Genomic DNA, 57,671 nt, shown 5'->3' on the forward strand with positions numbered 1-57,671 from the left:
AGCCCCAGGTGACCATCAGCAGGGTCAGCAACGGTGGCGCCAGGCACGGCCCGATGCAGGTCGATGACAGCACGATGCCCGTCGGTGTGCCGCGCTTTTCGGCCTCGAACCACTCCGCCAGGGCTTTCGCCGCCGACGGGAACATCGGTGCTTCGCCAATCCCCAGCACCACCCTAAGGCCGATGAATGCGGAAAAACTGTTGATCAGGCCGGAGGCCGTCTGCGCCACTGACCAGCCCAGCAGTGCCGCCCCCAGCGAGATCTTGCTGCCCAGGCGGTCGATGATCATGCCCAGAGGCAGCTGCGAGAAGGCATACGCCAGGGAAAACGCTGACAGCAAAATGCCCATCTGCGACGGCGTGATGCCCATGTCGCGCTGGATAGACGTATTGGCGATCGACAGCGCACTGCGGTCGACGTAGTTGATGATGCCGATCACCAGCAACAGGCTGACGGTGATGACCTGGTACTTTTTGAACGGGTTCGGGCTGGCGACCGCTTCCCCTGTGGGGGCAAGCTCGGCTTGCGCATACTTGGTATTCATGGGCGTTCACTTTTGTTGTTATTGATTGAACAGCGGACTGGCGCCTTACATCGACGCTTCAAGCAACCACTGGTAGTCCTCGGCAGACGCCTCACGCGGGTTGGTCCGATGGCTGTGATCGGCCAACGCGCCCTGGATTATGCGTGGGTACTGCTCTTCGCTGACACCCAGTTCGCGCAGGCCGGTCGGCAGGCCCAACGCGCGGGTCATGTCGCGGATGGCCTGTTCGATCTGGCTTTCGTCTGCCAGCCCCATCGCCTGGGCGATACGCGCCATCTTGTGCTCGTTCAGCACAGTAGTGGCTTTGCGGTTGAACGTGATGACAGCAGGCAGGAAAATCGCGTTGAGGGTGCCATGGTGCAGGCGCGGGTTAATCCCGCCCAGTGCATGGCTAAGGCTGTGCACGCAGCCGAGCCCCTTCTGGAAAGCCAGTGCACCTTGCAGTGAAGCGCTCATCATGTTGATACGCCCATCGAGGTTCTGCGGGTCTAGGGTAGCGCTTTCGATAAAGCGCCATGCGCGCCACAGGCCGTCCAGGGCGATGCCGTCGGCAGGTGGGTTGAACGCAGGCGCCATGAAGGTTTCCAGGCAGTGGGCAATCGCATCCATACCGGTGGCCGCGGTAAGTTGCGTGGGCAGGCCAAGGGTGAGCGCCGGGTCGCAAATGGCCGCCTTGGGCACCACATGGGGCGAAATCACGCCCACCTTGCGCCCGTCATCGAGAATCAGAATGGCGCCCCGCCCTACCTCGCTGCCGGTCCCGGCCGTGGTGGGTACGGCAATCACCGGCGCGGTTGCCGGCGTGATTCGCGCCAGGCCGCCTTCGATCACCGCAAAGCTTTTCAATGGCCCTTCGTGCCGGGCACACACCGCCACACCCTTGGCCAGGTCGATCGCCGAGCCGCCGCCAATGGCAATGATGCCGTCACAGCCGCATTCCTTGAACATGGCCACGGCTTCACGTACCGCGTTCTCGTTGGGGTTGGGTGGTGTACCGTCATAGATCGGCAGTTGGGCCGCGCTGCCGGCAAAGGTGTTCAACGCCGTATCGACGATACCGGCAGCGCGCACGCCGCGGTCGGTCACGATCAAAGGCCTGGTTATACCAATGCGCTCGCACTCGGCAGGCAAGAGGGCAATGGCGCCGATATCGAACTGGATCTGGGTGATGTAGTTGATCAGGGACATAAGGCTCAGCAGGCTCCTGGCATTGTTGTTATAGGCGGTTCAGTCGCACTGGATGCGACACCGTGCAGCGCCAGTATAGGAATGCGCGCCTGGCCATGGTATTGAGAACAATCCATAGCGGTATAACCAGGACGCATACCCGATGACCCCATCACTTAACTCGATCATGTCCAGGCTGCATGCCCGCCACCTGCGCCTGCTCATCGAGCTGGACGAGCACCGCTCGCTGCTGGGTGCAGCAGGCAGCGTCGGGCTTACCCAGCCCGGCGCCAGCAAAGCGCTGCAGGAAATCGAAACCACCTTCGGCACGGTGCTGTTCAACCGCACCAACCGCGGACTGGAGCCCACGGCCGCCGGGCACTGCGCCATCCGCTACGCGCGCGTGGTGCAAACCGATATTTCCAACCTGCGCCATGACCTGGATGCAATCCTGCGCGGTGTGGGCGGCCGGCTGGCGGTGGGCGCCATCATGGGCGCCGTGCCCTTGCTGATGCGGGCCGTATCACAGCTGGCCAGTATCCAGCCGCAGATGTCGTTCGAGATCATCGAAGACACCAGCCAGTCGCTGCTGGCACAGATCGAAAGCGGCCGGCTGGACATCGCCCTGTGCCGCACCAGCGTCAGCAATGCGCCGCAGCTGTTTGCCAGCACCTTTGTCCAGGATGAGACGCTGGCGGTCATCGCCAATGTCGACCACCCGCTCAAACACGCCCAAACCGTCAGCCTTGCCGAGTTGGCCGAAAGCCGCTGGATCGTATACCGGGCCAACATGCCGATGCGCGTGCAACTGGAGCGTGAATTCCACGACGCCGGGCTGCGCTTCCCGCTGCACCTGGTTGAGACCACCTCGATCCTGGCGACCTTGTCGCTGCTGCAGGACCGCCCCGACTTTGTGGCGTTGGTGTCGATTGACGTGGCCCGGCAATGCGCGATGAACCAGCAAGTGCGCATGCTGCCCCTGGCCATGGGCTCGGTCAGCGACCCTTACGAGTTGATCACTCGCAAAGGCAGCCAAGCGACACCGGCCATGGAAAAACTTAGCGAGCTGCTATTGCAGGGTGGGCAACCTGGCCGCAGTTAGGCGTGTTGCAGCACCTGCACTCCATTGACCCAAATCAAGCCCTCGCGCCAGGTTCGCGCGACGATGGCTGCCAGCAAGGAATGACTCAAGCACCGCCAGGCGCACAGTGCACAACCCTCGAACACTGTGCGCGGCCTTGGACAAGGAGCCCCACATGAACCCGCTGAAACACATACTGGTAGCTACCGACCTATCCCCCCATGCCCGCAACGCGGCAGAGCGCGCTGCCTACCTGAGCAACGCGCAGCAGGCCGCACTGGACCTGCTCTACGTTGCCAACCCGGCCCCCTTCGAGCGCCTGAAGCAGTTGGTGGCGCCTGATGACGACCTGTTGAAGCGGGTACTGGACAGCGCCGGCGAAAAAACCCGCGCACTCGCAGCCCTGCTGTTCCAGCGCTACAACATTTCCGCAGGCGTGCAGGTCGCCAGCGGGTCGGTGATCACGGAAATCACCCGGGTGGTGCAGGACAAACACAGCGACCTGCTGGTATGCGGCGCCAAGGGTCAGAGCGTGGCGCGGCGCCTGCTGCTGGGTTCAACCGTGCAGAAAATGCTCAACCACATGCCCTGCCCTTTACTGGTGGTCAAGCCGGCCCCTCGTGCTACCTATCGCACGGTGCTGGTGCCGGTCGATTTCTCTCCCGCTTCGCTGCGCGCCATCAAACTGGCCAGGGCCATTGCCCCACAGGCCGAAATCATTCTGCTGCATGTGTACGAAGCCCCGTTCGAAGGCAGCGTGCGTTTCGCCCATATCGACCACGACACCCTCACCCACTACCGCAATGTCATCCGCAAGGACGCACAGGCACAACTCGCTGCATTGAGTGAGGCCGCGGGCATTGCCGATGCACGGCAGATTCTGGAGCACGGTGACCCTGGCTGGCGCATTGCCGAGCAGGAACAGGAGCTGGAGTGCGACCTGATCGTAGTCGGCAAGCAGGGTGCGAGCGCGCTGGAGGAGCTGTTGGTTGGCAGCGTTACCAAGCATGTACTGAACGAATCGCAGTGTGATGTGCTGGTCACGCCCTAGCACGCAAGACCAGGCGGGCCGCCCTCCCCAGGGGCTGCCCAGCCTGCGTGTAGCATCACCAGGTCCCGATGTACATCCGCCCCGCACTGGAACGTGGTTTCACCCACCACTGCAAAGCCGTTGCGCAAGTAGAAGGCAATAGCCCGGCTATTGCTGTCATTGACCGTCAACCGCAGAGCCCCCGCAACGCCCTGAAGCACATCAGCCATCAGGCGCTGGGCCACACCCGCCCCGTGGTATTCGGGCAGCACGTAGCATTTGCTGAGTTCGGCGATGCCATCGACAGCCGGAATGCCCAGGGGCTCTGGGGCAAGGTTGACCAGGCTGTAGCCGACGACCGTACGGCGCATCAGGCCTACCGACAGGCGCATTCCCGGTTCATGGCTCAAGCGTTCAAAGTCAGCTGGCATCAACGCCCCTTGGATGTAGGCGCTAATTTCCGTCGCTGGCGTATTCGCCGGGCAAGCCAGCGCAAAAGTGCGTGCCGCGACCTGGCTGATCGCATCACAATCCGCGGCCGTCGCCTTCCTGATCAAAAAATCCATGAGTTTGTCCGTGGTGTGTAAATGGCAGCCTTGCAACGGCTGAAGAAAAGCATAACACTCGCTATATACATTTCTATACACCGCCTCTGAAATCCCAGATGAAACCGTGATGTACGCCCAACCCGACCTCCCACACACGACCAGCGATGGTGCTGACGCCCCTATCGGCTCGGTCAACCACGCGCTGGGCAACCCCGGTATCCGGCGCAAGAATCACAAGCTTATTCTGCAGGCGGCCAGCGAAGCGTTTGCCGTCACCGGCTTCACCGCCACCCATTCGCACGAAATTGCCGAGCGCGCCGGGTTGCCCAAGGCCAATATCTATTACTACTTCCAGACAAAAGAGAATTTGTACGTCCAGGTGCTGATGAGCTTCATCGAGCCGCTGGTGAGGGCTTCGGCAGCATTGCGAAAAAGCGACGACCCGATAGTGGGCCTGCGGGCCTATATCAAGGCCCGTATCCGCATCATCCGGGAGCACCCTTTCAGCGCCGCCGTGTTCAGCCAGGAGTTGCTCTCAGGCGGCAAACGCCTACCTGAGGTGTGCAAGAACATGCTGCAGGAGGAAGCCAGGCGCAACGTTGCCTGCCTGCGCAACTGGATCGAGGATGGCCGGTTGGCGCCCTGTGACCCCGAACACCTGATGATTTTCATCTGGTCGGCAACGCGCACCTATACCAATCTTGCCTGGCAAATGTCGCAGCTCAGAGGTGTGGCTGTACCCGACAAGCTGGACTTTGATCGCGCCACCCGTACGGTCACCCAGATGGTGCTGGGCGGTGTCGTACCGGTAAGGCAAACGGCTGTGACACCGCGCTGAAACTTGGCTTCGTGGCCCCGCAACGCAATACTTTCCGCTCTAAACCAGGCGTTTCATCGATTGCGCTGATGATGACTATCAAGCGGCCTGCCTGTCGGCCTGGCGACGCCATCCCTATAATCGCCTGCAAATCCCTCCGCTCCTGCGCCTGCTACAGGCGACATCCCTCATGGAACCGACCCCCATGCCAAGCAACCGCCAGGCCCGTCGCGGCCTTCCCGAACATAATCAACAGAGTGTCACACAGCAATGGCTGGCAATCCTCTCGGTCGCCGTGGGTGCCTTCGCCCTGGTCACCAGCGAGTTCCTCCCGGTGGGGGTGCTCAACGATGTGGCCAGTGACCTTGGCATCAGTGCAGGCCTTGCCGGCCTGATGGTGACCCTGCCCGGCATCATGGCCGCGCTGGCAGCGCCGTTGATTTCCGTGGGGGTCGGCGCGCTGGACCGGCGCTACCTGCTGATTGGGCTGACGCTGATCATGATCATCGCCAACACCATCGTGGCCTACGCCGTCGACTTCAACTTGCTGTTGGTCGGCCGCGTGCTGCTGGGTGTCAGTATCGGTGGTTTCTGGGCGACCGCCATCGCCCTCAGCGGCCGCCTGGCCCCAGACGGCATGGGCGTGGCCAAGGCCAACTCGATCATCATGGCCGGCGTAACCCTGGCGACCGTAGTGGGCGTGCCCGTGGGCACCTGGCTGAGCGGCCTGATGGGCTGGCGCATGACTTTCCTGGTCACCGCCCTGGTGGGCATACCGGTGCTGCTGGCGCAGGTATTCCTGCTGCCGCGGCTGCTGCCGGAAAAGGCTATTCGCATCAGCGACCTGCCAGCCTTGTTCATCAACCCGCAAGCGCGGGTCGGTTTGATCGCCGTGCTGCTGATCGGCCTGGCGCACTTTGCCGCGTACACCTATGTTGCCCCGTTCTTCAAACAGAATGCCGGCTTTGACGGGCCTACGATTGGCTCACTGTTGCTGCTGTACGGCGTCGCCGGGTTCATGGGCAACATTTTCGCGGGCTACGCTGCCAACCGCAGCGTGCGGCATACCCTGATGCTGGTTGCGCTGATGATTGCAGTGAGCACCGCCTTGTTCCCGCACTTCGCCACCGGCATGACGGGCGCCGCCATGCTGATCGCACTGTGGGGCTTCGCCTTTGGTGCGTTCCCGGCCTGCGCCAATATCTGGATGTTTGTGGTGGCGCCCAAGGATGTTGAACGTGGCATGCCGCTGTTCGTGGCCATGTTCCAGGTGATCATTGCGCTGGGCTCGTTCTTCGGCGGCCAGGTGGTCGACCATATGGGCACCGCAGTGCTGTTGAGCCTGGCTACCGCTTTGGTGGGCTGTGGGTTTGTCACCGTGCTGGTGCTGGGGCGCAACGTCAGCAATAGCCTGGCGGCGCAGCCAGGCTGATCAGCTCGGTTTCGAAGCACCACAAGTACAGCGTCCGCTTCGGGCCCACGCTGTACTTGTAGCAGCGACTGTCTCGCAAAAAACTTGAAAGCGAGCGCGATCACTGTGGGAGCGGGCGTGCCCGCGAACACGGGCGGAGCCCGTGCCATGCACCGCCCAGCCTCCTTCGCGGGCACGCCCGCTCCCACAAGTACCGCGCAGATTTAGGGCCACGCTATACCCGTAATAGCTACTGTCTTGTGCTGCTTGCTCTGGGCCCATGGCCGGCTAGCCGGCTCCCACAGGTACGCCGCATGACTTGAAGGCGACGCCGGGTGTGGGCATAGTTGCGTCCCGCACAGATCAGTACTCGCATGGCCTGCTCTCCTCGCCTGGCTCAGAACCACTGCCCGAAGCGGCGGATGTAGAGGGTCTTCATGCCTTGCGCGACCACGCAATAGCCCAGCAGGGTAGCAACCAGCCAAGGGAAGTATTCCCACGGCAGCGGCACCAGGCCGACCATCGCGCCCACCGGCGAGAACGGGATGTAGATCCCCAATGCCATCACCAGCCCCGTTGCCAGCACCACCGGCAACGCAGCGGTGCTTTGGAAGAACGGCACTTTGCGGGTGCGCAGCATGTGTACCACCAAGGTCTGTGACAGCAACCCCTCGATGAACCAGCCTGACTGGAACAGCGCCTGCATCTCGACGCTGTTGGCGGCGAACACGTACCACATCAAGGCAAAGGTGGTGATATCGAAGATCGACGAGGTCGGGCCGATCCACAGCATGAAGCGGCCGATGTTGCGGGCATCCCATTTGCGTGGCTTGCTGAGAAACTCCTTGTCCATGCGGTCCCACGGCAGCGACAGCTGGGAGAAGTCGTACATCAGGTTCTGCAGCAGCAGGTGGATTGCCAGCATCGGCAGGAAGGGAATGAACGCACTGGCCACCAGAACCGAGAACACGTTGCCAAAGTTGGAGCTGGCAGTCATGCACAGGTACTTCATGATATTGCCGAAAGTTTCACGGCCTTTGAGCACCCCCTCCTCCAGCACCATCAGGCTCTTTTCCAGCAGGATGATATCGGCCGACTCCTTGGCGATGTCGGTGCCGCTATCTACCGAGATACCCACGTCGGCATCGCGCAGGGCTGCGGCGTCGTTGATGCCGTCGCCGAGGAAGCCCACCGTGTGACCATTGGCTTGCAGGGCCTTGAGCACACGTGATTTCTGCAGCGGGGTGAGCTTGGCAAAGACCGTGCGTTCCTCTACCTGAAGCTTCAGGGCGGGGTCGTCCATGCGCTCGATGTCCTGGCCGAGCAGTGGCAGGCCTGGCTCCAGGCCCACCTCACGGCAGACCTTGCAGGTAACCACCAGGTTGTCGCCGGTCAGTACCTTCACCCGCACGCCCATGTCGCGCAGGGCGGCGATGGCCGGGCCGGCAGTTTCCTTGGGTGGGTCGAGGAAGGTCAGGAAGCCCTGGATCACCAGGTCGCGCTCATCGTCGGTGTGGTACTGCGCCTTGCCTTCGGCAGCCAGGATCTCGCGGGTGGCGACCACCAGCACACGGAAGCCATCCTGGTTGTAGGCCTCGGCGCTGGTCAGAAGCTGCTGGCGGCGGAGCGGGTCCAGGGCAACGACACGGTCGCTTTCCTGCACATGCGTGGCGATAGCGAGCATTTCCTCGACCGCACCCTTGCTGACCAGCAGGTGATCACCCAAGGCGTTTTTCACCACCACCGACAAGCGACGGCGGATGAAATCGAACGGCAGTTCGTCGACCTTTGCGTAGGCGTAAGGCACCTTGAACTCACGGTCCTGGCCAGCGAAATGCAGCACGGCCTGGTCCATCAGGTTGCGGATGCCGCTCTGGTGATGGCTGTTGAGCCAGGCCAGTTCAAGAATATGCCGGTCGCGCTGGCCGTCGAAGCGCACGTGGTGTTCGAGGATGATCCGGTCCTGGGTGAGCGTGCCGGTCTTGTCGGTGCACAGTACATCCATGGAGCCCAGGTTCTGGATGGCGTTCAGGCGCTTGACCACCACCTTGCGCCGGGCCATGGCCACGGCGCCCTTGGCCAGGTTGGCGCTGACGATCATCGGCAGCATTTCCGGGGTCAGCCCCACTGCCACGGCAAGCGCGAAGAGGAAGGCATCACCCCAGTCGCCCTTGACCACGCCGTTGATCATGAACACCACCGGCACCATCACCAGCATGAAGCGGATCAGCAGGCTGCTGACGCTGTTCACGCCCCGGTCGAAGGCGGTCTGGCTACGGGAACCGGCAATGGCTTTGGCCAGCGAGCCGAAGTAGGTACGTCGGCCAGTAGCGACCACCACGGCGCGGGCGCGGCCGCTGACCACGTTGGTGCCCATGAAGCAGATGTTCGGCAGCTCGAGCAGGTTGCCCTGGTCAGCACCATGCCCGGTGGCGGACTTCTGCGCGACATTGCCCAAGGTGTCGTACTTCTCGACCGGCAGCGCTTCGCCGGTGAGCACCGCCTGGCTGATGAACAGGTCGCGCGATTCGAGCAGACGAATGTCGGCGGGGATCATGTCGCCTGCAGAAAGCTGCACGATGTCGCCGGCCACCAGTTCGTCCATGGGCACTTCGCGCAGGCGCGGAGCCTGCCCGACCTGCTCGCGACGCAGCACGGTGGCGGTGGTACGCACCATGGCCTTGAGCGCGTCGGCGGCCTTGTTCGAGCGGTATTCCTGCCAGAAGCGCAGCAGGCTGCTGAGGCTGACCATGGTCATGATGATGATGACCTTGGTCAGGTCGGCGTCGTCCGTTTCGCCGGCGCTGACCGGCAGCCAGTAGTCGGTGACAAAGCTGATCCCGGCCAGGGTCAGCAGTACATAGATGAACGGGTTGTGCAGGGCCTTGAGCAATTGCATCAGGGCGTGAGGTTGCGGGTCGTGGGCGACCTGGTTGGCCCCATCGTGCTCCAGGCGCTTGGCAGCCTCGTGCTCGGTCAGGCCGTGTTCGCTGGCATCAAGGTTGGCGAGGGTGACGGCCAGCCCATTGCGCGCTTCACGGGCAGCGCGGGTAGACAGGCGAGTTTCGCGTTCGGCCTTGGCCGATGAGGTGTTGCGGTGTTTGACAGTCATGTTGCTGTGCTCCTGCCGCTGCAGCGGCACGACACACAGACGTTTCACTCAGGCGGTGAACGAAGGCATGTCGGGTCGCAGAAAAATACTGGGCTTTTCCGACAGTTGTCTGTCCGCTGCCGAGGGTCGGAAGTTGTTTCGGCAGCGAACTTTCTACTCGCGCAGTCCATGGTGTGATTCCTTTTGATAAATACCGTGCAATAACTGCCCGCGAACTTTTAATTTAAAAAAGTTCGAGAGCAAAGATACCGTTTAATATCTTTTATTCAGCGAGAAGTCTGGGGGCTCAAGCGGGCATGCAGACACGCCAGCCGCCCGCATCTACTGGGGGGCTCCTGGCTGTGGTCAGGGTACCCGTGCAGGCGGGACGGCCGGGCACGGGCCTGCTGCGGCGCAAGGCCGGCGAACAGGCAATGTGAAACGAATGAAGTGAGGTTCATGAGCTTGCCTCCAACCGGCAGACACCGGTGGCGGCAAGTCACGACGGAGCATCAGGCTCTGGCGCGGCTTGCCCGACCAGGGTGTCGGGACCGGTGTTCCGGTTCAAGTGCCTGACCAGGCCATACGGCAGGGGTCAGGCAGCGACTAGATACTGTGTCCATTGAATTCTTCAGTGAATGGAAAAAAGGCCCTTTCTCGGGGCGATCGAACTTTATTCAAGCGTAGTATCGAAGTCAACCCGCAAGGGGAACTTTAAATAAGTTTCACCCACTTTTAATGTAACAACGGTCAGGTTCGAGTTTGACGCCCGTCGCCCGGCGAACCTTACACTCTGAACCGCCCCACCAATGCCGTCATCTCCCCCACCAGCCCCGACAGCGCCTTGCTCGCCTCGCTGGTCTGCTGCGCTCCCGTCGCCGAGTTGATCGACAGTTCGCGAATGTTCAGCAGGTTACGGTCCACTTCCCGTGCGACCTGAGCCTGCTCTTCGGCCGCACTGGCAATGACCAGGTTGCGCTCGTTGATTTCGCCAATCGCACTGTAGATACCTTCCAGCACCTGCCCCGAGGCCAGGGTCACGTCCAGTGTGGACTGGGCGCGGTTGGTGCTGGCCTGCATCGACGCCACTGCCGCTTCGGTGCCCGCCTGCACGCGGCCGATCATCTGTTCGATTTCCTGGGTCGATTGTTGCGTGCGGTAGGCCAGCGTGCGCACCTCATCCGCCACCACCGCAAAGCCGCGCCCGGCCTCACCGGCGCGGGCCGCCTCGATGGCGGCATTGAGCGCCAGCAGGTTGGTTTGCTCGGACACCGAGCGAATCACTTCCAGTACCTTGCCGATATCCCGCACCTGCCCGACCAGTTGCTCCAGGTGTGCACTGCTAGCCTGGATCTCGCGGGTCATGGCCTCGGTGCCGTCGATGTTTTCGCTGACTTGCTGGCGGCTTTGCGCGGCCAGCTGGTTGGACTCGCTGGTGGTTTGCGAGGTGGTGATGGCGTTGCGCGCAACCTCCTCCACGGCCGTGGTCATTTCGGTCACCGCGGTGGCTGCCTGCTCCAGCTCTTGCCCCTGCTGGCGCAGGTTGTTGGCGCTTTCCTCGGTAACCGCGTTCAACGCCGTGGCAGCGGCGTCCAGCTGCCGGGCACAGTGGTTGATCTGCCCCAGGGTGTCGCGCTGGCTCTGCTGCATGCGCTGCAGTTCGTGGAACAGCTGGCCGATCTCGTTATTGCCCTGCCCCTGCACCGGCACGCTCAGGTCGCCACCGGCAATACGCTGGAAATGCCTACCGGCTTCGCGCAGCGGGTGCAAAACACGCTGGGCAATGAAGGCCCAGCACAGCGCCGCCAGCACCAAGGTCACCGCCAACAGCCCCAGGCTTAGCAGTTGGGCGCGGGCCAGGCGCCGGTCAGACTCAAGCATGATCTGCTGGCCACGTTCGCTCAGTGCGCCCACCAGTTGCTGGCGCAGCGCTTGCAGCCGGCCCATGGCACTTCCGGCATCGCCGTTGACCTTGAAGTAATGCTCCAGCGAGCGCTGGCGAGTTGCCTCACGCTGCCCGGCCACCGCCTTGGCGTAATCGGCAAAGGTAGCCTGCAGCTGGGTTGCCAACGTGCGCAGGGCTGGATCGCGGGTGTTCTCGACAAATTCGTCGACCAGCGTCTGGCTCTTGTCGTTCAGCTCGACCGACAGCGCCATGCGCTTGGCCGCACTCTCGTCATGGCCACCCAGCTGCTCGATGAAGCCCGAGGACACATTGGCGCTGGCGCGGATCGCCATCAACAATGCGTTGTTCAACCGGTCCGACTGGTGTGCGGTCTGGTCCAGTTCGGTGATCTGCTGGTCGCTGCCCACTGCTGCCCGCCAGGCACTGACGGTGGAAAACAGCAGGGTCAGGCTGAACAGCGACAGCACCCAGAACATTCCGGTACGTATTTTCAGGTTGGCAAGCATGCGGGCAGTACTCCTTGTTGGCACCACTTCTGGTCGAGATTCGACGGTGGGTGTGCTGCTATCGGAGGTGCCCGCGCAGGCTTGAGGCGTGGGGAGTCGGTTATGGGCGGTAACCGAACAGATGTTGCCGGGCGCAGGTTGGGCCGCAGCCAATCTCAGCGTTCGAGGAAGTCGACTACCGCCTCCGCGAAGGCCTGCGGTTGGTCCAGCATGACAAAGTGGAAGCTGCCATCAATACGTTTGAAGCTGATGTTTCGCGTCCCTGCGTAGGCGTTTGCGAAGGTTGCATCGACGCTGGCAGCGGGTATGCCATACAAGGGGTCATAGGCATAGACGACCTGCACCGGCGACTGGATGCTGCCAAGCTCCGGGCGCAGGTCGGTGGTCATCAATTCATAGGTGGCATCGGCCACCACCTTGCGGTCCGAGCGCAGCGCGGCTTCGACCAGTGCCGGCCGGGCCGCAGCGGTCTTGGCCAGCCGGTCGATGGCTGTGCGCTGCATGGCTTCGGCCTGAACTGCCGGGGCCGCCAGCATCCCATCACGCAATGCCGCCGCCTGCGCTGCAGCCGCTTCGGCGGTAGCCATGGGGTTGAGCAATAACGTGTAGAACGGCAGCGCATCGACAACCATCAGCCGCCCTACCCGCTCGGGGTGGCGTGCACCAATCATCAGCGCGACCTCACCGCCCAGCGAATGGCCAATGATGGCCGGTGCCTCAAGGTGCTGGCTGCCGATATAGTCTGCAACCGCCTGGGCCACCGGAGCGGCCACGCGCCCGTCCACAGTGGGCACGGCAGGCGAGCCGGCAAAGCCTGCAACCTGCACCAGGTGCAGGCGATGCTGCTGGCGCAGTGTGCTGGCGAGCCCCGCCCAAACCTCACGGGAAGAGGCCAGCCCGGGGATCAGGATGACGTCCGGCCCGGTGCCCTCGACCGTTACCGAAATACGTTCGCCCGCTACAGGCACTGGCTGGCTTGGCGCAGCCAATGCCGAGCCCAGCGACAAGCTGGTCCCGATTGCTGCAAGCAGGGTGCGTATGCGCATGGTCGCCATTCCTTTGACTTCAACGGAGAAAAGCCCGCCACTATAAGGCGCACGGCAACCCATGGGAAAACTATCGTTTGCAACCCGCTGCGCTGCACCGTTAAAGTCGGGACCTGGGCGCCGGCTGCGCCTGCGGTCCGCGCAAAGGGGTTGCCCGAGCCATGCTTCACTCCATTTCCATACCAGCTCCCGGCTTGTCGGCGGACCGAGCCCCAAAGGAGTTGGCATGCCCGCCATCAATGCTTCCCGCCACCACGGCTTGCTCGACCTGCCCGCCTTGCGCAAACGCGCCAAGCGCTTGCTGGCTGAACTGAAAAACCACCAAGCCGACGACGCCCGCGAGCAATTGCGCACGCTTGGCCTGCCCGGCCCCGACTACCGGCTTGCCGACACCCAATGGCTGGTGGCCCGCGAGGCCGGCTTTGCCAGCTGGCCAAGGCTCAAGGCCCATGCCGACGCCGTGGCTTTCGCAGCACGCCACCCCGGTTTTTCCGCCGATGACGAGGCCAGCGTGCAGCATTGGCGCTGCGGCAACGACATCGCCCACAGCTTGCATACCGCCGGGTTTGCCGGCGCCTTCCAGATGTTCGACGACCCGATGGTCATGGGGCCTGTACCGGCGCTGCCCGACGAGCAGTACTGGCAGGTGCGCAGCGCCTACGTGCAACAGGCATTCAAGCTGAGCCCCCTGGACCTGGAACAGCGGCAGGCGGCGCAGCGTAGCGCACTGGCCGGGCTGAACCGCGACAGCGAAATTGTGCTGTGGTGCGAGGCCGACGCTTACGACCAGCTGTTCCTGATTCGCGTGCTCGCCAGCCTGCCCGGCCTGCCGCGTCGGCTTGAGCTGATCGAAATTGACCAGGTACCCGGTATCGAGCGTTTCATCGGCATCGGGCAACTGGCCCCCGACCTGTTGGCCTGGCTGTGGCCGCAACGTCGCGCACTGGGTGAGGATGCACTGGCCCTGGCCCGCGAAGCATGGGCGGCCTACACCGCACCCAATCCAAAGACCTGGGCAGGCCTCGCTGACCACACGCACCCGGCCTTGCCGTTGCTCGGCGGGGCATTGGCGCGCCAGCTACAGGAGCTGCCGGGGGCACAGGATGGATTGAGCCTTACCGAACGCCTGCTGCTGCGCGTGTTGGCTTCACGCGGCGAGCTACCGGCCGGGCGCGTTTTTGGCCAGTTGATGATGCAGGATGACCCGCTGCCTTACCTCGGTGACCAGATGTTCCATGTGCTGTTGCAGCCGTTGATCCACGCGCCACAACCGCTGCTGCTGGAAGGCTCAGGGGAAGCTTGGGCGCAGCGACCGCTGCGGCTGACGCCGCTTGCCGAGCAGGTGCTTGCAGGCAAGGCGCACTGGCTTGATCACAACCCTTCGCAGCGCTGGGTTGGCGGGGTGCTGGTGGATGCGGCTGACAGGCCTTGGGTAGTGACCGAACAAGGCGAGGTGTGGCGACGTTGATAACGTGCTCAACCCCAGGGCCGCTGTGCGGCCCATCGCCGGCAAGCCAGCTCCCACCTGGAACGCATTGACCTCAGGTCTTGCATCACTCCTGTGGGAGCTGGCTTGCCGGCGATGAGGCCAGTCCAGGCGGCGCCAGACAATTGAATCACCGCAGTCGTGAAATCACCTTTCTGCTGCCTGCGCCAGGCGCTGGGTGGCCTGCCGGATCTCATCCACATCCAGCGAAGCAAACCCCAGGCGCAAGGCATTCTCGGCATGGCCAAACGGCGAGAACTGCCGACCACTGCGCACCACCAGGTCCAGCGCCAGCGCCTTGGCTACCAACTGGTCCACATTGATCGCGTCGGAAAACCGCACCCACAGCGCCAGCCCGCCTTCCGGCTCATGCACGGTAATCTGCTCGCCAAACGCATCGTGCAGGCAAGCCAACAGGGTCTGCCGACGCCGACGGTACTCGCGGTTGACCCGGCGCAAGTGCTTCTTCAGCTCGCCATCGTTGATCAAGTCCGCCAGCATCCGCTGCATCACCGCATCGCCCTGCCCCAGGGTCAGCGTCGCCCTGCGCTCCAGCACTGCGGTTACCTCTACCGGCGCGACGATATAGCTGCAACGGAACGTGCTGCCCAAGGGCTTGGACAGTGTGCCGATGTAAATCACGTGCCGCTGCTGACGGTCGCTGGCCAAAGGCAGATAAGGCCGCCCGGAAAAGTGGTATTCGTAGTCGTAGTCTTCCTCGACCACGCAGAAGTCGTGCTGCCGCGCCAGTTCCAGCAACTGCTGCCGGCGCCCGGCTGGCAAGCTGACCGTGGTCGGAAACTGGTGATGGGGCGTTATGTACATCATCCGCACCTTGTGCTGCCGGCACAGGGCATCGATCTGATCGACCCGGCACCCCTCATGGTCCAGGTCCACGGTCACCAGCCGGGCACCCAACTGACGGAAAATCTCCCACGCCGGCGGATAGCTCAGGCGCTCGACCAGCACGGCATCCCCCGGCTTGAGCAGCACGCTGGCCAACAGCGACAGCGACATCTGCACGCCTTGGGTCAGGCAGATATGCTCGGCGCCAACGTTCAGGCTGCGATTGTGCCTCAGCATGTCGGCCAGGGCGGCGCGCAGGTAGAGGCTGCTGCAATCGCTGCCATGGCGCACGCTGTTGCTGGTAAAGCTGCTGCGCAAGGCATTGCGGTAATAGCGATGCAGGACTGCCTGGGGCAACAGCCGATGGTCACAGGCGCCGTTGTCAAAGAACAAGGCCCCTGGCCGCCCCTGCTGCGCTGCAGCCCGTTCGTTCGCCTCGAAGTAGGCAACGGCAGGCTCCTCTGGCAACGCCAGCGCGAAAGGCCCCGTGGTAGCGGGCTCGGTGGGTATTCCGGTCGCCAGCTGTTGGCTGACGAAAGTGCCCCGGCGCTGCACGCTCTGCAGCCAGCCTTTGGTCTCGGCTTCCTCGTAGGCAAGGATCACTGTCTTGCGGTTGACGTTCAACAGTTGCGCCATTTCCCGCGTGCCCGGCAGCGGCGTGCCAGGGCGCAGGCGGCCCTCGCTGATCGCGGCCACCAACCCCTCGACGATCTGCCGGTACGAAGACTGCGCCCCATCAAGCTTGAGCAGCGGCTGCCATTTGCGAAGCTGGACCATGTGAATTATCCAAAACTGGAGGTTCTGCTGGTCCTGGACTATAGCAACAATCGAGCCTCCATTTGCCTCCGAGGTGCTCATGCAAAGCCGTCACGTCATCGAATTGTCGCCCTCGGGCAAAACCTTCGAAGCCAGCCAGGAGCTGCTGCTCGATGCCATGCTCGCCAGTGGCCTGCCGGTACCTTTCTCCTGCCGCCGCGGCGCGTGCGGGTCCTGCAAGGTGAAGGTGGTATCGGGGCAGTATCAGGACAAGCAGCGGGATGCAGACACCCCCGCGCCCTCCTACCCCCTGGCCGCCGACGAGATGCTGCTGTGCCAGAGCCACGCCTGCAGCGACATGCGCCTGGCGATCCCAGGTTGGTCCCTGGACGCCCCGACACTGGCGTTCCAGGCGCAGGTTCACAACCAGCGCGAGTTGAGTGCAGATATCGTCGAACTGGTGCTGCAACCTGCTCAACCGCTGGAAGTGCGGGCAGGCCAATACGTAAGATTCCAGCTCGACAACGGTGACAGCCGCTGCTTCTCCATTGCCAACCTGCCCGTTCAGGACCAGGGGCAACTGGTGTTTCACATCCGTAAGGTCAGCGGCGGCGTGTTCACCGAAGGCCTGCTGCCCACCCTGCAAGCAGGTGCCGTACTGAACCTTGAGGGGCCGGTGGGCGCCTGCACCTGGCAGCATGAAGACCAACGCCCACTGGTGCTGTTTGCCACCGGCACAGGATACGCCGGCATCAAGCCCTTGTTGCTGACAGCACTGGCCCGCGGGGCCAAGGTGACGCTGTACTGGGGCGGGTCATCGACGGCGGACTTCTATGACCGTGCGTTTCTCGAGCAGGCCAGCCATGAACACCCCAACTTTCGCTGGCACCCGGTTCTTTCGGCTGAGGCACGCGTGCAGCAGGTGGCGTTGGGCCAGGCGCATCAGTGGGCCGACACCCAGGTCTATGCCTGCGGCAATGCCGCCATGATCAACCAGGCCCGCGAACTGTGCCTTGCCGCCGGCGTACAACCCCACCGATTTGTCGCGGAGGCTTTTGTCGCCAGCGGCGCACTGGCACCCCAGGCTGCAGCCGCCAACACCCTGCACCCAGAGCTGGAAAAAGTCGGCCCACGCTACTCGCTGGACGGCATGCTCGCTGCCCGCGAGCAGTCAGTGCGCTCCGTGGCCGCGATCGCCAGCCAACTGCGCGTCGGCATGACCACCGCCCAGGCACTGGAGATGGCTGCGCAAACCTTGCAGGCAATGGGCGCGTCCCACACCTGGCACCCCACCTACATCCGCTTCGGCGACGACACCGTACGTACACCGCGACAAGGCATCGACCTGCAACGTGTATTACGTACTACGGATATCGTCGTAGTCGACGTCGGCCCGGTATGGGATGGCTACGAAGGCGACTATGGCGACACCTTCGTGTTTGGCCAGCACGACCTGCACCACGCCTGCGTGAAGGCACTGCACGAGGTGTTCGCCGAAACCCGCCAGGCCTGGGGCCGTGGGCTGACCGGACGCGAGCTGTATGACTTCGCCGAGCACAGTGCCAAGTCCAAAGGCTGGCAGCTGGAGCGCAACCTGGCCGGCCATCGCATCGCCGACTTCCCGCACATGCTCTATGGGCAGGACAAACTGGCCGAGGTGGAGATCGTTCCGAGCGAGGTGGTATGGGTGCTGGAAATACAGCTGTGCCATCCCACCGAGCCGGTCGGGGCGTTTTTCGAAGACATCCTGATCGGTGAAGGCAAGCCGACCGTGGCGAGGGCCGCTTGATCCCCAAGCCCTGGCGGTTGTCGATCAAGCCGGATTTACAGGATAAGGTTGCCAGCAGGACGCTGACAGCCACGGACGAACAATATGCAAATACGCAACCTGACCCCTGACGACCTCCCCCAAGCCAGCACCTTGTGCCTGGATGCCTTCATGCAGGCAGTTGCGCCCTCGCTGTCTGCGCAAGGTATCGAGACCTTCACCAAGGTGGTAGCACCCCAGGCGTTTGCCGAGCGCATGAGGGGCGACAACCTGATGCTGGCCTGTGTTGCGCAGGGCGCCCTCACGGGGCTGATCGAGCTCAAGGAAGGCCGCCACGTTGCGATGCTGTTCATTGCACCGGGTTGGCAACGCCAGGGCATCGGCACGCGCCTGATGAATGCCGCGCTGGAACATGCCCGGGTAGACGTCGTGACGGTCAAGGCGTCGCTGTCTTCAGTGCCTGCCTACCAACACTACGGCTTCACCCTGGCAGGCGAAGTGGGCGAGTTTGCCGGGCTGCTCTACCAGCCAATGGAAAAGCGCCTGCCGACTGTGTAGGCGCGGCCCTGTCGCAAAAGTACCGCAAAGCGGTGCCTGGTTATCAGCTTCGCAGCTGTTGTTGCCGGGGCCGCTGTTCTTGCACAACGGTCTGTTCCACCTGCTGTTCGGGGGCAGGTATCACCCGCCCGTTGTCCGGGGCGCAGAGCCGTGACGGGTCTGTTCGCTAACGTACAGACGCTGCCCGGGCAATCGCCGCAGAGTGAATGCTGAAAGGCCAGATCGGCAACCCGGCATACCGTGGACAATCCATCCACGGCATCAATATTGGTAACGTAGGGTGACTGCGACATTGCGCGGATCACCATAGTAGAGGCCACCGAAGTTGTTTGAAGTTGGCAAGGACTGGTAATAGACCTTGTCCAAGGCGTTGTTGAGGTTGTACTGCACGCTGAACTGTTGATTGATTTGATAATGGGCGTGCAAGTTGAGCAAGGCGTAGCCACCTTGTTTGATGGCATACCCGCTGACATCGGCGGCGGTGCGGCTCTGGGCATACACGTCGCCACCCACGCGCCACTGGTCGAGGGCACCGGGCAAGCGGTAGTCCGTCGACACCTTTAGCAGGCGGCGCGGGATCTTGCGATAGTAGTCCGAGCCCTTGGTACTGCCAGCCACATATTCTGGATCGCTGTAGGTGTATCCAGCGCTAAGGTTCCAGTTCTCCAGTGGTTCGCCTGAAATCTCCAGTTCAAAGCCGCGGTTACGCACTTTCGCGCCGGCTTCATAACATTTGCTGGTACCCGTCACGCCACAGGTTGGCGACACCGACAGGGCTTCGGGCATGTTCTCCAGGTTGGTCTGGAAAATGGCCAGCGTGGTGTTCAGGCGGCCATCGAAATACTCACCCTTGATGCCGGTTTCGTAGTTGTCGCCCTCGATAGGGTCAAGCAAGGTGTTACCGACACCGTAGTAACTCTGAGTCTTGTAGATCTCGGTGTAGCTGGCATACCAGCTGTGATGCTTGTCCAGGTCCAGTACCAGCCCGGCATAAGGCACCAACCGGCCGTTCTCCCGGTATCGATCATTGGTGTACGGGCTGGCCACCTCGTAGTCTGACCAACTCACCCGCGTGCCGAGGATCAGGCTCAGGTCATCCGTGAGGCTGAAGCGCGAGGCACCGTACAGGCCTCGCTCCTTGCGCTTGTAGTTGTAGTCCGAGCCGATCGCATTGAGGATGGGGCTGGGCAGAGCGCTGTAGTCGAAGTCGGTGATGGTGATCGTAGGGTTGTTGACCGCGCTCTTGATGACGGCAGTGAACTCGTCCTGGCGACTGTTGGCCCCCAACATCAATTGGTGCCTGCGCCCGAACAGCTCAAATGGCCCGGTTGCATAGAGGTCCAGCGCGAACTGGGTGTCTTCGTAGTCAGCCTGGGAGACGGTCATGCGATAGTTGTCGCCCGATACCCGGCTCGGATAGGCCGAAAGGAAATCGGCGTTCGACCAGATCGCGTTCATGGCCAAGGTCAACGTCCATTCGTTGTCAAACTTGTGCGTGACATCGCCGAACAGGGTGTAGTTGTTGCGATCCAGGTGGGCCCACTTGCCGTTGAGGTTGGTGGAGCGCGAGAGCGGGTAGAAGGAGCCGTCACTGCGGGTATTCAGGCCGCCCCAGTCATAGCCGTTCTGGTTGTCCTTCTGAAGGGTGGCACCTAGCGTCAGCACGGTGGAGTCGTTCAGATCCGCCTCGCCGACCAGATACAGCAACTGGTTGTCCCGCTCGGCGCCGTCCCGGTAGCTGTTGGCGTTGTTGTAGTAGGCTACTGCGCGGCCGCGAATATTACCCGTGGCGGTCAATGGCCCGGAAACATCCACCTGACTCCGGTAGTTGTCCCAGGAGCCTGCACCCAATTCCGCACCCAGGCGAAAGTCCTGGGTCGGCCGCTTGCGCACGAGGTTGATCGCCGCCGACGGGTTGCCCGTGCCCTGCATCAGGCCGTTGGCCCCGCGTACCACTTCGACACGGTCGTAGAGGGCCATGTTCGACGTGGACATGACGTCCATCGAGTAGTTTTCCGAGATATTGGTCGGAATCCCGTCGTATTGCAGATCGCTGATCTCGAAGCCACGCGCGTAATAGGTGGAGCGGTCAGTGCCGATCTTGGTCAGGGTGATTCCGGTTGCCGTGCGCGCGATATCGTCCAGGTTCTGGATGTTCTGGTCGTCCATCTTCTTGCGGGTGATCACCGTCACCGATTGCGGGGTTTCCCGCAGGCTCAGGGCCATCTTGGTCGCCGTATTGGTCGATCCTGTGGTGTAGGAGCCGCTATCCTCGGTAATCGAACCGGGTGTATTGCCGGCAATGGTGGTCGCTGCAAGGTTGACTGCGCCTGTGACCGGTGCGGCCTGCTGGAGTTGATAGCCATCTTCGGTCGGGCTCGCTACCAGTCCAGAGCCCGACAGTAGCTGTGCAAAACCGTCATCGATGGTGAAGCTGCCGTGCACACCGGGGCTGGTCAATCCTTGCACCTGGCGGGACTCAAAAGAGATGGGCGTTGCGCTGGCCTGGGCGAACCGACCCAGGGCTTCGCCCAACGGCCCGGCAGCGATGTCATAGCGCTGCAGGGATTGCTCGGCCAAGGCACTGGCAGGCACTGCCAGTGGTGCCGTACAAAGTGCCAGGCGCACGGCCAGGTAAAGGCCGTGCGGGGCAGAACGGGTCAGCGCTCGAATCGGCGACTTCATGTTTTCGATACTCCTATGGTGTTGGCCATGGGAGGACGGACGAAATTCGAAAACACGAAATGATTATTGAAACTATTTCCGCTCCGCATCGGGTTTCAGGGTTACCCGGGTTATCCAAGGGGTGTACTGACTGACCTGGATCGGCAAGGTGCGTTGCAGCAGCCGCAATGCCTGGCGCGGATCATCCAGCGGCAGCATCACAGTCACCTGTAGCCCTGCGAGGGCAGCATGATCGGCCCACAGCAGGCCCGGGTAGTGGCGCGACAAGCGCGTCAGCACATCGCTCAGTGGCTCATTTTCGGCCAGCAGCTGGTGCTTGTGCCAAGCCTGTTCAAGGGCATCTGCCCGTACCTGTTCTACGTTGCCTGGGCCTTGTGCGCCAAGACGTACGCGCTGGTTGGCCGTCAGCTTCAGTGAGTGGCCGGCACTGCTGATGGCGGTAGTCGACTCGATCATGGTCACTTGCGTCGAGTCGCCTTGCCGCTCCACCGTGAAGCGCGTGCCAAGCGCCCGCACACTGCCATGTGCAGTCACTACCAGGAATGGGCGAGGGTCCTTGGCCACATCGACCAACACTTCGCCACGCAGCAGCTCGACCCGGCGTTCACCTGCATCAAAATGCACGTTCACGGCCGAGTCCCCGTCCAGATGGATTTCGCTGTCATCGTCTAGTCGGCGATCAAGCCAAGCGCCCCCTGAGGTGCTCAGGTCTGCCAGCAGATATCCCTGTTGCCAGCAAGTCGTGGTGATCCAGGCCATGGGAAGCAGGGCCAGCGCCAAGGCCAGGGCCTGCATCTTGCTGGCCTGGGGCGCGCGTGGTGCGTGGCGAAGGGCTTTTCCGGCAGCCTGGCGGGGTAGTTGCTGCAACGAACTCAGACGCCCTTGCAAGCGCGCGACCGCTGCCGCATGTTCAGGGGCCGCGCTGATCCATGCCTGGAATTGCGCCTGTAACTGCACGTCGGCCTGGTCGTCGAGTAGCACCAGCCAGCGCGCAGCCTCGCGCAGGACCGAATCGGCAGTCTGGTCAGGCATCGCTCACCTCCATGGCAGCGTCGCAAGCCAGCATGGCCTCGACTAAATCGGCCTGTACAGTCCTCACCGAAATGCCGTGATGACGTGCTATGTCATCCTGGGACAAGCCTTCAAGGTGACGGAGGATAAAGGTTTCACGAACTCTGGGCTTCATGCGTGACAGCGCTCGGTCGATACATTCCAGCAGCTCTATGGCCTGCAGGATTTGCTCGGGCGAGAACGCCTGCTCCATATGCTCGACACTGGCCTCAAGCGCCTCCCTGTATGCCTGCTCCAGGCGCAAGCGGCGGCCGTTGTCGATCAGGATACGGCGCGCAATGGTCGCAAGAAATGCACGAGGCTCACGAGGGGAAGCATACTGCCCGGCGGTGAGTACACGGTAGAACGTGTCCTGGGCGAAGTCCGAAGCCTGATGCGGACATTGCAGGCGCCGCCGCAGCCACGCCACCAACCAAGGGTGGTGCCCCGCATACAGCTCGCCAATGGGATCGGAAGAAGGTGATCGAGGTCGGTCCATGACAAATGGCTGCAAATGAGAATTAATCTAAGTTATCACTTATGCAGGAGCCTCGCTATATGCTTGTCAACCGCTGGCGGCTGACCTTGTCTACCCAATCTGGTCAAAATACCGGCCTCATCGCCTGAAAGCCGGCGCCGACAAGAATTGCACCAAAACCTCCAGGGCTACGCAACACCGACGCAAGCTGAACTTGTCGCCAGTTGGAGCGACCAGCCTATCGAATGGGAAACACGCCTTTCTTGTACGATCCTGCAACTCAGCGAGAAGCACGCAAGCGTTCCAGCCAACGCAGAGGCGGCACGCCGTAGGTGCGAGTGAAGTGCCGGGTCATGTGGCTTTGATCGTGAAAGCCTGCGGCGAGGGCGGCATCGACCAGGGTGAAGCCATCCAGGATCAGCCTGCGAAAACAATCCAGGCGCCGTAGCGTGACAAACCGGTAAGGGCTGGTGCCGTACAGGGCGCGAAAGTCCCGCGACAAGCTCCATTGCTCACGCCCGCTGGCCTGTTCGAGCATCTCCAGCGTGATGCCTGCGTGCAGATGCTCCATGATGAACGCTCTGGCCCGCTCGGCGCTGGGGTAGTCCAGGCGTTTGCGGCCACGTGGTTTACCGCCCACGGCACGCAGCGCCATTGCCAGGTCATACACGGCGTCCTGCTCCTCCAGTGTTTCCAGAGGATGGTCCAAGGCTTGTACGAACGCCTCGCTGGCGCGGTACAAACGCGGGTCGCAGGAGAGCCCGCCGGCAATGAAAGGCAACGGTTCGCCCCCGAGCACGTTCTGGATCAACGACGGGTCGATGTAGGCCATCCGGTAGCGAAAGCCCAACTCCGTGCCGGCCATGCCGTCATGCACTTCATCCGGGTGCAGCACAAGGGTGTTGCCTGGCACGCCGTGGCACAGCGCCCCCTTGTAGTGAAAGCTCTGAACACCGGCAAGGGTACGGCCTATCGAGTATGTGTCATGACGATGCGGGTCGTAGCCATGGCCACCAAACCAGGCTTCGATGCGCTCCACGCTGCCAGGCGTAGTGCTGCGTATGACCCAGTCAGAGGTGGATGACGGTTTTGCTTTTCGATCCATGAGTATGCTTGCCGCTTTTGAGACATCTGGGATGGGGTGCTTGACCCTTGGTGCTTCGGGATTCCCACCCGCGACGGCGTTTATCAATCTTGCGCCTCAGGCGCACGGAAGGCCTTGCTGTAGTAGCCAGACGGGTCGAAACAGCAAACGTGCTTCTTGCCGGAAGCAAGCATATCGCATGCATTGGCTATCCGTTTTGCGCGCGTCTGGGCCTGCTTGGCTGACGTGATCCAGTGTACCCAGTCCACTCGTGCGAGGGTCGTCGTATTGGTCCAGACCAGACGAGCCTCAGGCGTGGCTGCCAGTGCCTCCTGAAAATCGGGGGGGATGTCAGGTTCGGGCTCCTTCAGCACAGGGCTCAAGTCCAGTGTAACGATGTCGCCAATGGCAGCATTTGCAGCTTCGAGTAACGTAGAGCTGATCTGCAGCCAATGGCTCAGTTGACCATCCGGTTCAAGGGTTGCCTGGAAAGGGTATCCATTCAATGTGCCTTCAATTGTCGTCCTTCCTCGCCTGGGAAGCTGTGCACTCGCCTCTTTTGGCAGTACCACGAAAGCCCATGACGAATCATCCCCAGGGTTTGCCGGACGAAGAAGCGTTGCTTCGAAGCGGGATTTCACAACGGTAGTTGTCATTGCAACGCCTCCAGTCACGATGCCAGGTTCAATTGCAGTAAAGACACTTTAACCCGGCAGGGCCGGCAGCACCGCACCCACCATGCTGTTGAACGCAGCGGGCGAATCCACGACGCGCACAGGGGCTTTTACCTCGCCGTCGGCACGGGTGGCGCGCCGGGCCTGATGGGCGGTTGCTGACAGCTTCACGATCACCACTTCGCGGCGGGGGTTGATATAGATTTTCTGACCGAAACGCCCACTGGCCTCGACCGAACCGTCACCGTCGTTCTTCTGGTACCAGTAATTGCGGTAGCCGTAACCAGGGCGACCGGGGCCGAGGTTGCCGTTGGCGAACACCACCGGGTCCGCAGGCTGGAATGTGCTGTGCACCGCCCGGCCCCACTGCGCATCAGGCACGCCGACCACTGCTACCTCGAACACTTCGGGGAAGCCGTAAATCACTTGTTCCACTTCGCAGGGGTACACATTGAACCCGCCGGAAATGATCATTTCCTTCTTGCGATCCACGAGAGCAACGTGCCCGGCGCGTAAATCACCGCAGATAGCAGTAGGTACTTCAACCCTCCCGCATACAGCATGAGCAGTGCATAGGCCGTCGCCAGGACGGCAATTACCATATCCTTCGCGCGATTTCCTCTAGCCAACACGTATGTTTCGCGGGCTCTGGCGAGTTTGAGCGCATACGCTGCCACCAAAAGGTACGGAACCAGCGTCAGTGAACTCGTCAGCTCCAGTGCCAAGGTAAACGCGTACTCGGTAAAGAACGTCAAAACCAGAAAAGAACTGCACCAGCAGTGCAACGTTGGTAACGACGTGCAAGATGCGTTAGTTGGAGCTAAAACACGATCGATTCCCCAGGCCTGAGCCATTGGACGGCCACGTGCCTCCGAGCATGGGCCAGCGTCGCACGAAGTGCTGACGGTGTTCGCCCAGAGCATGATGGGAACCGTTGAACCCGTCTACCCTGCCCCCCTGTCAAAGGCGTAATCCTCGAAAACCAACCACCCTATCCCATGTGAGCACTGTTCATGCCTATCGACTTCAGGCCCGCCCAAGCCTCGGACGCGCACGATATTGCGCGCTTCTTTCAACTTACATCGGAGGGCATGGCCGATTACATATGGAGCAAGCTTGCCGCACCTGGGGAAGCGTTGCTGAGTGTCGGTGCGTCTCGCTATGCCAGGGAACAGGGCGACTTTTCCTACAAGAACTGCCTGATGGCCACCTTCGAAGGGCGCGTCATCGGCATGATGCATAGCTATGCCTTGCGCGAGGCCCCTGACAGGCCCGTCGAGACAGACCCGGTGCTCGCGCCTTATGCCGACATGGAAGTACCCGACACCTTGTACATATCCAGCCTGGCCCTGGATGAGGCCTGGCGCAGCCAGGGGCTGGGCGTGCAGTTTCTTCGCCACGCCCAGCAGCGTGCTGAGGACGCTGGCCTGGCTGGGCTATGCCTGATCGATTATGCAGAAAACCACGGTGCACGCCGCTTCTACGAACGTCATGGTTTTCAGATTGTTAAAACCTGCCAGATCGTTGCGCACCCGATGCTGGGCGTAACCGGTGAAGCCTATTTGATGTATCGCCCCACCCACAACGTGCTCGAGAAAAAACCATGAACAAGAAACTGACCGTGTTCCGCGAACTGGATATCCAACCGGTGCGCGACCTTCCCTTTTTTGAAGAGGTGCTGGAAGGCACCCCTCATACGCTGACGTCCAAGTACTATCACGATGAACAACAAGGGCGCATTTCCGGAGAATGGGAAGCCAGCACCGGGGCCTGGCGCATCGACTACAAAGTGTGGGAGTTCTGCCATGTCCTGAGTGGACGCTGCGTCATCGAACTTGAAGGTTGCGCCCCCCTCACCCTGGCCGCTGGCGACACGTTCATTATCGAACCGGGCGCCAAGGGCAAGTGGACCGTGCTGGAAGACATGAAAAAGAACTTCGTGATCCTCTTGCCGGCGAACTAGACACGGGTCGCATTTCATCGAGCGCAGCTCAGATCACTGTAGGAGCGGGCTTGCCCCGCGAACACCGGCGGAGCCGGTGCCATGCACCGCGTGGACCCATTCGCGGGACAAGCCCGCTCCCACAATGACCATTGCTCTCTGCGTGACAGCGCCCCATAGCAGGCAGCCCTGACCGTGCTGCAGCCAAGAAGGGCTCAGCTCACCATCACTTCGTCCAGTGCCTGTTCAAGGGTGCTGACCGTGCGCTCGATATTGTGCAGCTTTTCAAGCCCGAACAGGCCGATACGGAAGGTCTGGAAGTCGGCCGGCTCGTCACATTGCAACGGCACCCCGGCGGCTATCTGCAGGCCGTGTTCGGCAAATTTCTTACCGTTCTTGATGTCGGCATCATCGGTATAGCTCACCACCACGCCTGGGGCCTGAAAGCCGGCTGCGGCCACGCTTTTGATGCCTTTGCCGGTCAACATGGCACGTACCCTATCGCCCAGCGCCTGCTGTTCAGCGCGAACCTTGTCGAAACCGTAGGCTTGCATCTCGTTCATGACGTCATTGAACCGCGCGAGCGAATCGCTGGGCATGGTCGCATGGTAGGCATGCCCGCCCTGTTCGTATGCCTGCATGATCTGCAGCCACTTTTTCAGGTCGCAGGCAAAGCTGCTGCTCTGGGTATGCTCGATGCGCCCGAGGGCCAAAGCACTGAACATCACCAGCGCGCAGCAAGGGGAAGCGCTCCAACCTTTTTGCGGTGCGCTGATCAGCAGGTCGACTGCGCACTTGTGCATATCAACCCATAGCGTGCCTGAGGCGATACAGTCCAGTACGAACAGCCCCCCCACTGCATGCACGGCGTCGCCAATAGCCCGCAAGTAATCATCGGGCAGGATAATCCCGGATGAGGTTTCAACGTGGGGGGCGAAGACGATTTGCGGCTTGTGCGCCTCAATGGCCGCCAGCACTTCGTCCAGAGGCGGCGGCGCGTAGGCTGCCTGGCGACCCGCCTCGACCGGCCGGGCTTTCAGCACCGTGGTAGCCGCCGGGATGTTGCCCATCTCGAGGATCTGGCTCCAGCGATAACTGAACCAACCGTTGCGGATTACCAGGCATTGCTGGCGGGTGGCAAACTGCCGCGCTACCGCTTCCATGCCGAATGTACCGCTGCCCGGCACTACTGCAACCGCCTGGGCGTTATAGACCTGTTTCAGGGTGCTGGAAATGTTCTTCATCACGCCTTGAAATGCCTGCGACATGTGATTGAGCGAGCGGTCGGTGTAGACCACTGAGTACTCGACCAGCCCCTCAGGATCAATACTTGGATATAGCTTTGACATGCGGTGATTCCTTTGGCAGAGATGTCATTGGTATGGACCCTCTCCTGTGCCTTGGCAAATGAGAAGATTGATCGGGACTGTTTGCAGGTAGCGTATAGCCTCTACCTCGCAACCATCCAGCTGCTGATACCCCGACTCACTGTACCCACTACAGCCGTAGTAGGTACACCCGCCCCTTTCTCGGCAATACTGCAAGCACATCCCCCCCGCCAGGAGCCGGCTGATGCGTATTCTGCTGATAGACGACCACGGCATCCTCAGGGCCGGGGTCAAGAGCCTTATCCAGGCCGTGCATCAGGACGCCCAGGTGCTGGAGGCTTCCTGCACCGCAGAAGCATTGGAACTGGTGCGTGGCCAGGCCTTCGACGTGATCTTCCTGGACTTGTGCATCCCCACCTCGGCCACCAGCAACGACCTTACGCCCGACAACGGCCTGAGCCTGCTGTCGCTGTTCAAGTCCGGCCGCGAGGCGCCAGCCGACCCCGACCCTGCCAGGTGCGTGACGGCGCCGGTGATCGTGATGTCGGCGGAGTCGGAGCGGCGTTTCGTCGACGAGGTGATGCGCCGCGGTGCTTCGTCCTTCGTGCCCAAGGCCAGTGCCCATGAAGTGATGCTGGAGGCCATCAAACGAGCGCTCAGCGGTGGGGTCTACCTACCCAGCGAGGCGATTGGCAAAGGCGGCCAGGCACCCTCCTCTGCCTTCCATCAGCAACCCGCAACACCGCTAGGCCCCAAGGACCTGGGCGTGACACCGCGCGAGTTCGACATTCTGCGCCTGGCGTTGCAAGGCAATGCGCCGTGGAAGATCGCGGCGATTCTGGAGATCAACCCGGTCAACGTGCGTCAGTACCTGAGCAAGCTTTACGGCAAGTTCGGGGTCATCGACCTGTATGGCCTGCAAGGCCTGTTCGCCAAGACCGGTCAGGTGCTGGGGGTGCTGTCTTCACCGGCCTCGCCAGCATTGGCCAGCCGACCGCGAGACAAGAGCTGCTGAACGGCAGCCATCAGGGTGGCTGCGCTTTCGCCCTTGCCGACGGCCCGTGACAGGCTGTCGTCATGCAGCGGTTGGCGCAACAGCTCGGCGGTGTAGAGGATCGCTGGCACGTGCGCCCAGTCGTAAAACGCCCGCACCTGCTCGATCAGCGCCACGCCGACCAGGCCGTCGCGCAGTTTGTAGTCGCAGATGAGCAGGTCCGGGTAGCGATCCGGCGCCCGCGCCAACGCTTCCTGCAAGGTATTTTGGTCCTCGGCCGTGGCGACGATGGCGCCCTGCAGGCTCAGCGACTTCGACAAACTGTCGAGGATGCGTTTATCGTCATCGACCAGCAGGACATAGGCCCCGGCGATGTCCAGGCACGTGTCATCGACCTGCGGCGCCGGCACACTGGCGCCCGTCGACGGTGCTCCCCCCTGGAACAAAGGGCAGTCGACCGAAAACCGGCTACCGTGCCCGGGGCGGCTGCTGAAACTCAGCCGATGGCCCGGCAAGCGATCAATGAAGTTTTTCACGATCGACAGCCCCAAACCTAAGCCGCGCCGGGTGTCATGGCTGGGGTTGTCGACCTGAAAGAACTCCTCGAAGACCTTGCTCTTGAACGCGTCGGGTATGCCGATACCCGTATCGACCACATCGACGCGCACGGTAGTCCTGCCCGCCACGCTGCCGACCACCACGCCGCCCCGCTCGGTGTACTTGACGGCATTCGAGATCAGGTTGCCCAGCACACGCTTGAAAATCGCCCGGTCTGAATCGAGCACGGCATCCTGCCGGCGCTGCTGCAACTTCAGGCGCAAGCCCTTGGCGTGCGCCAAGGGCTGGTGCAGCGATTCGAGCTCGGTCATCAACGCGTTCAGGGAGAACGGCTCGATGGCCGGTTGCGACTCGCCACTGGTAAACACTTCGCGCAGGCCGGTGAACAGGGCGCTGATTTCCCGCCCGGACACGTCGATATCGTGGAAGATTTCCTGCAGGCGTTCATGCTGGCCCTGCTCGACCAAACGCTCGCCAACGTACGCCAGGGAGGCAATAGAGGCCAAGGGTTGCATGGTGTCGTGGTAGGCCGCGCGGACGAAGCGGGTGCTGGCTTCGGCCTTTTCGCGGATTTCCACGGCTTTTTTCGCCTCTTGGTCGAACAAGGCCTTCAGCGCATCGTCCGCTTTCTGTTTCTCGCGGCGGACGCGGAAGTTGGCTTGCTCCAGGCTTTCGTTCTTTTTGTTCAACGCCAGGGATTTAAGATAGCCCTCCCGCGCAACTTTCTCGGCGCGCACACTGATGGTCCAGCCCACCAGTGCAAACGCCAGCAGGTAAAACATGGCGGGGAAAAAGTTGGTATCCAGAACACCCGTCGTTACTTCCTGCACACAGAGCAGCAGCACGCAATAGCCGGTACTGAACAACGAATAGCGCGCCAGCAGCGCCAAGGTGCCGTGCTGAAAGAAGATAACCAGGACAATGCCGACAAAGTAGTAATTGTAATTCAACGGCGCGGGGACAATTTGCATCATTGCCACCAGGCAGGTCTGGGCGAAGCACACCGCAATCACCACGGTTCTGTTCACCCACCATTCGTTGTCAAAACGCGAGATGAATGACACCCAGGTTGCTGCGGCTACTGCCACGGTGCCTGCCAGCCGCCACACGAGGATCCAGTAGAAGCCCAGGCGCGAAAGCGCCTGCTCATGGCGCACGTAGTGGTAATAATCCCAATAGCCAAAACCGGCCCATACGGCAATGGCCACAAACATGAACAAGCGTCGCCTGCGAAGGTTTTCTGCAGCCTGGGTATCGAGAAAACCCTGTTCGTCCTGCGCATTGGCGAAGGGTTTCGGCAGGCCGAAAAGTTCAACTGCGGCCTCTTTGATTTCATGCCATCTGGTCATGTTGGCCACTCACGCTGTTGATACTACAGCTGTTGCACCACAACTGTTGCACCACCCAAGTTGCACTACCGCCGTTGTATTTTCCGAACACTGCTTCGGTGAGAAGCTGAACCCATCGACACACATCAACTTCGAAACAACGGGAGCAGGCATCATGAACACCAACTCTGAAAGTAAAGCACCTGCTGGAAAACCCGCCATCGAAGCCGGCATTCGCGCAACCTGGTGTGCTGCGCGCTGCCGCTGAAACGGAACTGGCATGGCCCACTGCGCCCAAGTGGCCAGACCGTTGCCCAAGCAAGCGGGCGATAAACCTACGCAGGCAAGCCTGCAAGGAAACCGAGGTGCATCATGAAACTGATAAAAACCATCGCGATTGGCAGTGTGCTGCTTGGCCTGGCCGGCGCCGTGCATGCTGAAGACGGCTCTCAGCGGGCTGAACAGTTCAAGCAGAACTTCCTGGCGGAGCAGGCACGCCTCTGGGGCAATGACGCGGCCGAGCAGAAACAGCAGATCGCCCAGGTGCAAGCCAGACAACAGCAGCAACCAACCCACCCACAAACGGCAGTAAGCAAAGACTTCTGATAGTAGAAACCGCCCAGCATTATTGGGCCTGCTGTGCAGCCCTTCGCGGGCTTGCCCGCTCCCACAGAGATAGCGTAATTGCGCACCGAGCGCACAACCTGTGGGAGCGGGCGAGCCCGCGAAGGGCCGCAACGCGGCCCCAATTGCTTAACTGACTGGTATTAGGCTGGTGCCTGCCTTTTTCGTAGGAGCCAAAGGCGCTGGGCCATCGCCTAAAGGGCACCGGGTCGCGCCAGCACCGCCAGCAGTTTGTCTCTGGTTGGTTGAGTGCATGGCTGCATCGGCTCGCGCAGCTCGTCGCTCATCAACCCCTGCAACTGCAATGCGGCCTTGACCACGGCAGGGTTGGGCTCGGCGAAAGCCATTTTGATCCAGGGCAGCAACTGGTAGAACGTGCCACGCGCAGCCGCCCAGTCACCGCTATCGATCTGCCGCAGCATGCGCACGTAGAGGTCGGCATGCACATGCGCCGAAGCCGAAATGGCCCCTGCACCGCCCAGGCACAGGTTGTTGAATATTTGCAGGTCTTCACCGGCCAGCACCTGGGCGTGGCCGTCCTGGATCAGGGCCATGGTGGTTTCGCTGTCGCCGCCGCAGTCCTTGACTGCCGCGATGCGTGGGTGGCGCACAATCCGGCGCAAGGTTTCGCGCTCGATGCGAACGCCGGTGCGGTAAGGGATGTCGTACACGATAAGCGGCACGCTGGCGGCATCGGCTACGGTATTGAAGAACGCTTCGATGCCAGCCTGCGAAGGGCGGATGTAGCAAGGTGCCGGCACCAGCAGCCCGCCAATGTCGCGTTGCTGGATTTCGGCCTGGAACGCCAACAGTTCGCGCAGGTTGTAACCCGACAGGCCCATCACCACCTGGCCTGGCGTCACCCAGGCCAGCACCGCGTCCAGCACGGCCAGTTGCTCGGCCTTGGACAGTGCTGCCGCTTCGCCCGTGGTACCGCACACCACAAAACCGGCTACGCCGTCCTCAAGCAGCTTCTTCACCAGCTTTTCCAGGGCGGCGAAGTCAACTTCATTGGCGCGCATGGGTGTGACGAGGGCGATCCAGATACCACGGAAATTCGACATGCAAAAACTCCTGATGTTGACCGAAAGTCAGCGTCAGCGGGTGAAGAGTCGAAGTGGTCTGGCAGGGATACCTGGCGCCTTCTGTCTCGTCAGCCCATCTGACGAGACAGCGCGCCTCGGTCAGATGAGCGGCTGTTTCTTGGATTTCTTGGCAACGGCAACGCACGCGCCTGCCTGGGCAATGAAGCCCGAAGCGGAAATGGCGTGGTTGGATGTGGACATCATAAGAAAGCCCGTTGCGTAGGTATGGCTGGATAATGGTGGGGCGGCGGACCAGATGTCAACCTCGTGTTGCCCAGGTAGAGCATGCCGATGTGCGGTATGGTTACCTGTCAGGCAGATGCTGATTTACCGGAGACACGCATGCTTCGCATTTTTGAACGCTGGCTAGACCCCTTCCCCCCTGACGAAGTACCGCCGCCGCCCGTTGGCCTGTTGCGCTTCATGTGGGCCTGCACCCGGGGCGCTCGCGGTTACATTCTTGCCTTGGCACTGCTCAGTGCCGGGGTGTCGATTTACGAAGCCTGGCTGTTTGCGTTCCTCGGCCAGGTGGTCGACCTGCTCTCGGCCTGGCAGGCCGGTGGCGCCGCCGCCAGCACACAGGAAAGCCACGTACTGTGGGGGATAGGCATCGTCCTGGTTACCAGCATCGGGCTAGTGGCGCTGCGCACCCTGGTGCAGCATCAGGTGCTGGCAATCAATTTGCCGCTGCGCCTGCGCTGGGACTTCCATCGCCTGATGCTGCGCCAGAGCCTGTCGTTCTTCTCCGACGAGTTTTCTGGCCGTGTTACCACCAAGGTGATGCAGACAGCGCTGGCGGTGCGCGAGGTATTGTTCACGCTCATCGAGATCCTGCCCGGCATCGGCGTGTACTTCATTGCAATCATCGCCCTGGCCGGTGGCTTTGCCTTGAAACTGATGCTGCCGTTCATTGCCTGGCTCGTGCTGTTCGGGCTGGCCATGCTGTATTTCGTGCCACGCCTGGGCAAGGTCGGACAAGAACAGGCCAACGCACGGTCGTCGATGACCGGGCGGATTTCCGATGCCTACACCAACATCACCACGGTGAAACTGTTCTCGCACTCCAAACGCGAAGCGCACTTTGCCCGCGCCGCCATGGAGGACTTCAAGCAAACCGGCTTTCGCCAGATGCGCCTGGTCAGCCAGTTCGAAATCGTCAACCAGGCACTGGTAGTGGGCTTGATCTTTGGTGCAGGCGGCTACGCGTTGTGGCTGTGGCACCAGGGCCAGGTCGGCACAGGGGCGGTCGCGGCCATTACCGCCATGGCCCTGCGTATCAACGGTATGTCGCACTGGATCATGTGGCAGATGACCTCGCTGTTCGAGAACATCGGCACCGTGCAAGACGGAATGGCCACCCTCACCCGCGGCCCCAAGGTACAGGATGCGCCGGGTGCCACCGAGCTGGTAACCGGCGGCGGCGCGGTGAGCTTCGACAAGGTCTCCTTCAACTACAACGGCGAGCGCCAGGTGCTCAACGACCTGAGCCTGCATATTCGCCCGGGCGAAAAGGTGGGGCTGGTCGGCCGTTCCGGCGCCGGCAAGTCCACCTTGATCAACCTGTTGTTGCGCTTCTACGACGTGGACAGTGGCGAAATCCGCATCGATGGGCAGAACGTCGCCAAGGTGACGCAAGACAGCCTGCGCAGCGCCATCGGCATGGTCACCCAGGACACCTCGCTGTTGCACCGCTCGATTCGTGACAACATCGCCTATGGGCGCCCGGACGCAACCGACGCGCAAATCCGCGCCGCTGCAGCCAATGCCCAGGCCGATGGTTTCATCAGCCAGCTCAGCGACCGCCAGGGCCACAACGGTTACGACACCTTGGTGGGCGAGCGCGGTATCAAGCTGTCTGGCGGCCAGCGCCAGCGCATCGCCATTGCCCGGGTAATGCTGAAGAACGCACCGATCCTGCTGCTGGACGAAGCCACCAGTGCGCTGGACTCGGAAGTGGAAGTGGCCATTCAGGAAAGCCTGGACGAAATGATGCAGGGCAAGACCGTCATCGCCATCGCCCACCGGCTGTCGACGATTGCCGCCATGGACCGGCTAATCGTGATGGATGGAGGGCGCATCATCGAGCAAGGTACCCACGCCGAATTGCTGGCAAAGAATGGTACCTATGCCCGGCTGTGGCAGCACCAGAGTGGTGGGTTCCTGGGTGAAGACCAGGGCGTGGCCGAGGCGGTTGAATAGGCTCACCTGAAGCTGGCGGTGCGATGGATGGCACCGTCTACGCCGGTGTCCGCGGGCATGCCCGCTCCCCAATGGTCGCGCCAGCTTTTAGATGTTGTGCAAGGCAGTTGCCCCCACTGAGATCGCGCCTACCTGAATCTGGTACTTCAACCAAACACATGCGAGGGCCGGCGCAGCACCGGGTCGAAGGGGTTAATCCGTTCGCCAATCGCCGCCGCCTCGCGCTTGAGCAATGCCACCACGGTGGGCATGCGGTTGGGCCCCAGGCGGTCGCTGATGGTCGCCACGCTCAACGCTGCCACCGCATGGCCGTTCCGGTCCAGGATCGGCACTGCCAGGCCGGCCATGCCGTCGAGCACTCCGGTGTTGCGCCCGGCGTAGCCGAGGCTGCGCACGTTGTCGATTTCGGCACGCAGCAACACTTCGTCGTAATGGTGAAAGTCCTTCAACCGCGGCAGGTTGTAGCGGATCACCTCGTCCCGCTCCTCCTCTGGCAGGAAGGCCAGGATCGCCAGGCTGCCCTGCCCCACGCCCAACGCTACGCGGCCGCCGATGTCCCCGGTAAAGGTACGGATCGGGTACGGCCCTTCGCTGCGGTCCAGGCACACGGCATCGAACCCCGAACGCGCCAGCAGAAACAGCGAATCGCCCAGCGAAGCCGACAACCGCAGCAGGCTGGGGCGCACCACATCGCGCAGGTTGCCCGCCTGCCCGGCCTTGGCCGCCAGTGCGAAGAAATCCAGGCTCAGCCGATAACGCTTGCTGGTGGCGCACTGGTCGACCATGCCCTCCTCGATCAGGCTACGCAACAGCCGATGGGTGGTGGGCTGCGCCAGGCCAACCCGCAGCGCCAGCTGGCTGACCTTCTCGCCCTCCCCCCCGCAATCACCTAGCGCGCGCAGCACGGCGAACAAACGCGACACTGCACTTACGCCAACTTCCTTGGCGTGTTCATTTCGTTTACCGGAATCCATTTTTCGTTAAACCCTTGGAAATTTCATTGAGTGGAATAATTTCAAAATAGCTGTCACTCAGTGAAATTACTCTTTGTCGCCATCCTAATCATTGCCCTACTCTCCGGTCCATAGGGCGATATCACAACATCGGCCGCCGCCATAGAAGCGAGCGCCAACGTCCGTAAAAGCTTTGCTTTTCGCCGCTGGCGCTCTGCCCACCCTGAAACTGCCGGGTTACCCCGGTTCCGTTTGCGATGGAGCACAGCCATGACCTTTCTGTTGATCGACAAGCTTTGCAAGCGCTATGGCGCTACGGAGGCAGTGGCCAGTTCGTCACTGGCCATCGAAAAAGGCGAGTTTGTCTCCCTGCTCGGCCCTTCTGGCTGCGGCAAGACCACCACCCTGCAGATGATTGCTGGCTTCGTCGAGGTCACCAGTGGCCGCATCGTCCTCGACGGCCGCGACATCACCCACGCCAAGCCGGCCAGCCGGGGCCTGGGTGTGGTGTTCCAGAGCTACGCGCTGTTCCCGCACATGACCGTGCGCGACAACGTTGCCTTCGGCCTGCGCATGCGCAAGGTGGCCAACGCCGAGATCGTTCGGCGCGTCGACCAGGCGTTGGCGTTGGTACGCCTGGACAAGCACGCCGAACGCTACCCGCGTGAACTGTCCGGCGGCCAACGCCAGCGTGTAGCCCTGGCCCGCGCACTGGTAATCGAACCGCCGGTGCTGCTGCTGGACGAGCCGCTGTCAAACCTCGACGCGCACCTGCGCGAAGAGATGCAGTTCGAAATCTGCCGTATCCAGAACGAAGTCGGCATCACCACACTGATGGTCACCCACGACCAGGCCGAAGCCCTGTCGATCAGCGACCGGGTAGTGGTGATGGAAGCCGGTCGCATCACCCAGATCGATGACCCCTACCGTCTCTACGAGCACCCGGGCACGCCGTTCATTTCCGACTTTGTCGGCAAGGCAAACCGCCTGCATGGCGTCACCGGCCCCGGCGGGTTACCGCAGGCAGCCGCCCAGGGCCCGCTGACCCTCAGCCTGCGCCCGGAAAAGATCAGCCTGGGTGCAGCCGGCAGCGGCAAGCTGGCAGGCCGCGTCAGCTGCCGTTACTTCCTTGGCAGCCAGTGGCTGTACCGCGTTGACACCGCCTTGGGCAACCTGGCGGTGGTGCGCGCCAACGATGGCAGCGCGCCGCTGGACGAAGGTACCCCGGTCGGCCTGGACTGGAACGATGCCCTGCTGCGGGTGCTGAACACAGCCGAGGTGGCCGCATGAGTACGGCAAAACTGCGCAGCAACACCTGGGGCTACGGCCTGAGCAGCCCAGCCCTGCTGTTGTTCCTGGCGTTGCTGGTGATGCCGCTGGGGCTGACTGTGCTGTTGTCGTTCAACGCGTTCGACTACACCAGTGGTATCCAGGCCGGCCAGTACACCTTCAGCCATTACCTGAGCCTGGTGACCGACACCTATTACTACGAAATCTTTTTTCGCACCTTCTGGATCAGTGCCCTAGTCACCTTGTTGTGTGTGCTGATCGGCATCCCCGAAGCCATGGTCCTCAGCCGCATGGGCGCGCCGTGGCGCTCGATCTTCCTGATCCTGGTGCTGACCCCGCTGCTGATTTCGGTGGTGGTGCGCGCCTTCGGCTGGAGCCTGCTGCTGGGGTCCGACGGCCTGATCAACCAAGGCATCAGCGCCCTCGGCGGGCAGCCGGTGAAGCTGCTGTACACCCCGTTTGCGGTGATCATCGGCCTGGTCCACGTGATGCTGCCGTTCATGATCATCCCGGTGTGGACCTCGCTGCAAAAGCTCGACCCGGCCGCCGAGCAGGCCGCGCTGTCGCTGGGCGCCAGCCAGTGGACGGTATTCCGCTGCATCGTGCTGCCACAGATCATGCCCGGTGTGCTGTCGGGCACGCTGATCGTGTTCGGCCTGGCCGCCAGCTCGTTCGCCATCCCGGGCCTTCTGGGCGGGCGGCGGCTGAAGATGGTCGCCACCATGATCTACGACCAGTACCTGGCCGAACTGAACTGGCCCATGGGCGCCACCATCGCCGTCGCCCTGCTGCTGATCAACCTGCTGGTGATGCTCAGCTGGAACCGGCTGGTCGAACGCCGCTACAAACGCGCACTTGGAGTGTGAACCGATGACCCGTAACGGCCCGCTGGCCCTGTCCTTTCATGCCCTGGTGATGCTGTTCATGCTCGCCCCGCTGGGGGTGGTGTGCCTGGTGGCATTCACCCCGGAAAACACCCTGAGCCTGCCCACTGCCGGCTTCTCGCTGCGCTGGTTCAGCGCTGTGTTCGAGCGTGCCGACTTCCTCGACGCGTTTTACAACAGCCTGAAACTCGCCGCCCTGGCGGCCTCGCTGGCCACCCTGATCGCCGTGCCGGCGGGCTTGGCGCTGACCCGCTACAGCTTCCCTGGCCAGGGCTTTGTCAACGGCCTGCTGCTGTCGCCGATAATCATCCCGCACCTGGTGCTGGGTGTGGCCTTGCTGAGGTTGTTCGCCCTGCTTGGTGTCAATGGCAGCTTCACCTGGCTGGTGTTCGCCCACGTGGTGGTCATTACTCCGTACGTGCTGCGCCTGGTACTGGCTGCCGCCATCGGCATCGACCGCAGCGCCGAACAGGCCGCGCAAAGCCTGGGCGCCGGGCGCATCACGCTGTTCTGCAAGGTCACCCTGCCAATGATTCTGCCCGGCGTGGCCGGTGGCTGGCTGCTGGCGTTCATCAACAGCTTCGACGAAGTGACCCTGTCGATCTTCGTCACCTCGCCTGCCACCCAGACCCTGCCGGTACGCATGTACGTATACGCCACCGAGTCCATCGACCCGATGATGGCCGCCGTCTCGGCGCTGGTGATTGCCGTCACCGCCCTGACCATGATCGCCCTGGACCGCGTGTATGGCCTGGACCGCGTGCTGGTGGGCAAGCAATGACAAGGAATGCCCCTATGCCGCTGTTCAAGCGCGTGGCCGAACACGACCGCGAACCGTTGCCCTTCCTGCTCGACGGCCAACCGGCTCAAGGCATGAACGGCGACACCCTGCTGACCGCCATCCTGACCAACGCCACCCACCTGCGCGGCAGCGACTTCAGCGCCGAACCGCGCGCCGGTTTCTGCCTGATGGGCGCCTGCCAGGACTGCTGGGTACGCCTGCAGGACGGCCGCCGGGTGCGCGCCTGCTCGACCTTTCTGGAACCGGGCCACTGTGTCACCCGCGAACCGGGGCGCCAGCCATGAGCGCAACCGTCATCATTGGTGCAGGCCCCGCCGGCATTCGCGCCGCGCAAACCCTCGTGGCCCATGGCGTGCGCCCAGTGCTGCTGGACGAAGCCAGCCGTGGCGGCGGGCAGATCTACCGCCAGCAGCCGGCCAACTTTCGCCGCTCGGCCAAAGCGTTGTACGGCTTCGAGGCGGACAAGGCCCGGGCCCTGCACAACACCCTTGAACAACTGCGCGAGCAGATCGACTACCGCCCGGAAACCTTGGTGTGGAATGCCGAGCAGCAGGTGCTGGACACCTTGCAGCAGGGCCGGTTGGCCGATCGCCTGGCATTCGATCGGGTGATCGTCGCCACTGGCGCTACCGACCGCGTGTTGCCGATCCCCGGCTGGACCTTGCCCGGGGTGTATACCTTGGGCGCCGCGCAGATCGCGCTGAAGTTTCAGGGCTGCGCCATCGGCGAGCGGGTGGTGCTGGCTGGCAGCGGGCCGCTGTTGTACCTGGTGGCCTACCAGTACGCCAAGGCCGGCGCCACTGTCAGCGCAGTGCTCGACACCTCGCCGTTCAGCGCCCAGGTACGCGCCCTGCCGCGCCTGGTGCTGCAGCCGGGCACCTTTGCCAAGGGCCTGTACTACCGCGCCTGGCTCACCCGCAAAGGCGTGCCGGTGCATCAGGGGGTGACCCTGCTGGGCATCGAAGGCGAGCTACGCGCCAGCGCCGTACGCTGGTCGCGCAATGGCCAGCAACACAGCTTGGCGTGCGACGCCGTGGCATTCGCCCACGCCCTGCGCAGCGAAACCCAGCTGGCGGACCTGCTGGGCTGCCAGTTTGCCTGGAACAGCCTCAACCGCGCCTGGCTACCGGTACGTGACGCCCAAGGCCGCGCCAGCAGCCCCGGTGTGTACCTGGCTGGCGACGGCGCCGGCATCCTCGGTGCCGACGGCGCCGAAATGACCGGTGAACTCGCCGCCCTGACGCTGCTGGCCGACCTCGGCAAACCTGGCAACCCGCAACGCCAGCAACAGCTGGCAAAACGCCTGGCTACCCTGCAGCGCTTTCGCCAGGGCCTGGAACAGGCCTTTCCGTTCCCCGAGCAGTGGGCGCGGCAGGCCCCGGACCCGTTGACCGTGTGCCGCTGTGAACAGGTCAGCGCTGGCGAAATCCGCGCCACCGTGCGCGCCGGGCACTGGGAAATCAACCGGGTCAAAGCCATGTGCCGGGTCGGCATGGGCCGTTGTCAGGGCCGTGTGTGCGGGGCCGCCGCCGCCGAACTGATTGCCTGCGAAAGCGGTCGGCCCATTGACCAGGTCGGGCGCCTGCGTGGCCAGGCACCGGTCAAGCCCCTGCCCTTTGGCCTGGAGATCAAGCCATGAAGCGGATCGAGGTGGACGCCATTGTCGTCGGCGGTGGCATCGTCGGCAGCAGCGCTGCATTGACCCTGGCCCGCGGTGGCAAACAGGTGGCGCTGCTGGAACGTGACTTCTGTGGCTCGCATTCCAGCGGGGTGAACTATGGCGGGATCCGTCGCCAAGGCCGCTCGCTGGCCCAGCTGCCATTGTCGATGCGTGCCCATGCCATCTGGGGGCAGTTGCGCGAGTGGATCGGCATCGACGGCGAGTACACCCGCAGCGGCCACCTGAAGCTGGCACGCAGCCAAACCGACTTCGACGCCTTGAAGGCCTATGCCCGTCGGACCCAGGCCTTTGACCTGCGCCTGCAACTGCTGGAGCACCGCGAACTGCGCCAGCGCTTTCCTTGGGTGGGCGATATCGCCGTCGGCGCGTCATATTGCCCCGAGGACGGCCATGCCAACCCGCGCCTGGTGTCACCCGCCTTCGCCCAGGCGGCCCGGCACAGCGGCGCCCAGTTGCACGAACAATGCAAAGTGCTGGAGGTAGACCACGACGGCCAGCGCTTCACCGTGCGCACCAGCACAGGCCAGTGCTTCAGGGCACCCTGGTTGCTGAACTGCGCCGGTGCCTGGTCGGCGCAACTGGCCGAGTACTTCGGCGAAGCGGTGCCGCTGACGGCGGCCCACCCGGCCATGCTGGTCACCGAACCACTGCCGCTGTTCATGACTGCCAGCACCGGGGTCGAAGGCGGCGGTATCTACGCCCGCCAGGTGGCGCGCGGCAACTGCGTACTGGGCGGTGGACGCGGCTTTGCCCTGACCCCGACCACCGCCCGCCCGGGGCAAGCCGCAGTGCTCGACATCCTGCATAACGCCACCGAGCTGTACCCGGCATTGGCCGGCGCCCAGGCGATTCGCACCTGGAGCGGCACCGAAGGCTACCTGCCCGATGACGAACCCGTGATCGGCCCCAGCCTGCGCCGACCCGGCCTGCTGCATGGCTTCGGCTTTGCCGGCGCCGGTTTTCAGATTGGCCCGGCAGCCGGGGAAGCCCTGGCGCAATGCGTCCTTATTGGCGCGCCGGCCATCAGCCTGGCGGCCTTCTCCATCAACCGTTTTCAGCCCAGCCACCACTACAAGGAAAACCTGTCATGACGCACAAGCAACGTTTGCTCGCGCTGTTCTGCACCGTACCTGGCCTGTTCGCCTGCCTGCCCGCCATGGCGCAACCCACGCTGTACCTGGGCATGAATGGCGGCACCATGGAGCGGCTGTTCAGCGACAACATCCTGCCCCCGTTCGAGAAGGCCAACGGGGTGAAAGTGGTGATCGTCCCCGGCACTTCGGCCGACATCCTGGCCAAGGTCCAGGCCACGCCGAACAAGCCGTCGATCCACGTGATGGTGCTGGATGACGGCATCATGTACCGCGCCATCGGCATGGGCCTGTGCAGCACGCTCAAGCCCAACCCGACGCTGGCCCAGCTGCCGGAAAAGGCTCTGATCAAGGACAAGGCCGCCGCCGTCAGCCTGGGGGTGACCGGGCTTGCCTACAACAGCCGCCTGTTCAAGGAAAAAGGCTGGGCAACACCCACCTCCTGGAACGACCTGGCCGACCCGCGCTTCAAGGACAAAGTGGTGTTCCAGTCGATGGCGTCATCCACCTTCGGCTTGCACGGTTTCCTGATGTACAACCGCCTGCACGGTGGCAGCGATACCGACGTCAACCCGGGCTTCACGGCCTGGAAGAAGAACGTTGGCCCGAACGTGCTGGAGTACATCCCAAACTCGGCCAAGCTTTCGGAAATGGTGCAAACCGATGAGGCCGCGTTGTTCCCGCTCACCCCTACCCAGGTGACGGCGCTGAAGCTCAAGGGCATCCCGGTGGAATACGCCGCGCCCAAGGAAGGCGCCGTGGTGCTCAACCAGGCCGAATGCGTCACCGCCAACAACGACCAGCCGGAGCTGGCGCAAAAGCTTGCCCAGTTCCTGCTCAGCCCTGAGGCGCAAGCACCGGCACTGGAGCTGGGTGACCAGATCCCGTCCAACCCCAATACCCCGACCAGCGACAAGACCCGTGGCCAGGTCGAGGCCATGCAGACCTACCTGCAAACTGCCGTGACCATCGACTGGGACCAGGTCAACACCCAGCGCCCGGAATGGAACGCCCGCTGGAATCGCCAGATCGAGCGATAGGCCGAGGCCCCCTGGCCCGCTGCCGGCGCCCCAGGTGCCGGCCAGCGGGCACCGCAACCCCGCCTGCATGGCGCCTCAATCCAGCACTGGCCGCAACAGCGCCTGCGCCTCGTACAGTGGCGGCAAATAACGCATGCGGATTTCATCAACACTCAACCGCGAGGCATGAGTCGTGATGGTCAGCGTCGCTTTCAACTGCCCGGCACGGTCCAGCAACGGTACACCCAGCACCCGCATACCGATTTCATATTCCTGATCAACAATACAGAAGCCCTGCCCCTTCACCCGGTGCAATTCCGCCTCCAGCTGTGCCCGGTCTGTGAGCGTGTAGGGCGTCAACACCCGCAACGGGTTGCGTGCAAAGTACTCACCTCGCTCCCCCTCACCCAGCCAGGCCAGCCAGATCCGCCCGCCGGCCGTGCAATACATTGGCACCCGCGAACCGGGCCTGATCGACAACGACGCCACATGGCTATACCGGCTGCGCACCAGGTGGATGATCTCGTCACCATCGCGGGTACCCACCGACACATGCTCCTGGGTCTGGCGCGCCACCTGCTCGACAATCGGCCGCAGCATGCGCGGCAGTTGCGCCGAGTCCACGTACGCCTGGCCAATACGTAAAGCCTTGGGCGTCAGCCAGTACTCGCGGCTGTCAGTTTCGGCAAAGCCCTCGTGCACCAAAGTCAGCAAAAAACGCCGTGCGGCACTCGGCGTAAGGCCAGACAACCTGGCCGCCTGCGGCACGCTCAGGCGCGGTTGCTCAGCGCTGAACAATTGCATCAGGGCCAGGCCTTTCTGCAACCCGGCGATCAAGTCGCGGGGGTGGATCGTGTTCATCTTTACGACTCGCAAGTGAAAAAAAACAGCCGATTACTGCGATAACCGGATCATGATTGCGATTATCGCATCAAAAGCTCGATCAACGCATTGTTGCTCTTGCGCCGCTGCATCACGCTTGCCTCCACAACAACATCAATAAGGAGGTCAGCATGATTCGTGGTTCCACTGAACTGGTTGCCATCGTCGGTTCGCCCATTGCCCAGGTGAAGTCCCCCGAGAACTTCAACACCTGGTTCGCCAACAACAACTGCAACGTCGCCATGCTGCCCATCGACCTGCACGAAGCCGAGCTGGGCAGTTTTGCCGACAGCCTGCGCGGCTGGCAGAACCTGCGCGGGTGCGTGGTCACCGTGCCGTACAAACAGGCCCTGGCCAGCCGCCTGGACGGTTTGAGCGAACGTGCGGCTGCCTTGGGTTCGGTCAATGTAATACGCCGCGAGCGCGACGGGCGCCTGCTGGGTGACAACGTAGACGGCGCCGGCTTCCTCGGTGCTGCGCGCAAGCACGGCTTTGACCCGGCGGGCAAACGGGCGCTGGTGATCGGTTGCGGCGGTGTTGGCAGCGCCATCAGCTACGCACTGGGCGAGGCAGGTATCGTCAGCATTACCCTCAGCGACCCCAGCACAGCGCGCATGGGCGCTGTGTGCGAACTGCTCGGCAATGCCTTCCCGGGGCTTTCGGTCAGCACGCAGTTAAGTGGGCTGGAAGACTTCGATCTGGTGGCCAACGCCTCCCCGGTCGGCATGGGCACAGGCGCAGAACTGCCGTTGTCCGCTGCCCTGCTGGCCACGTTGCAGCCAGACACCCTGGTCGCCGACGTGGTCACTTCGCCCGAAATCACCCCGCTGCTGAACCGCGCCCGGCAAGTAGGCTGCGCGATCCAGACCGGCCCGGAAATGGCCTTCGCCCAACTCGGCCACCTTGGCGCCTTCATGGGCGTGACGCCGCAGGAGATCTGAGGCCATGGCGACTCTTGAACACATACAACACAGCTTTGACCTGGTGGTATTGGGCAGCGGCGCCGGTGGTTTTGCCGCTGCCGCCACGGCGGCTCGCCGCGGGCTGAAGGTGCTGGTAGTGGAAAAGGCCGAACGTTTTGGCGGCACCTCGGCGATATCCGGCGGCGCGGTGTGGCTGTATGGCACCGATCAAGCTCGCGCCGCGGGGGCCAAGGATTCACCCGAGGCCATGCGCACCTACCTCAAACATGTGATCGGCGACGGCTACGACCCAGCCCTCGCGGACGCCTTCATCGAACATGGCCACCAGGCACTGCGTTGGCTGGAACAGCACACCGAGCTGCGCTACGCCCTTCGACCGCACTCCCCGGATTATTACCCCGACGCCCCTGGCGCCACCCAGTTTGGTCGGGCGCTGGAAATGGTCGAGTACGACGGCAAGCACCTCGGCCCACGCTTCAAGGACCTGCAAATGCCACCGCCTGGCATGCTGTTGTTCGGCGGCATGATGGTCAACCGCGTGGATATCCAGCATTTCCTCAGCATTCGCCGCTCGCCCAGGTCGTTGTGGCATTGCCTGAAACTGATGGCACGTTACGCACGGGACCGCCTGCAGCACCCGCGTGGCACCCGGTTGACTACCGGCAACGCACTGATCGCCCGCCTGGCCACCAGTGCCTTTGCCCATGGCACACAGCTGTGGCTGCGCAGCGAGGCCCTGGAACTGATCGTTGAACAGGGCGCGGTCACGGGCGTGGTGGTACAGCACGAGGGGCGCCGTGAACGGGTACTGGCCCGCGGCGGTGTGGTGTGCGCCATGGGCGGGTTCGCGGCGGGCGCACTCGCCGCTGGCTACCGGCCAGCCCAGCAAACACCGCACCTGACCATGTCACCCGCTGCCAACGACGGCGCTGCCCTGCGCCTTGGCCGGGCTGTTTCGGCAGCGCAGGGCGAGGGCCTGGCGGCCAACTTCTTCTGGGCGCCGGTTTCCGAACTGCGCCACGCCAGTGGCGAGCGTGAGCGCTTCCCGCATCTGGTTACAGACCGCGCCAAACCCGGCGTGATCGCGGTGAACCCGGCCGGGCGGCGCTTTGTGAACGAATCCGACTCCTACCACCACTTCGTGCAGACCATGTTCGCCAACGGCCTTTCCAGCTGCTGGCTGGTCTGCGACGCCGAGGCCATGAACCGCTATGGCCTGGGCCTGGCGCGGCCAAAGCCGGTGAACAACCAGGCGCTGATCGACGCCGGTTACCTGTATCAGGCGGCAACACCGCAAGCCTTGGCCAAGGCCATCGGAGTCGACCCGCAGGTATTCGTGCACACCCTGGAGCAATTCAACGCCGACGCCTGCAACGGCATCGACCGCGCGTTCGGCAAAGGCGGCAACAGCTACAACCGCTACATGGGCGACCCGCAGCACACCCCCAACCCATGCCTGGCGCCGCTTGCCAGCGGGCCGTACTACGCCATCCGTATCCACACCGGCGACCTCGGTTCGGCCTGCGGCCTGGTGACCGACGCCCAGGCCAACGTGCTGAACCGCGACGGCCAGCCAATTGCCGGGCTTTATGCGGTCGGCAACGACATGAACTCACTGATGAAAGGCACCTACCCCGGCCCCGGCATCACCCTGGGCCCCGCCCTCACCTTCGGCTGGCTCGCTGCCAACCACATCACCGCGCGCCTGCAGGCGCCGGCCACCCAAACGGAGACCCCGGCATGTACTACGAACTGAGAACCTACACCCTCGACCCACTGAAAATGGCCGACTGGCTGGCCCTGTACCAAAGCCATGCGCTGGAAGTGCAAAGCGAGCACCTGGGTAACCTGGTGGGCTTTTTCACCAGCGAGTTCGGCGACGTCAACCAGGTGGTGCACATCTGGGGCTATGCCAGCCTCGACGAGCGCATCGCTCGCCGCGCCGCGATGGCAGCCGACCCGCGCTGGGCGGAATTCTCCCGGCGCAACCGCGAACTGGCGGCAGTAGTACGCCTGCAATCGCGGCTGATGCGGCCCACCGGATTTTCGCCGCTGCAGTAAACCGTAAGCCATCTCCTACCAACGCCTGAGCGGAACCCTTGCATGCAACCCCTCGAATGCGACGTACTCGTTATCGGTTCCGGTGCCTCTGGCCTGGCGGCCGCCGTTACCGCCGCGCATCACGGCCTGCACGTGATCGTTGCGGAAAAAGCCCGCCAGCTGGGCGGCACCAGCGCCTGGTCGGGGGGCTGGCTGTGGGTTCCGCGCAACCCGCTGGCCGTTGCCGAAGGCATCGTCGAAAACGACGATGCCCCAGAACGCTACCTGCGTGCGCAAACCCATACGCACGAGCTGGACCCACGCCAGCGTGCGTTCCTGCGCTACGGCCCCGAAATGGTGGCGTTTTTCCAACAGCACACCGCTGTACAGTTTCAATCCGGTAGCCGCATGCCTGACATGCGCGAAGGTGACGGCAGCGCAAACGGCGGCCGTTCGCTGTGCGCATTGCCCTACGACGGCCGCCTGCTCGGGCCTTGGCTGCACAAGCTGCGCCCGCCGCTGGACATCGTCAGCCTGGCCGGCATGGGCATTGCCGGCGGCGCCGACATGGCCGCCTTTTTCAATGCCACACAGTCGCCCAAGGCAGCGTTGCATGTAGGTAAGCGCCTGCTGCGCCACGGGCGCGACCTGCTGCTGCACCGACGCGGCCAGCAACTGGTCAACGGCAACGCACTGGTGGCACGCCTGCTGCGCAGCGCCCTGGACCTGGGTGTGACGCTGCTGACCGACAAGCCGGCCAGCCGCCTGTTGGGGGAAGGCCGGGTCAGCGGCGCGCTGTTTGCCGATGGCCAGGCGATTCACGCACGCCGGGGTGTGGTGCTGGCGTGTGGCGGCTTCCCGCACGACCGCAAGCGCATCGCTCAATTGATGACGCATGCGCCGGATGGCACCCGTCATTACTCTGCAGCGCCCAAAGAAAACAGCGGCGACGGCCTGCGCCTGGGTGAACAGGCCGGTGGCCTGGTAAGTACCAAGCTGGCGCAATCCGGTGCCTGGGCACCGGTTTCGCGGGTACCACGCAAAGATGGTACCTTCGGCCATTTCCCGCACCTGATCGACCGCGCCAAACCCGGCTTCATCGCCGTGCGCCGCGATGGCCGGCGCTTCGTCAACGAAGCCGATTGCTACCATGACTTCATGAACGCACTGTTCGCTGCCACGCCGCAAGGCGAGCCACCTGAGGCCTGGCTGATCTGCGACCACCCCGCGCAACGCCGCTACGGCATCGGCTGGGCCAAGCCGTTTCCCTTCCCCACCCGCTTTTACCAACGCTGTGGCTACCTGCACAGCGGCGCTACGCTGGCACAGTTGGCGAAGTGCTGCGGGATCGATGCCGCGCAGTTGCAACGCACTGTGGACGGTTTCAACCACGCTGCGGCACAGGGTGAAGACCCGACCTTCCAGCGCGGCGCATCGGCCTACAACAGGGCCCAGGGTGACCCGCAGCAGGCACCCAACCCGTCGCTTCGGCCGTTGCTGGAGGGGCCGTTTTATGCGGTTAAACTGCTGCCAGGCAGCCTTGGCACCTTCGCTGGCCTGGGCACCGACGCCTCGGCCCGGGTGCTGGACCACGCGGGGCAGCCGATACCCGGGCTGTTTGCGGTGGGTAACGACATGCACAGCGTGATGGGCGGGTATTACCCGAGTGGTGGTATTACCCTTGGCCCGGGGATGACCTTTGGGTATCTGGCCGGTAAAGCGTTAAGTGGCCTGCGTTCACAGTGAACACCGCAAGGGCTGATTTTCATAAAGGCTGCCCATGCGCCTGCTCTACCTGAGCCACCTTGGGCGGCTGTTGCAACAACCCTCGCGGCAACCGGAAGCTTTTGAACGGTTGCTGGGTGATGGGATTGAAGGCTTTTTCAGCATTCAGTCGATAGCGCATCACGCCATCACCGGTCCGGAAGCTCAGGTCTACGCTGGTTGGCGTCCGCCCATTGAGTGAGCCGCGGCTGAGCAAGCGGAACATCGACCATGGCCCGCGGTACTCCAGGCTGCTGCTGTTACCGTTCTGCCTCAGCAAGGTAAGGTTGCTGCGCACCTGCTGCCCCAAAGTATTGGGCCAGACGATCCCGGTGATCTGACTTGGCCCATGGGTGTAGGAAATCAGCTGACCATCGAGGTCCAGCAGACTGGTGCGCTGGTTAGCGCTGAGCCCCAACGGCTCGATGCTGAACTGCACACTCAACTTGCCGCGCTGGTCAAAGAAGGTTTCGCGGATGCGATCCGCCAGCTCGAGTTGCTCGATCACGTCGGCGCGAATCAAGGATTGCCCGTGCTGAGCAGACTGCAAGGCCTCAAGGTTCTCCTTCAGGAAGACCTCCAGGTACTGATCATGAAACTGCTGCAGCCTCCCTTTCGGCCCGAAGAACGCCTCGAAGTCATCCAGTGAAGCATCGGGTGCCTTCACCATAAAGGGGTAGCGGCCTGCCAGACGTTGCTGGAAGAAACTGTACACTTCAGCATCCCAACGCCGCTCCAGTTCGCGCAGTGCTTCAACGTTCAGCACCTGGGCGGTCTGGTCGGCGAGCTTTCGGACCTGGTGGTTGATGGGCTCCGGCAAGCCTGTGGCAATACGTTGAAGGGTGCCTATCGGGTCATGCCCGGTCATCGCAAAGCGCTGATGCACAGCTTGCAGTGCGGCCTTGCCGCGGTCCGGGCTGTCCTGTACGGCCTTGGCGTAGTCCAGCAGGGCCGCAACAGCGCCAAGGGTTTCATCGTAGTAGCTCGGCTTTTCTCCTGTCGCCTGCAGCATCGCGCCCAAGCCTGCAAACGCCCGCTGGATGGCCAACGCTTGCTGTTGCTCGTGTTTGCCCGTTGCTGAGGGCAGCGTATTCAGTTCACCCGTTACTTCAACACCAGCCGGTGAAGCGAGTGAGGTGTTATCCCTGACCGTATCCAGCAGCCGCTGTAAAGGTGCTGCTGGGCCGGTCAACTGCTGCAGGACCGTGACACCATGGTCCAGATCACGGAAGTCGGCGACGGTGAATGCATTCAAGGCGCGTCGCCAGCTGTCAATGTAATCGGCGCTGTAGAGGTTATGCAGCCGTTCGGTCAACGCATTGCGGTCGACGTCCGAATAGTCGAGTTGGCTGCGCTCGCCCAAGGCCCACTGATCGACCATCGCCATTTCAGCGAACCGCTGGCTGCGCGGCTCGAAGTATTCCCTGAAGCCTTTGGCGGTAAGCATGGCGGCCAGCAGTACCTCCTTCTCCCCTTGACTGGCCCCGGAAGACGGCTGGTACACCACATCGAACGCAGGCCCTACCTGGTGGCGCAGGTCCAGACCGCTGTGCAACTGCTCTTGCGCCTGTTGCTTCAGCACTGCATAGACCCGCTGTGGCAACGGCAATTTGCGCAACGCCTGCTGCACTTCGCTGACACGCTGACGGTACTGCGGCAAATCCGTGTCTGCATAGGCCAAGGCGTACTTCAAATGCTGCATGAGGTCACGCTGCAGTTGCCCTTGCCCAGGAAATGCCCGTTGCCAATGACGGGCCATCCAGTCCTCGACCCATTCGGGCCGGCGGCTGTCGCGATCCTCGATCATCCGGTAAACCCTGAGCGCGGCCATTTGCTGCTCGCTGCCAGAGGGCGCTGCGTTCATGGCATCGATCACACCACTGGCCAACGCCGGCAAGAAACGCCTGGACAACAAGCTCAGGTACGCCTCATCAACCAGGGGGCCAATGTTGCGCCCTTGATACAGACCAAAATCGGCAACACCCAGCCACGCCGCGCGATAGTCGCCAAACACCGCCACCGCATCGCGAATCTGGTCCAGTGGCTCCAGCAGGTTGCGCCCGGTCGGATCAAGCCGCAGATCGACTTCGTGACGGCTGTACTCCTGGCTTTTGGCGAACACACTGGCAGCCTTGGAGCTATTGATATCGAAGTAGCGCTGCCAGCTGGCGATGGCGATACTGAACGCCAGGAGGCCTACGCCAGAACCAATCCACAGCAATTGGCGCTTGCTGCGCGCTACCCGGACGTTGTCGCCCGCCAGGCCGGCCTCCTGGTAGATAACCCGCCTGAATGCTTGCTGGATGAAGTAGACCAACGCCTTGCCCTGCGCCTTGCCCTCACGCAGGGGAAGTTTCGTCTTGTAGGGCTGTGCCGCTTCACGGACAAATGCATTGCTCATGTCGCCGTGCTGCACCACTGATGACCAATACACACCACGTACCAACGGTGGCGTGGTGAAACGGTCACTTGCCAAGGCTTCGCGCAGAAATGCCAGCAGTATGGGTCGCAACCCGACCAGTTGGGCTTGCAGTGAGAACAGGCGCCCGCACGGCGCTGTTTTGCCCAGTACGTCCAGGCGATCGATGACCTGCTCGTTCAATGTGGCGAGAAGCTGCCCGTAGTGCTCGTCATACTCATCCAGCCAGGCATCGAACGCCTCAACTGCATCCAGCTTGAACGTGAACCCCAACAGGCTTTCACGCTTGGCGGCGGGAAGCTTGCCGTAGAACTGGTCGAAGCCGTCCAGCAGATCGAATTTGGTCAATACCACGTACAGTGGCAGGCGCGACCCCAGCTGGGTGCTCACTTCGTACAGGCGTGTGCGCAGCCCATGGGCCAGCGCGACGCGTTGGTCGGGCTTGCCATGCAACAGCGCCGGCAAGTCGACGACCAGCACCACACCATTAAGCGCCCGCTGGCTTCGATTACGCACAAGCCAGCTCAACAAGTGCTCCCACAACCTGGCCTCGGTACCGAGCGCCGCGAAGGGCCCAGACTCGGAGGGGTCGTTGGCGGCCGAGCCAGCCGGGGGCTTTTGACTGATGAAGATACCGGGCGGGTCAATGATCACGGCATCGTCGCTGACCCACCAACCGACCGGGTAAGCCGGTGCTTCAGCCTGCCGACCCCGTGCCTGGGCCTGGTCGATTCGCGTCAGGGTAAAGCGCTGATCGGTGCGGTCGATGAAGCTGGTTTTACCGGATTTTTCATCGCCCAACACCAGGTACCAAGGCAGCCGGTACAGGGCGCGTCGCCCACCGGCATTGTCGAGGTATCGCTCAAGCCCTTGGCTCAACGCCTTCTCTTGCGCCTGCATGAACGGTAGCGTGCCATCCAGTTCGACGGCGCGTGCCTGCCGGCGTTCTGCTTGCAAGCGGCGTAAGCGCCGGCGCACCACCACAAGCCAGCACAAAAGCGGCACCAGCACGAGTACCAGGCTTGCCACGCTGCGATGAGCCACACTTGCCAGCGGCTGTTGCTCACGCCACATCCATTGCGGGCCAAGCCACCAGATAGCGACCAGCATCAGCAAGGCGCCAAGCCCAAGCAGCAGCGGCAGCGCCAAGCCAATGCGCGTTACCCACGGCAAGCCCCAACGTTTGAGTTGCGTCCATATTTGATTCATCGAGGCTCCTGATCCTTGTCTTGAACTGCCAGCGCTGGGGATGTCGCGTACTGCTGAAGCCGCTGGAACACTTCTGGCTCCCACGCACTGGCGGTGGTTTGCTGCATCGTTTGGGCAACGCTGGCGCACAGGTCCTGGGCCAGCCACGACACCCCCCGTGCGGCCAGCAGGTCGGCAGCGATCACGGTGGCGTGGCAGCGCTCACGGGGAGCACGAAAGCCCGCTTGCAGCCCTTGCAGCCTGAGGAGCACCGGCTCTACACCAGTGGTTTCCAACTGGCTGACCAGCTCCTCGCGCAGGCCGCCAAACTCGTGGGAGGTTGAACTTTGCTCGGAGGGACCTTGCGTGCCTTTGAGCCAGGCAAGGCATTGGTCGTCGACAAACACCGTGCCGTCACTGAAGCACAACTGCTGCAGCGCCGGCATTCGCTGTACGAACCGGGCAGTCGCACAACGGATGGCTTCAGCCACCTCGCCCATCGCCAGCCGAGCGGCAACGGTCGCAGCCAGAAAGCTGCCACGAATCCAGTAGGGGCAAGCCGTCACGCTTTTTTCAATACGCTGAAGCAGCGCAGGGTCAAATGACGTACTGGCAATGGCCTCTTCATAGACCCGCGTGATATCCAGCGGAACCGCCATCAATTCCGTACGGTTGCCCTGCCTGGCCGGGGGAGCAGCCTGAATGTGCGCCCACAACCCAAAACGCCGTAACTGGTAGCCAGTGGCGTCATAAGGGTCCTGCTGGTTGATGAGCTCGGCCATAGCGAGCACAGCCCGCCGTGTCTCACGCTCATTGCCCATCGACAGGTGTGACGCGGGTGTGGCGATGACGTCGGCCAGCGGCGCAGGTTTCACGCTCGCCGCCGGTGCCTTGGGTATCGCACTCTCGCCGACACCGTTGGCGAGCTCTATGTGCTTTCGCAGCAGGCGCCCCAATTCGTCGAGAGCAGCTGCCTCCAGCTGTGCCGCGCCCTGTTGCTGCAGGTGATTGAACGCCGCCTGCGCCGCCGCTGCATGAGTAGGACTAAAGGTGAAACGGTCAAGACGCGGTAGCGCCTCGACCAAGCGGCTGACTACCAGGCCAACCAGCTTGCGCTTGCCCAGAAAGCCTTTCGGCCCCGGCTTGGGGTGAGCAGGTTCCCAGTAGCACTCGATCATGCCGGCCAACAGCGCCAGGCTGAATCCCCAACGCTCCCAGCAGCCGCTACGCAGCCATGCGGCACTCAGGTGCGCAACAATTCGCAAATGCTTGCATTGCTGGCTCAGGTACTGACGGGACGCTTCTTCGATGTAGACCCAGTCGATCGAGGCGTGCTGCAGCCCACCCAGCTTGACCATTTCCTGGTCAATGGCCTGGTAGGTTTCGTCCTCGACATCGAACAGCCCGGCAGGCACTGCTGGATCAATCGGTGCGAGCAGCCGAGCGACTTCGGCCGCGGATACCTGCGCTACCACCGGCATGTGCTTCGCGCCTGGCTGATCAGCGGATCCAGGCCTTGAGCATCGAAGGTCAGCCCGTCGACCTCGCCGTGCTCACTCACAACCTCGATACGCTGGGCACCGATCAGCTTCCTGATCTGCTCGATGGCTGGCAGGCCCCGCCCCGCATCGAGCACCTGCCCGTTCTCCATCACCTGCCAGGACGTCTCACGGGTAGACCAGCCCTCCCCGGTCAGCCGTACCTTGACCCAACTTGCATCGATGGGGCGCCTGGCAATCAGCTGTAGCCGAGAGATGGCCTGGATGCAACTGATCGCCATGTAGGTACGTTCATCACCCGATGCAATGGCGGGTGCCGAAATCACGAGCGCTGGTGCGCCTGGACTGTCCTGCGTCTGGCTGCCGATGCGAAACGTCAGGTCATCCGGTGCCCGTGCAGCTTCATTTGCCATCACGCGCAACACACTGGGGGCCTGCTGCTCCGGTGCTGACCACTGTCGTTTTGGTGTGTACGCCGGCGTGCCCGCAGCCTGATCGAAACAGGCCAATCGTTCGACGTTGGACACAATCCGGGGACAGTCCCGCGTGGGGCCCGCCAGCCCCGATTGCAGACAAAACAGCAACGAGAGACCAGCGCCATATGCACAGCGGTTAATCATCCTGAACTTACTCTCTGAAATAGTACAAACGGCCTATATGACGGCGCGAACTTTCCTACAAATAAATGCCAATGCACATATGCGCATGCAGCCAACTCGAACAAATCCAGCGGAAGCCTAGTACAGAGTTCCGAATGTACACAAACAAATATTTACTTACATCTTCACGCTCGACCACCGGACACTTTTCCATGCATGGTTTTTATAGAAGACGGGCAGCCGGCCCGACCAATTAAACATATGCAGGAAACTTCCTACAAGATCACAACAACATTAAACACAACTTGCTTCTAAATCTCCTACAACTCAACAGGGAGTTACGTACTGATGTCTAAAAGCACGGGATCCGTCGCACCTAAAGAACGCGTCAATATCAAGTATGTCCCCGCGACGAGCAATGAGCAGGCTGAGGTGGAGCTGCCCCACAAGATGCTGGTTCTGGGCGACTTCGGCCTGGATGACAGCCGTGCGCTTGAGGACCGCCAGGTCGTGCGCATTGATAAACACACATTCAACAGCGTGTTGAACGACGCCGACGTGAGCCTGGACGTGTCTGTGCCCTCCAGGCTCAGCACCGCCCCGGATGCCGAGCTGGCGGTCCACCTGCAGTTCAGGTCCATCAACGACTTCGGACCGGACCGGATCGCGCGCCAGGTGCCTGAGCTGAACAAGCTGCTGGAGCTGCGTGAAGCGCTGGTCGCCCTGAAAGGCCCGCTGGGCAACGTCCCCGCCTTCCGCAAGCAACTGCAGCACCTGCTCAACAACGAGCAGGCCCGTAAACAACTCGCCCAAGAACTGGACCTGGTGCTTGAAGCACCCGACGAAGACTGAGACTACGGAGCGTCCCCATGCCTAAGCCAAGCAGCACCACCATCACCACAGACGCAACGACCGACACGTTGGGCAGTGCCTCCTTGCTGGACCAGATCATGGCAGAAACCAAATTGGTACCTGCTCAAGAGGGCTACCAGGTTGCCAGGCAGGGCGTATCTGCGTTCATTGCCGAAATCCTCAAAAGCAATGACCCGGATCAACTGATCAACAAGCACCGGGCCGACCAGATGATTGCCGAAATCGACCGGGTACTCGGCAAACAGATGGATGCCATTCTGCATCAGCCTGAGTTCCAGCAGCTCGAATCATCATGGCGCAGCCTGAAACTTCTGGTCGACCGCACGGACTTCAGGGAAAACATCAAGCTCGAAATCTTGCATGCCAGTAAAGAGGACCTGCTGGACGACTTCGAAAATGCTGCGGACATAACCTGCAGCGGTATCTACAAACATGTTTACACCGCAGGTTACGGCCAATTCGGGGGAGAGCCGGTTGCTGCCATGGTTGGCAACTACAACTTCGGCCCCTCTTCCCCTGATATCAAGCTGCTGAGTTACATGGCCTCCGTTGGCGCCATGTCCCATGCTCCATTTCTTGCCGCACCTGCCCCCGAGTTCTTCAACTTGAGCTGTTTCGAGGAGCTGCCCAACCTCAAGGAAATAAAAGACCTCTTCGCCGGCCCACGGCATGCCAAGTGGCGTGCATTTCGTGAAAGCGAAGACGCCCGCCACGTCGCCTTGGCCGGGCCTCGCTTCATGCTTCGTTCCGCTTACCACCCGCAGGAACAACCGATCCAGAGCTTCAACTACGACGAAGACATCGCCGGGCAGCACGACAACTACCTGTGGGGCAATTCTGCGTTTCTGTTGGCCAGCTGCATCAATGACAGCTTCGCCCGCTACCGCTGGTGTCCGAACATCATCGGCCCACAATCGGGCGGCGCCGTCGAAGACCTACCGGTTCACCTGTATGAATCCCTCGGCCAGTTGCAGGCCAAGATTCCTACCGAGGTGCTGATATCCGACCGCAAGGAATTCGAACTGGCCGAAGAGGGCTTCATCGCCCTAACCATGCGCAAAGACAGCGACAACGCCGCCTTCTTCTCGGCCAACTCGGTGCAAAAGCCCAAGAACTTCCCGAAAACCCCCGAGGGGCTGGAGGCTCAGACCAACTACAAGCTGGGTACCCAGTTGCCCTACCTGTTCATCGTCAACCGGCTGGCTCACTACATCAAGGTGTTACAGCGCGAGCAGATCGGTAGCTGGAAGGAGCGCCGTGACCTTGAGTCCGAGTTGAACAAATGGATCAAGCAGTACGTCGCCGACCAAGAGAATCCGTCTGCCGACGTTCGCAGCCGCCGGCCACTGCGAGCCGCCAGAATCGAGGTCTCGGATGTTGCCGGTGACCCGGGCTGGTACCAGGTTTCGCTCGCCGTGCGCCCGCACTTCAAGTACATGGGCGCGAATTTCGAAATCTCCCTGGTCGGCCGGCTCGATACGCAATGAGTGGTCTTTTTGATCGTTTGATGCGGGATCAGGCTACCAGTCGGGAGCCTTCCCGACGGGAGAGCGCTTCCCACAAGTTCGCCGCCATCAAGTGCCACCTCGAAACGCTGCTGAATGCCCGCCTGGGGTGCTCCCAGAGCAGCCCTGAGCTGGGCCTGCGCGACTTCAACGGGCATGACGTTAACAACGGCGACCTGCTTGTACAGGTGAGCGCGGATATCCGCCGCACCCTGCAGCGCTTCGAGCCACGCATACAGATTCGCACGCTCAAGGCAGTGCCCGATGCTCATACCCCGCTAGAGCTGCATTTCAGGCTGGATTGCCTGGTCCAGGTCAACAACCACGCAGAGCAGCTGCAGCTCGAGCTGATGGTCAACGGGCACAACCGCTACACCCGAGTGAGGTGACCGATGTCACTGAAAGACAGTTTCAGCGAAGAACTGCGGTACCTGCACGAACTCGGCAACGACTTCGCCAAAGACAACCCACAACTTGCCCGGTTGCTTGGCAAAGGTGCCAGCGACCCCGATGTCGAACGCCTGATGGAAGCCTTTGCGTTCCTCACCGCCAAGCTACGGCTGAAGCTGGAAGACGACTTGCCAGAGCTGACCCATCCCATGCTGCAGCTGTTGTGGCCGAACTATTTGCGGCCCCTGCCCAGCGCGACAATCATCCAGTTCAGCCCGATAAGGCAATCCCTCAGCCAGTCACAGCGCATCCCAAAAGGGTCGCGGCTGTTCTCGAAACGGGTGGACGGTGTGGCCTGCGAGTTTCGCACCTGCACAGCGGTCAACATTCATCCGTTCGAGATCGACACGGTGGGCGCCACCCAGACACTCGACAGTTCCGTGGTCTTCGTCGGCCTTCAGACACTGGTCGAGCGGCCGTTGAACAGCCTGGGCTGTACCAGCCTCGACTTTTACCTCAGTGGCGATACCCTCAGCGCACGCACGCTTTACCTGTGGATTTCTCAATACCTCAAGCATGTCAGCGTGACCATCAATGGCGAGGTTCGCCGGCTGCCGGCAAACAGCATCGCATTCCCGGGGTTCAGCCCCGACGACGCCTTGCTGCCTTACCCGCAGAACGTCTTTGATGGCTACCGGATCCTGCAGGAATACTTCGCCTTCCCCCAACGTTTCCATTTCTTCAGCGTGACCGGGCTGGAAAAGATCTGGCCAGCTCACTACAGCCAGCAGGTAGGCCTCGAATTTCACTTCACCCGCCAGCTACCCGACACGCTGCGTGTCGGCAGAGCAGATTTCAACCTGTTCTGCGCCCCTGCGGTCAACCTGTTCCAGCACAGTGCCGAGCCCATCGACCTTTCCGGCCAGGAGGCCCTTGTTCCACTGAAGCCCAAGGGCACAGAGCCGCACGGCTACGAAATCTTCAGTGTCGACCAGGTCATCAGCACCCGAACGACGACTGACGGGAACACCGGGGAGCAGCTGCGAACCTTCCGCCCCTTCGAGTCGTTCGCTCATGAAATCGAGCACGTTCAGGGGCGCACAGCGCTGTACTACCGCTGCCAGCTGGAAGAGTCTCTGCGCGGCGATGGCGTCACGCATCGAATCGCCTTCGTCCGCGCCGACGCCAACAGCTACATAGGCGAACTGGAAACCGCGTCCATCGACCTGACCTGCACCAATCGAGACCTGCCGCTGGCGCTGGGCATCGACGACATCAA

General features: G+C 62.3%; 49 protein-coding genes and 1 pseudogene (2 of these 50 only partly in view). 28 read left to right on the forward strand and 22 right to left on the reverse strand.

Going from position 1 to position 57,671, the window contains the following annotated elements; all coding sequences use genetic code 11:
* Both WF331_RS12225 and WF331_RS12230 read right to left on the reverse strand, forming a co-directional pair.
* Positions 1-544, reverse strand: partial view of an MFS transporter gene (locus tag WF331_RS12225; RefSeq protein ID WP_049277332.1) — the 5' end (the start) only. The gene continues 800 nt to the left of window position 1, outside the view; the window shows 544 of its 1,344 coding nt (coding positions 1-544); its start codon is at positions 542-544; its stop codon lies beyond the left edge, outside the window.
* Positions 545-589: 45 nt separating this feature from the next.
* A complete protein-coding gene (locus WF331_RS12230) occupies positions 590-1,732 on the reverse strand; it encodes an iron-containing alcohol dehydrogenase (protein WP_016500246.1) in 1,143 nt (380 codons plus the stop codon).
* A 142-nt stretch (positions 1,733-1,874) separates the two neighbouring features.
* Between WF331_RS12230 and WF331_RS12235 the strand changes: the two genes are divergently transcribed.
* Both WF331_RS12235 and WF331_RS12240 read left to right on the forward strand, forming a co-directional pair.
* Positions 1,875-2,813: a LysR family transcriptional regulator gene (locus tag WF331_RS12235; protein ID WP_016500247.1), complete on the forward strand. Its 939-nt coding sequence runs from the start codon at positions 1,875-1,877 to the stop codon at positions 2,811-2,813.
* Positions 2,814-2,967: 154 nt separating this feature from the next.
* Positions 2,968-3,843 (forward strand): universal stress protein, encoded by an 876-nt coding sequence (locus WF331_RS12240; protein WP_016500248.1) that lies wholly within the window; start codon positions 2,968-2,970, stop codon positions 3,841-3,843.
* Here WF331_RS12240 and WF331_RS12245 read toward each other — a convergent pair.
* Positions 3,840-4,253, reverse strand: coding sequence for an N-acetyltransferase (locus WF331_RS12245; RefSeq protein ID WP_340622954.1), 414 nt, complete (start codon positions 4,251-4,253; stop codon positions 3,840-3,842). The genes WF331_RS12240 and WF331_RS12245 overlap by 4 nt on opposite strands.
* 244 nt (positions 4,254-4,497) lie before the next feature.
* On the opposite strand from WF331_RS12245, the gene WF331_RS12250 reads away from it, so the two are divergent.
* Together WF331_RS12250 and WF331_RS12255 are read left to right on the forward strand one after the other, a co-directional pair.
* Positions 4,498-5,208, forward strand: coding sequence for a TetR/AcrR family transcriptional regulator (locus WF331_RS12250; protein WP_284364667.1), 711 nt, complete (start codon positions 4,498-4,500; stop codon positions 5,206-5,208).
* A 184-nt stretch (positions 5,209-5,392) separates the two neighbouring features.
* Positions 5,393-6,619, forward strand: a complete 1,227-nt coding sequence (locus WF331_RS12255) for an MFS transporter (RefSeq protein WP_041167770.1) — start codon at positions 5,393-5,395, stop codon at positions 6,617-6,619.
* 376 nt (positions 6,620-6,995) lie between these two features.
* Here the strand turns inward: WF331_RS12255 and mgtA are convergent, their stop codons facing one another.
* From mgtA to WF331_RS12270, 3 genes are all read right to left on the reverse strand, one after another.
* Entirely contained in the window at positions 6,996-9,710 is a 2,715-nt protein-coding gene (gene mgtA / locus WF331_RS12260) for a magnesium-translocating P-type ATPase (RefSeq protein ID WP_016500252.1), read from the reverse strand.
* Between the two features lie 765 nt (positions 9,711-10,475).
* Entirely contained in the window at positions 10,476-12,101 is a 1,626-nt protein-coding gene (locus WF331_RS12265) for a methyl-accepting chemotaxis protein (RefSeq protein WP_340622955.1), read from the reverse strand.
* 155 nt (positions 12,102-12,256) lie between these two features.
* Positions 12,257-13,147 carry an alpha/beta fold hydrolase gene (locus tag WF331_RS12270; protein ID WP_016500254.1) on the reverse strand — a complete coding sequence of 297 codons (891 nt, stop codon included), beginning with the start codon at positions 13,145-13,147 and terminating at the stop codon, positions 12,257-12,259.
* Positions 13,148-13,373: 226 nt separating this feature from the next.
* On the opposite strand from WF331_RS12270, the gene WF331_RS12275 reads away from it, so the two are divergent.
* Entirely contained in the window at positions 13,374-14,615 is a 1,242-nt protein-coding gene (locus tag WF331_RS12275) for a DUF1835 domain-containing protein (protein ID WP_016500255.1), read from the forward strand.
* A gap of 165 nt (positions 14,616-14,780) precedes the next feature.
* Here the strand turns inward: WF331_RS12275 and pdxR are convergent, their stop codons facing one another.
* Positions 14,781-16,256 (reverse strand): MocR-like pyridoxine biosynthesis transcription factor PdxR, encoded by a 1,476-nt coding sequence (pdxR, locus tag WF331_RS12280; RefSeq protein WP_340622956.1) that lies wholly within the window; start codon positions 16,254-16,256, stop codon positions 14,781-14,783.
* 79 nt (positions 16,257-16,335) lie between these two features.
* Between pdxR and WF331_RS12285 the strand changes: the two genes are divergently transcribed.
* Both WF331_RS12285 and WF331_RS12290 read left to right on the forward strand, forming a co-directional pair.
* A complete protein-coding gene (locus tag WF331_RS12285; protein WP_284397745.1) occupies positions 16,336-18,024 on the forward strand; it encodes an NAD(P)H dependent flavin oxidoreductase family protein in 1,689 nt (562 codons plus the stop codon).
* 84 nt (positions 18,025-18,108) lie between these two features.
* Entirely contained in the window at positions 18,109-18,561 is a 453-nt protein-coding gene (locus tag WF331_RS12290; protein WP_016500258.1) for a GNAT family N-acetyltransferase, read from the forward strand.
* A gap of 261 nt (positions 18,562-18,822) precedes the next feature.
* Here the strand turns inward: WF331_RS12290 and WF331_RS12295 are convergent, their stop codons facing one another.
* The 7 genes and pseudogenes from WF331_RS12295 to WF331_RS12325 form a co-directional block, all read right to left on the reverse strand.
* Positions 18,823-21,246 carry a TonB-dependent siderophore receptor gene (locus WF331_RS12295; RefSeq protein ID WP_016500259.1) on the reverse strand — a complete coding sequence of 808 codons (2,424 nt, stop codon included), beginning with the start codon at positions 21,244-21,246 and terminating at the stop codon, positions 18,823-18,825.
* A 72-nt stretch (positions 21,247-21,318) separates the two neighbouring features.
* On the reverse strand, positions 21,319-22,278 hold the full coding sequence (locus WF331_RS12300) for a FecR family protein (RefSeq protein ID WP_340622957.1): 960 nt from the start codon (positions 22,276-22,278) through the stop codon (positions 21,319-21,321).
* Entirely contained in the window at positions 22,271-22,795 is a 525-nt protein-coding gene (locus WF331_RS12305) for a sigma-70 family RNA polymerase sigma factor (protein ID WP_041167771.1), read from the reverse strand. Before WF331_RS12305 ends, WF331_RS12300 begins: the two co-directional genes overlap by 8 nt.
* Before the next feature lie 259 nt (positions 22,796-23,054).
* On the reverse strand, positions 23,055-23,879 hold the full coding sequence (locus WF331_RS12310; protein ID WP_041167772.1) for an AraC family transcriptional regulator: 825 nt from the start codon (positions 23,877-23,879) through the stop codon (positions 23,055-23,057).
* Between the two features lie 83 nt (positions 23,880-23,962).
* The gene (locus WF331_RS12315; protein WP_016500263.1) at positions 23,963-24,514 is read right to left on the reverse strand and encodes a YdeI/OmpD-associated family protein; all 552 of its coding nucleotides are present in this window, start codon (positions 24,512-24,514) and stop codon (positions 23,963-23,965) included.
* Between the two features lie 48 nt (positions 24,515-24,562).
* A pseudogene (locus WF331_RS12320) lies at positions 24,563-25,033 on the reverse strand (AMP-binding enzyme); the annotation flags it as partial.
* Positions 25,003-25,386 carry a hypothetical protein gene (locus WF331_RS12325; protein WP_340622958.1) on the reverse strand — a complete coding sequence of 128 codons (384 nt, stop codon included), beginning with the start codon at positions 25,384-25,386 and terminating at the stop codon, positions 25,003-25,005. The pseudogene WF331_RS12320 and the gene WF331_RS12325, both read right to left, overlap by 31 nt.
* Before the next feature lie 159 nt (positions 25,387-25,545).
* Here WF331_RS12325 and WF331_RS12330 point away from each other — a divergent pair, with 159 nt between their 5' ends.
* Both WF331_RS12330 and WF331_RS12335 read left to right on the forward strand, forming a co-directional pair.
* Entirely contained in the window at positions 25,546-26,139 is a 594-nt protein-coding gene (locus WF331_RS12330; RefSeq protein WP_016500266.1) for a GNAT family N-acetyltransferase, read from the forward strand.
* A complete protein-coding gene (locus WF331_RS12335) occupies positions 26,136-26,495 on the forward strand; it encodes a cupin domain-containing protein (protein ID WP_016500267.1) in 360 nt (119 codons plus the stop codon). Before WF331_RS12330 ends, WF331_RS12335 begins: the two co-directional genes overlap by 4 nt.
* A gap of 194 nt (positions 26,496-26,689) precedes the next feature.
* Here WF331_RS12335 and WF331_RS12340 read toward each other — a convergent pair whose 3' ends face one another.
* Positions 26,690-27,823, reverse strand: coding sequence for an aminotransferase class V-fold PLP-dependent enzyme (locus WF331_RS12340; protein ID WP_016500268.1), 1,134 nt, complete (start codon positions 27,821-27,823; stop codon positions 26,690-26,692).
* Between the two features lie 223 nt (positions 27,824-28,046).
* Between WF331_RS12340 and WF331_RS12345 the strand changes: the two genes are divergently transcribed.
* On the forward strand, positions 28,047-28,817 hold the full coding sequence (locus tag WF331_RS12345) for a response regulator transcription factor (RefSeq protein WP_016500269.1): 771 nt from the start codon (positions 28,047-28,049) through the stop codon (positions 28,815-28,817).
* On the opposite strand, the gene WF331_RS12350 is transcribed toward WF331_RS12345, so the two are convergent.
* A complete protein-coding gene (locus WF331_RS12350) occupies positions 28,745-30,703 on the reverse strand; it encodes an ATP-binding response regulator (RefSeq protein ID WP_284397757.1) in 1,959 nt (652 codons plus the stop codon). The two genes, WF331_RS12345 and WF331_RS12350, sit on opposite strands and share 73 nt — an antisense overlap.
* Before the next feature lie 351 nt (positions 30,704-31,054).
* On the opposite strand from WF331_RS12350, the gene WF331_RS12355 reads away from it, so the two are divergent.
* Positions 31,055-31,288, forward strand: coding sequence for a hypothetical protein (locus WF331_RS12355; protein WP_016500271.1), 234 nt, complete (start codon positions 31,055-31,057; stop codon positions 31,286-31,288).
* Between the two features lie 212 nt (positions 31,289-31,500).
* On the opposite strand, the gene dapA is transcribed toward WF331_RS12355, so the two are convergent.
* On the reverse strand, positions 31,501-32,370 hold the full coding sequence (gene dapA, locus WF331_RS12360) for a 4-hydroxy-tetrahydrodipicolinate synthase (RefSeq protein WP_284397760.1): 870 nt from the start codon (positions 32,368-32,370) through the stop codon (positions 31,501-31,503).
* Between dapA and WF331_RS12365 the strand changes: the two genes are divergently transcribed.
* Positions 32,369-32,614 (forward strand): hypothetical protein, encoded by a 246-nt coding sequence (locus WF331_RS12365; protein ID WP_284362467.1) that lies wholly within the window; start codon positions 32,369-32,371, stop codon positions 32,612-32,614. The two genes, dapA and WF331_RS12365, sit on opposite strands and share 2 nt — an antisense overlap.
* 119 nt (positions 32,615-32,733) lie before the next feature.
* Positions 32,734-34,590, forward strand: coding sequence for an ABC transporter ATP-binding protein (locus WF331_RS12370; protein WP_284397766.1), 1,857 nt, complete (start codon positions 32,734-32,736; stop codon positions 34,588-34,590).
* A 146-nt stretch (positions 34,591-34,736) separates the two neighbouring features.
* On the opposite strand, the gene WF331_RS12375 is transcribed toward WF331_RS12370, so the two are convergent.
* Positions 34,737-35,564, reverse strand: a complete 828-nt coding sequence (locus WF331_RS12375) for an IclR family transcriptional regulator (protein ID WP_059396216.1) — start codon at positions 35,562-35,564, stop codon at positions 34,737-34,739.
* Positions 35,565-35,813: 249 nt separating this feature from the next.
* On the opposite strand from WF331_RS12375, the gene WF331_RS12380 reads away from it, so the two are divergent.
* The 7 genes from WF331_RS12380 to WF331_RS12410 are packed head-to-tail and all read left to right on the forward strand — an operon-like array spanning position 35,814 to position 42,331.
* The gene (locus WF331_RS12380) at positions 35,814-36,833 is read left to right on the forward strand and encodes an ABC transporter ATP-binding protein (RefSeq protein ID WP_284362482.1); all 1,020 of its coding nucleotides are present in this window, start codon (positions 35,814-35,816) and stop codon (positions 36,831-36,833) included.
* Positions 36,830-37,699, forward strand: coding sequence for an ABC transporter permease (locus tag WF331_RS12385; protein WP_284362484.1), 870 nt, complete (start codon positions 36,830-36,832; stop codon positions 37,697-37,699). Before WF331_RS12380 ends, WF331_RS12385 begins: the two co-directional genes overlap by 4 nt.
* 4 nt (positions 37,700-37,703) lie before the next feature.
* Positions 37,704-38,498 (forward strand): ABC transporter permease, encoded by a 795-nt coding sequence (locus WF331_RS12390; RefSeq protein WP_016500286.1) that lies wholly within the window; start codon positions 37,704-37,706, stop codon positions 38,496-38,498.
* A 14-nt stretch (positions 38,499-38,512) separates the two neighbouring features.
* Positions 38,513-38,803, forward strand: coding sequence for a (2Fe-2S)-binding protein (locus WF331_RS12395; RefSeq protein ID WP_016500287.1), 291 nt, complete (start codon positions 38,513-38,515; stop codon positions 38,801-38,803).
* Positions 38,800-40,158 (forward strand): FAD/NAD(P)-dependent oxidoreductase, encoded by a 1,359-nt coding sequence (locus tag WF331_RS12400; protein WP_284397774.1) that lies wholly within the window; start codon positions 38,800-38,802, stop codon positions 40,156-40,158. The genes WF331_RS12395 and WF331_RS12400 overlap by 4 nt, the downstream gene beginning before the upstream one ends.
* A complete protein-coding gene (locus WF331_RS12405) occupies positions 40,155-41,291 on the forward strand; it encodes an NAD(P)/FAD-dependent oxidoreductase (protein ID WP_340622959.1) in 1,137 nt (378 codons plus the stop codon). The genes WF331_RS12400 and WF331_RS12405 overlap by 4 nt, the downstream gene beginning before the upstream one ends.
* A complete protein-coding gene (locus WF331_RS12410; RefSeq protein WP_016500291.1) occupies positions 41,288-42,331 on the forward strand; it encodes an ABC transporter substrate-binding protein in 1,044 nt (347 codons plus the stop codon). Before WF331_RS12405 ends, WF331_RS12410 begins: the two co-directional genes overlap by 4 nt.
* Positions 42,332-42,406: 75 nt before the next feature.
* Here WF331_RS12410 and WF331_RS12415 read toward each other — a convergent pair whose 3' ends face one another.
* A complete protein-coding gene (locus tag WF331_RS12415) occupies positions 42,407-43,171 on the reverse strand; it encodes an IclR family transcriptional regulator (RefSeq protein ID WP_016500292.1) in 765 nt (254 codons plus the stop codon).
* Between the two features lie 152 nt (positions 43,172-43,323).
* Here WF331_RS12415 and WF331_RS12420 point away from each other — a divergent pair, with 152 nt between their 5' ends.
* The 4 genes from WF331_RS12420 to WF331_RS12435 are packed head-to-tail and all read left to right on the forward strand — an operon-like array spanning position 43,324 to position 47,901.
* Positions 43,324-44,133 carry a shikimate dehydrogenase family protein gene (locus WF331_RS12420; RefSeq protein WP_016500293.1) on the forward strand — a complete coding sequence of 270 codons (810 nt, stop codon included), beginning with the start codon at positions 43,324-43,326 and terminating at the stop codon, positions 44,131-44,133.
* A 4-nt stretch (positions 44,134-44,137) separates the two neighbouring features.
* The gene (locus tag WF331_RS12425) at positions 44,138-45,871 is read left to right on the forward strand and encodes an FAD-dependent oxidoreductase (RefSeq protein ID WP_016500294.1); all 1,734 of its coding nucleotides are present in this window, start codon (positions 44,138-44,140) and stop codon (positions 45,869-45,871) included.
* On the forward strand, positions 45,856-46,176 hold the full coding sequence (locus tag WF331_RS12430) for an NIPSNAP family protein (RefSeq protein ID WP_016500295.1): 321 nt from the start codon (positions 45,856-45,858) through the stop codon (positions 46,174-46,176). Before WF331_RS12425 ends, WF331_RS12430 begins: the two co-directional genes overlap by 16 nt.
* Positions 46,177-46,218: 42 nt before the next feature.
* The gene (locus WF331_RS12435) at positions 46,219-47,901 is read left to right on the forward strand and encodes an FAD-dependent oxidoreductase (RefSeq protein ID WP_284397777.1); all 1,683 of its coding nucleotides are present in this window, start codon (positions 46,219-46,221) and stop codon (positions 47,899-47,901) included.
* 19 nt (positions 47,902-47,920) lie between these two features.
* Here the strand turns inward: WF331_RS12435 and tssM are convergent, their stop codons facing one another.
* From tssM to vasI, 3 genes are read right to left on the reverse strand one after another with little or no spacing between them, the layout of a single operon-like run.
* On the reverse strand, positions 47,921-51,547 hold the full coding sequence (tssM, locus tag WF331_RS12440) for a type VI secretion system membrane subunit TssM (protein WP_284397782.1): 3,627 nt from the start codon (positions 51,545-51,547) through the stop codon (positions 47,921-47,923).
* The gene (gene tssA / locus WF331_RS12445) at positions 51,544-53,007 is read right to left on the reverse strand and encodes a type VI secretion system protein TssA (RefSeq protein ID WP_284362497.1); all 1,464 of its coding nucleotides are present in this window, start codon (positions 53,005-53,007) and stop codon (positions 51,544-51,546) included. The genes tssM and tssA overlap by 4 nt, the downstream gene beginning before the upstream one ends.
* A complete protein-coding gene (gene vasI, locus WF331_RS12450) occupies positions 52,995-53,645 on the reverse strand; it encodes a type VI secretion system-associated protein VasI (protein ID WP_169725116.1) in 651 nt (216 codons plus the stop codon). The genes tssA and vasI overlap by 13 nt, the downstream gene beginning before the upstream one ends.
* A 327-nt stretch (positions 53,646-53,972) precedes the next feature.
* Between vasI and tssB the strand changes: the two genes are divergently transcribed.
* The 4 genes in view from tssB to tssF are tightly spaced (at most 17 nt apart) and all read left to right on the forward strand, a layout consistent with a single transcriptional unit that may run on beyond the window.
* Entirely contained in the window at positions 53,973-54,476 is a 504-nt protein-coding gene (tssB, locus tag WF331_RS12455; RefSeq protein ID WP_049275563.1) for a type VI secretion system contractile sheath small subunit, read from the forward strand.
* Positions 54,477-54,493: 17 nt separating this feature from the next.
* The gene (tssC, locus tag WF331_RS12460) at positions 54,494-55,984 is read left to right on the forward strand and encodes a type VI secretion system contractile sheath large subunit (RefSeq protein WP_174370969.1); all 1,491 of its coding nucleotides are present in this window, start codon (positions 54,494-54,496) and stop codon (positions 55,982-55,984) included.
* A complete protein-coding gene (gene tssE, locus WF331_RS12465) occupies positions 55,981-56,391 on the forward strand; it encodes a type VI secretion system baseplate subunit TssE (RefSeq protein ID WP_241800660.1) in 411 nt (136 codons plus the stop codon). The genes tssC and tssE overlap by 4 nt, the downstream gene beginning before the upstream one ends.
* Positions 56,392-56,394: 3 nt before the next feature.
* On the forward strand, positions 56,395-57,671 hold the 5' portion of the coding sequence (gene tssF / locus WF331_RS12470; protein WP_284362506.1) for a type VI secretion system baseplate subunit TssF. Its footprint extends 490 nt past the window's final position; the window shows 1,277 of its 1,767 coding nt (coding positions 1-1,277); its start codon is at positions 56,395-56,397; its stop codon lies off the right edge, out of view.

Source organism: Pseudomonas sp. YNh, from assembly GCF_037993085.1.
In the GTDB taxonomy this organism is placed as follows: domain Bacteria; phylum Pseudomonadota; class Gammaproteobacteria; order Pseudomonadales; family Pseudomonadaceae; genus Aquipseudomonas; species Aquipseudomonas putida.

Coding starts and splice junctions, on each gene's coding strand:
- WF331_RS12230 (WP_016500246.1), bottom strand. CDS start 1,732: ATGTCCCTGATCAACTACATCACCCAGATCCAGTTCGATATCGGCGCC.
- WF331_RS12235 (WP_016500247.1), top strand. CDS start 1,875: ATGACCCCATCACTTAACTCGATCATGTCCAGGCTGCATGCCCGCCAC.
- WF331_RS12240 (WP_016500248.1), top strand. CDS start 2,968: ATGAACCCGCTGAAACACATACTGGTAGCTACCGACCTATCCCCCCAT.
- WF331_RS12245 (WP_340622954.1), bottom strand. CDS start 4,253: ATGCCAGCTGACTTTGAACGCTTGAGCCATGAACCGGGAATGCGCCTG.
- WF331_RS12250 (WP_284364667.1), top strand. CDS start 4,498: ATGTACGCCCAACCCGACCTCCCACACACGACCAGCGATGGTGCTGAC.
- WF331_RS12255 (WP_041167770.1), top strand. CDS start 5,393: ATGCCAAGCAACCGCCAGGCCCGTCGCGGCCTTCCCGAACATAATCAA.
- mgtA (WP_016500252.1), bottom strand. CDS start 9,710: ATGACTGTCAAACACCGCAACACCTCATCGGCCAAGGCCGAACGCGAA.
- WF331_RS12265 (WP_340622955.1), bottom strand. CDS start 12,101: ATGCTTGCCAACCTGAAAATACGTACCGGAATGTTCTGGGTGCTGTCG.
- WF331_RS12270 (WP_016500254.1), bottom strand. CDS start 13,147: ATGCGCATACGCACCCTGCTTGCAGCAATCGGGACCAGCTTGTCGCTG.
- WF331_RS12275 (WP_016500255.1), top strand. CDS start 13,374: ATGCCCGCCATCAATGCTTCCCGCCACCACGGCTTGCTCGACCTGCCC.
- pdxR (WP_340622956.1), bottom strand. CDS start 16,256: ATGGTCCAGCTTCGCAAATGGCAGCCGCTGCTCAAGCTTGATGGGGCG.
- WF331_RS12285 (WP_284397745.1), top strand. CDS start 16,336: ATGCAAAGCCGTCACGTCATCGAATTGTCGCCCTCGGGCAAAACCTTC.
- WF331_RS12290 (WP_016500258.1), top strand. CDS start 18,109: ATGCAAATACGCAACCTGACCCCTGACGACCTCCCCCAAGCCAGCACC.
- WF331_RS12295 (WP_016500259.1), bottom strand. CDS start 21,246: ATGAAGTCGCCGATTCGAGCGCTGACCCGTTCTGCCCCGCACGGCCTT.
- WF331_RS12300 (WP_340622957.1), bottom strand. CDS start 22,278: ATGCCTGACCAGACTGCCGATTCGGTCCTGCGCGAGGCTGCGCGCTGG.
- WF331_RS12305 (WP_041167771.1), bottom strand. CDS start 22,795: ATGGACCGACCTCGATCACCTTCTTCCGATCCCATTGGCGAGCTGTAT.
- WF331_RS12310 (WP_041167772.1), bottom strand. CDS start 23,879: ATGGATCGAAAAGCAAAACCGTCATCCACCTCTGACTGGGTCATACGC.
- WF331_RS12315 (WP_016500263.1), bottom strand. CDS start 24,514: ATGACAACTACCGTTGTGAAATCCCGCTTCGAAGCAACGCTTCTTCGT.
- WF331_RS12325 (WP_340622958.1), bottom strand. CDS start 25,386: ATGGCTCAGGCCTGGGGAATCGATCGTGTTTTAGCTCCAACTAACGCA.
- WF331_RS12330 (WP_016500266.1), top strand. CDS start 25,546: ATGCCTATCGACTTCAGGCCCGCCCAAGCCTCGGACGCGCACGATATT.
- WF331_RS12335 (WP_016500267.1), top strand. CDS start 26,136: ATGAACAAGAAACTGACCGTGTTCCGCGAACTGGATATCCAACCGGTG.
- WF331_RS12340 (WP_016500268.1), bottom strand. CDS start 27,823: ATGTCAAAGCTATATCCAAGTATTGATCCTGAGGGGCTGGTCGAGTAC.
- WF331_RS12345 (WP_016500269.1), top strand. CDS start 28,047: ATGCGTATTCTGCTGATAGACGACCACGGCATCCTCAGGGCCGGGGTC.
- WF331_RS12350 (WP_284397757.1), bottom strand. CDS start 30,703: ATGACCAGATGGCATGAAATCAAAGAGGCCGCAGTTGAACTTTTCGGC.
- WF331_RS12355 (WP_016500271.1), top strand. CDS start 31,055: ATGAAACTGATAAAAACCATCGCGATTGGCAGTGTGCTGCTTGGCCTG.
- WF331_RS12365 (WP_284362467.1), top strand. CDS start 32,369: ATGCAAAAACTCCTGATGTTGACCGAAAGTCAGCGTCAGCGGGTGAAG.
- dapA (WP_284397760.1), bottom strand. CDS start 32,370: ATGTCGAATTTCCGTGGTATCTGGATCGCCCTCGTCACACCCATGCGC.
- WF331_RS12370 (WP_284397766.1), top strand. CDS start 32,734: ATGCTTCGCATTTTTGAACGCTGGCTAGACCCCTTCCCCCCTGACGAA.
- WF331_RS12375 (WP_059396216.1), bottom strand. CDS start 35,564: ATGGATTCCGGTAAACGAAATGAACACGCCAAGGAAGTTGGCGTAAGT.
- WF331_RS12380 (WP_284362482.1), top strand. CDS start 35,814: ATGACCTTTCTGTTGATCGACAAGCTTTGCAAGCGCTATGGCGCTACG.
- WF331_RS12385 (WP_284362484.1), top strand. CDS start 36,830: ATGAGTACGGCAAAACTGCGCAGCAACACCTGGGGCTACGGCCTGAGC.
- WF331_RS12390 (WP_016500286.1), top strand. CDS start 37,704: ATGACCCGTAACGGCCCGCTGGCCCTGTCCTTTCATGCCCTGGTGATG.
- WF331_RS12395 (WP_016500287.1), top strand. CDS start 38,513: ATGCCGCTGTTCAAGCGCGTGGCCGAACACGACCGCGAACCGTTGCCC.
- WF331_RS12400 (WP_284397774.1), top strand. CDS start 38,800: ATGAGCGCAACCGTCATCATTGGTGCAGGCCCCGCCGGCATTCGCGCC.
- WF331_RS12405 (WP_340622959.1), top strand. CDS start 40,155: ATGAAGCGGATCGAGGTGGACGCCATTGTCGTCGGCGGTGGCATCGTC.
- WF331_RS12410 (WP_016500291.1), top strand. CDS start 41,288: ATGACGCACAAGCAACGTTTGCTCGCGCTGTTCTGCACCGTACCTGGC.
- WF331_RS12415 (WP_016500292.1), bottom strand. CDS start 43,171: ATGAACACGATCCACCCCCGCGACTTGATCGCCGGGTTGCAGAAAGGC.
- WF331_RS12420 (WP_016500293.1), top strand. CDS start 43,324: ATGATTCGTGGTTCCACTGAACTGGTTGCCATCGTCGGTTCGCCCATT.
- WF331_RS12425 (WP_016500294.1), top strand. CDS start 44,138: ATGGCGACTCTTGAACACATACAACACAGCTTTGACCTGGTGGTATTG.
- WF331_RS12430 (WP_016500295.1), top strand. CDS start 45,856: ATGTACTACGAACTGAGAACCTACACCCTCGACCCACTGAAAATGGCC.
- WF331_RS12435 (WP_284397777.1), top strand. CDS start 46,219: ATGCAACCCCTCGAATGCGACGTACTCGTTATCGGTTCCGGTGCCTCT.
- tssM (WP_284397782.1), bottom strand. CDS start 51,547: ATGAATCAAATATGGACGCAACTCAAACGTTGGGGCTTGCCGTGGGTA.
- tssA (WP_284362497.1), bottom strand. CDS start 53,007: ATGCCGGTGGTAGCGCAGGTATCCGCGGCCGAAGTCGCTCGGCTGCTC.
- vasI (WP_169725116.1), bottom strand. CDS start 53,645: ATGATTAACCGCTGTGCATATGGCGCTGGTCTCTCGTTGCTGTTTTGT.
- tssB (WP_049275563.1), top strand. CDS start 53,973: ATGTCTAAAAGCACGGGATCCGTCGCACCTAAAGAACGCGTCAATATC.
- tssC (WP_174370969.1), top strand. CDS start 54,494: ATGCCTAAGCCAAGCAGCACCACCATCACCACAGACGCAACGACCGAC.
- tssE (WP_241800660.1), top strand. CDS start 55,981: ATGAGTGGTCTTTTTGATCGTTTGATGCGGGATCAGGCTACCAGTCGG.